Origin of the sequence: Pelodictyon luteolum (genome assembly GCF_001622165.1) — a bacterium.
Classification (GTDB): domain Bacteria; phylum Bacteroidota; class Chlorobiia; order Chlorobiales; family Chlorobiaceae; genus Chlorobium; species Chlorobium luteolum_B.
In genome coordinates, this window is sequence record NZ_LVWG01000032.1 from 1 (window position 1) to 57,671 (window position 57,671).

At 56.2% G+C, this 57,671-nt stretch carries 57 protein-coding genes (1 of these 57 running past the window's edge); 40 read left to right on the plus strand and 17 right to left on the minus strand.

Translation table 11 applies throughout. The annotated features are described in order from the left end of the window. Positions 1–311: 311 nt before the first annotated feature. The 10 genes from A3K90_RS06275 (at position 312) to A3K90_RS06320 (ending at position 10,140) form a co-directional block, all read left to right on the plus strand. Complete coding sequence (locus tag A3K90_RS06275) at positions 312–857, plus strand: DUF4114 domain-containing protein (protein WP_303681725.1); 546 nt, start codon at positions 312–314, stop codon at positions 855–857. 12 nt (positions 858–869) lie between these two features. Continuing rightward, positions 870–1,631, plus strand: coding sequence for a PEP-CTERM sorting domain-containing protein (locus tag A3K90_RS06280; protein ID WP_011358119.1), 762 nt, complete (start codon positions 870–872; stop codon positions 1,629–1,631). Continuing rightward, the gene (locus tag A3K90_RS06285; protein ID WP_157858165.1) at positions 1,628–3,583 is read left to right on the plus strand and encodes a tetratricopeptide repeat protein; all 1,956 of its coding nucleotides are present in this window, start codon (positions 1,628–1,630) and stop codon (positions 3,581–3,583) included. The genes A3K90_RS06280 and A3K90_RS06285 overlap by 4 nt, the downstream gene beginning before the upstream one ends. After that, positions 3,580–4,392 (plus strand): archaeosortase/exosortase family protein, encoded by an 813-nt coding sequence (locus A3K90_RS06290; RefSeq protein ID WP_303681726.1) that lies wholly within the window; start codon positions 3,580–3,582, stop codon positions 4,390–4,392. Before A3K90_RS06285 ends, A3K90_RS06290 begins: the two co-directional genes overlap by 4 nt. Beyond that, a complete protein-coding gene (locus A3K90_RS06295) occupies positions 4,392–4,871 on the plus strand; it encodes a hypothetical protein (protein ID WP_126343055.1) in 480 nt (159 codons plus the stop codon). Before A3K90_RS06290 ends, A3K90_RS06295 begins: the two co-directional genes overlap by 1 nt. Continuing rightward, the gene (locus A3K90_RS06300) at positions 4,868–5,458 is read left to right on the plus strand and encodes an exosortase-associated EpsI family protein (protein WP_303681728.1); all 591 of its coding nucleotides are present in this window, start codon (positions 4,868–4,870) and stop codon (positions 5,456–5,458) included. The genes A3K90_RS06295 and A3K90_RS06300 overlap by 4 nt, the downstream gene beginning before the upstream one ends. Positions 5,459–5,593: 135 nt before the next feature. Continuing rightward, positions 5,594–6,736 (plus strand): PAS domain-containing sensor histidine kinase, encoded by a 1,143-nt coding sequence (locus A3K90_RS06305; RefSeq protein ID WP_303681729.1) that lies wholly within the window; start codon positions 5,594–5,596, stop codon positions 6,734–6,736. After that, the gene (locus A3K90_RS06310; protein WP_303681730.1) at positions 6,733–9,093 is read left to right on the plus strand and encodes a sensor histidine kinase; all 2,361 of its coding nucleotides are present in this window, start codon (positions 6,733–6,735) and stop codon (positions 9,091–9,093) included. The genes A3K90_RS06305 and A3K90_RS06310 overlap by 4 nt, the downstream gene beginning before the upstream one ends. Continuing rightward, positions 9,090–9,695: a chemotaxis protein CheD gene (locus A3K90_RS06315; RefSeq protein WP_011358126.1), complete on the plus strand. Its 606-nt coding sequence runs from the start codon at positions 9,090–9,092 to the stop codon at positions 9,693–9,695. Before A3K90_RS06310 ends, A3K90_RS06315 begins: the two co-directional genes overlap by 4 nt. A gap of 67 nt (positions 9,696–9,762) precedes the next feature. Continuing rightward, positions 9,763–10,140, plus strand: coding sequence for a response regulator (locus tag A3K90_RS06320; RefSeq protein WP_011358127.1), 378 nt, complete (start codon positions 9,763–9,765; stop codon positions 10,138–10,140). Between the two features lie 955 nt (positions 10,141–11,095). Here the strand turns inward: A3K90_RS06320 and A3K90_RS06325 are convergent. After that, positions 11,096–11,626, minus strand: coding sequence for a recombinase family protein (locus A3K90_RS06325; RefSeq protein ID WP_011358128.1), 531 nt, complete (start codon positions 11,624–11,626; stop codon positions 11,096–11,098). A 485-nt stretch (positions 11,627–12,111) separates the two neighbouring features. Between A3K90_RS06325 and A3K90_RS06330 the strand changes: the two genes are divergently transcribed. Beyond that, complete coding sequence (locus tag A3K90_RS06330; RefSeq protein WP_303681731.1) at positions 12,112–12,594, plus strand: helix-turn-helix domain-containing protein; 483 nt, start codon at positions 12,112–12,114, stop codon at positions 12,592–12,594. Here A3K90_RS06330 and A3K90_RS06335 read toward each other — a convergent pair whose 3' ends face one another. Continuing rightward, complete coding sequence (locus tag A3K90_RS06335; protein ID WP_303681732.1) at positions 12,595–13,386, minus strand: hypothetical protein; 792 nt, start codon at positions 13,384–13,386, stop codon at positions 12,595–12,597. Positions 13,387–13,404: 18 nt separating this feature from the next. Beyond that, entirely contained in the window at positions 13,405–14,418 is a 1,014-nt protein-coding gene (locus tag A3K90_RS06340; RefSeq protein WP_011358131.1) for an NAD-dependent epimerase, read from the minus strand. Between the two features lie 271 nt (positions 14,419–14,689). On the opposite strand from A3K90_RS06340, the gene A3K90_RS06345 reads away from it, so the two are divergent. From A3K90_RS06345 to aroB, 7 genes are all read left to right on the plus strand, one after another. Further along, positions 14,690–16,138, plus strand: coding sequence for a circularly permuted type 2 ATP-grasp protein (locus tag A3K90_RS06345; protein WP_011358132.1), 1,449 nt, complete (start codon positions 14,690–14,692; stop codon positions 16,136–16,138). 26 nt (positions 16,139–16,164) lie between these two features. Continuing rightward, positions 16,165–17,247: an alpha-E domain-containing protein gene (locus tag A3K90_RS06350; protein ID WP_303681733.1), complete on the plus strand. Its 1,083-nt coding sequence runs from the start codon at positions 16,165–16,167 to the stop codon at positions 17,245–17,247. A 12-nt stretch (positions 17,248–17,259) separates the two neighbouring features. Beyond that, positions 17,260–18,078, plus strand: coding sequence for a transglutaminase family protein (locus A3K90_RS06355; RefSeq protein ID WP_011358134.1), 819 nt, complete (start codon positions 17,260–17,262; stop codon positions 18,076–18,078). Positions 18,079–18,176: 98 nt separating this feature from the next. Then, entirely contained in the window at positions 18,177–19,307 is a 1,131-nt protein-coding gene (gene tgt, locus A3K90_RS06360; RefSeq protein ID WP_011358135.1) for a tRNA guanosine(34) transglycosylase Tgt, read from the plus strand. 2 nt (positions 19,308–19,309) lie between these two features. Then, positions 19,310–20,632 (plus strand): 30S ribosomal protein S12 methylthiotransferase RimO, encoded by a 1,323-nt coding sequence (gene rimO, locus A3K90_RS06365; RefSeq protein ID WP_303681734.1) that lies wholly within the window; start codon positions 19,310–19,312, stop codon positions 20,630–20,632. A 121-nt stretch (positions 20,633–20,753) separates the two neighbouring features. Then, positions 20,754–21,362, plus strand: a complete 609-nt coding sequence (locus A3K90_RS06370) for a shikimate kinase (protein ID WP_303681736.1) — start codon at positions 20,754–20,756, stop codon at positions 21,360–21,362. Continuing rightward, positions 21,359–22,447, plus strand: coding sequence for a 3-dehydroquinate synthase (aroB, locus tag A3K90_RS06375; protein WP_011358138.1), 1,089 nt, complete (start codon positions 21,359–21,361; stop codon positions 22,445–22,447). Before A3K90_RS06370 ends, aroB begins: the two co-directional genes overlap by 4 nt. Here the strand turns inward: aroB and A3K90_RS06380 are convergent. Together A3K90_RS06380 and A3K90_RS06385 are read right to left on the minus strand one after the other, a co-directional pair. Next, positions 22,434–23,246 (minus strand): type III pantothenate kinase, encoded by an 813-nt coding sequence (locus tag A3K90_RS06380; RefSeq protein WP_011358139.1) that lies wholly within the window; start codon positions 23,244–23,246, stop codon positions 22,434–22,436. The genes aroB and A3K90_RS06380 overlap by 14 nt on opposite strands. 23 nt (positions 23,247–23,269) lie before the next feature. Next, a complete protein-coding gene (locus tag A3K90_RS06385; protein ID WP_011358140.1) occupies positions 23,270–23,776 on the minus strand; it encodes a hypothetical protein in 507 nt (168 codons plus the stop codon). A 110-nt stretch (positions 23,777–23,886) separates the two neighbouring features. Between A3K90_RS06385 and A3K90_RS06390 the strand changes: the two genes are divergently transcribed. Together A3K90_RS06390 and A3K90_RS06395 are read left to right on the plus strand one after the other, a co-directional pair. Continuing rightward, the gene (locus A3K90_RS06390) at positions 23,887–24,306 is read left to right on the plus strand and encodes a secondary thiamine-phosphate synthase enzyme YjbQ (protein ID WP_303681737.1); all 420 of its coding nucleotides are present in this window, start codon (positions 23,887–23,889) and stop codon (positions 24,304–24,306) included. 93 nt (positions 24,307–24,399) lie between these two features. Then, positions 24,400–24,795: a VOC family protein gene (locus tag A3K90_RS06395; protein ID WP_303681738.1), complete on the plus strand. Its 396-nt coding sequence runs from the start codon at positions 24,400–24,402 to the stop codon at positions 24,793–24,795. A 99-nt stretch (positions 24,796–24,894) separates the two neighbouring features. Here the strand turns inward: A3K90_RS06395 and A3K90_RS06400 are convergent, their stop codons facing one another. The 3 genes from A3K90_RS06400 to A3K90_RS06410 all read right to left on the minus strand — a co-directional run bounded on the left by A3K90_RS06400 (position 24,895) and on the right by A3K90_RS06410 (position 28,644). After that, positions 24,895–25,770: an alpha/beta fold hydrolase gene (locus tag A3K90_RS06400; protein WP_303681740.1), complete on the minus strand. Its 876-nt coding sequence runs from the start codon at positions 25,768–25,770 to the stop codon at positions 24,895–24,897. A 110-nt stretch (positions 25,771–25,880) separates the two neighbouring features. Next, complete coding sequence (locus tag A3K90_RS06405) at positions 25,881–28,025, minus strand: glutamine synthetase III (protein ID WP_303681741.1); 2,145 nt, start codon at positions 28,023–28,025, stop codon at positions 25,881–25,883. Between the two features lie 94 nt (positions 28,026–28,119). Further along, positions 28,120–28,644, minus strand: a complete 525-nt coding sequence (locus A3K90_RS06410; RefSeq protein WP_011358145.1) for an Lrp/AsnC family transcriptional regulator — start codon at positions 28,642–28,644, stop codon at positions 28,120–28,122. A gap of 591 nt (positions 28,645–29,235) precedes the next feature. Between A3K90_RS06410 and A3K90_RS06415 the strand changes: the two genes are divergently transcribed. The 3 genes from A3K90_RS06415 to A3K90_RS06425 all read left to right on the plus strand — a co-directional run bounded on the left by A3K90_RS06415 (position 29,236) and on the right by A3K90_RS06425 (position 33,022). Then, a complete protein-coding gene (locus tag A3K90_RS06415) occupies positions 29,236–30,597 on the plus strand; it encodes an FAD-dependent oxidoreductase (protein WP_011358146.1) in 1,362 nt (453 codons plus the stop codon). 159 nt (positions 30,598–30,756) lie between these two features. Further along, positions 30,757–31,422, plus strand: coding sequence for a chlorosome envelope protein H (gene csmH / locus A3K90_RS06420; protein ID WP_303681742.1), 666 nt, complete (start codon positions 30,757–30,759; stop codon positions 31,420–31,422). A gap of 139 nt (positions 31,423–31,561) precedes the next feature. Continuing rightward, entirely contained in the window at positions 31,562–33,022 is a 1,461-nt protein-coding gene (locus tag A3K90_RS06425) for a sigma-54 dependent transcriptional regulator (protein ID WP_303681743.1), read from the plus strand. 16 nt (positions 33,023–33,038) lie between these two features. On the opposite strand, the gene dut is transcribed toward A3K90_RS06425, so the two are convergent. Continuing rightward, positions 33,039–33,485: a dUTP diphosphatase gene (gene dut / locus A3K90_RS06430; RefSeq protein WP_011358149.1), complete on the minus strand. Its 447-nt coding sequence runs from the start codon at positions 33,483–33,485 to the stop codon at positions 33,039–33,041. Between the two features lie 97 nt (positions 33,486–33,582). On the opposite strand from dut, the gene bshB1 reads away from it, so the two are divergent. The 5 genes from bshB1 (at position 33,583) to A3K90_RS06455 (ending at position 38,750) form a co-directional block, all read left to right on the plus strand. Then, positions 33,583–34,332: a bacillithiol biosynthesis deacetylase BshB1 gene (gene bshB1, locus A3K90_RS06435; RefSeq protein WP_303681744.1), complete on the plus strand. Its 750-nt coding sequence runs from the start codon at positions 33,583–33,585 to the stop codon at positions 34,330–34,332. A gap of 14 nt (positions 34,333–34,346) precedes the next feature. Next, positions 34,347–36,029 (plus strand): ABC transporter substrate-binding protein, encoded by a 1,683-nt coding sequence (locus tag A3K90_RS06440; RefSeq protein WP_303681745.1) that lies wholly within the window; start codon positions 34,347–34,349, stop codon positions 36,027–36,029. Between the two features lie 135 nt (positions 36,030–36,164). Then, the gene (bchF, locus tag A3K90_RS06445; RefSeq protein WP_011358152.1) at positions 36,165–36,638 is read left to right on the plus strand and encodes a 2-vinyl bacteriochlorophyllide hydratase; all 474 of its coding nucleotides are present in this window, start codon (positions 36,165–36,167) and stop codon (positions 36,636–36,638) included. Next, complete coding sequence (gene bchC, locus A3K90_RS06450; protein ID WP_011358153.1) at positions 36,635–37,639, plus strand: chlorophyll synthesis pathway protein BchC; 1,005 nt, start codon at positions 36,635–36,637, stop codon at positions 37,637–37,639. Before bchF ends, bchC begins: the two co-directional genes overlap by 4 nt. A gap of 10 nt (positions 37,640–37,649) precedes the next feature. Further along, the gene (locus A3K90_RS06455) at positions 37,650–38,750 is read left to right on the plus strand and encodes a chlorophyllide a reductase iron protein subunit X (RefSeq protein ID WP_303681746.1); all 1,101 of its coding nucleotides are present in this window, start codon (positions 37,650–37,652) and stop codon (positions 38,748–38,750) included. Between the two features lie 106 nt (positions 38,751–38,856). Here the strand turns inward: A3K90_RS06455 and typA are convergent, their stop codons facing one another. After that, positions 38,857–40,689: a translational GTPase TypA gene (gene typA / locus A3K90_RS06460; protein ID WP_011358155.1), complete on the minus strand. Its 1,833-nt coding sequence runs from the start codon at positions 40,687–40,689 to the stop codon at positions 38,857–38,859. 154 nt (positions 40,690–40,843) lie between these two features. Between typA and A3K90_RS06465 the strand changes: the two genes are divergently transcribed. From A3K90_RS06465 to A3K90_RS06480, 4 genes are all read left to right on the plus strand, one after another. Next, positions 40,844–41,689, plus strand: coding sequence for an inner membrane protein YpjD (locus A3K90_RS06465; RefSeq protein WP_303681747.1), 846 nt, complete (start codon positions 40,844–40,846; stop codon positions 41,687–41,689). Positions 41,690–41,810: 121 nt separating this feature from the next. Next, positions 41,811–43,088, plus strand: coding sequence for a glutamyl-tRNA reductase (gene hemA, locus A3K90_RS06470; protein WP_303681748.1), 1,278 nt, complete (start codon positions 41,811–41,813; stop codon positions 43,086–43,088). Between the two features lie 20 nt (positions 43,089–43,108). Further along, on the plus strand, positions 43,109–44,050 hold the full coding sequence (gene hemC, locus A3K90_RS06475) for a hydroxymethylbilane synthase (protein WP_011358158.1): 942 nt from the start codon (positions 43,109–43,111) through the stop codon (positions 44,048–44,050). Continuing rightward, a complete protein-coding gene (locus A3K90_RS06480) occupies positions 44,050–44,796 on the plus strand; it encodes a uroporphyrinogen-III synthase (protein ID WP_303681749.1) in 747 nt (248 codons plus the stop codon). Before hemC ends, A3K90_RS06480 begins: the two co-directional genes overlap by 1 nt. Positions 44,797–44,951: 155 nt before the next feature. Here A3K90_RS06480 and A3K90_RS06485 read toward each other — a convergent pair whose 3' ends face one another. Both A3K90_RS06485 and hisN read right to left on the minus strand, forming a co-directional pair. After that, the gene (locus A3K90_RS06485; protein ID WP_011358160.1) at positions 44,952–45,494 is read right to left on the minus strand and encodes a hypothetical protein; all 543 of its coding nucleotides are present in this window, start codon (positions 45,492–45,494) and stop codon (positions 44,952–44,954) included. Positions 45,495–45,507: 13 nt separating this feature from the next. After that, the gene (gene hisN / locus A3K90_RS06490) at positions 45,508–46,275 is read right to left on the minus strand and encodes a histidinol-phosphatase (protein ID WP_011358161.1); all 768 of its coding nucleotides are present in this window, start codon (positions 46,273–46,275) and stop codon (positions 45,508–45,510) included. Between the two features lie 265 nt (positions 46,276–46,540). On the opposite strand from hisN, the gene A3K90_RS06495 reads away from it, so the two are divergent. The 6 genes from A3K90_RS06495 (at position 46,541) to aroC (ending at position 52,425) form a co-directional block, all read left to right on the plus strand. Then, positions 46,541–48,082, plus strand: a complete 1,542-nt coding sequence (locus A3K90_RS06495; protein WP_011358162.1) for an acyl-CoA carboxylase subunit beta — start codon at positions 46,541–46,543, stop codon at positions 48,080–48,082. Positions 48,083–48,103: 21 nt separating this feature from the next. Next, the gene (locus A3K90_RS06500) at positions 48,104–48,472 is read left to right on the plus strand and encodes an OadG family protein (protein WP_011358163.1); all 369 of its coding nucleotides are present in this window, start codon (positions 48,104–48,106) and stop codon (positions 48,470–48,472) included. After that, positions 48,469–48,888, plus strand: a complete 420-nt coding sequence (locus A3K90_RS06505; protein ID WP_011358164.1) for an acetyl-CoA carboxylase biotin carboxyl carrier protein subunit — start codon at positions 48,469–48,471, stop codon at positions 48,886–48,888. Before A3K90_RS06500 ends, A3K90_RS06505 begins: the two co-directional genes overlap by 4 nt. An 8-nt stretch (positions 48,889–48,896) precedes the next feature. Next, positions 48,897–50,033: a sodium ion-translocating decarboxylase subunit beta gene (locus A3K90_RS06510; protein WP_303681750.1), complete on the plus strand. Its 1,137-nt coding sequence runs from the start codon at positions 48,897–48,899 to the stop codon at positions 50,031–50,033. 111 nt (positions 50,034–50,144) lie between these two features. Beyond that, positions 50,145–51,131 (plus strand): porphobilinogen synthase, encoded by a 987-nt coding sequence (gene hemB, locus A3K90_RS06515; protein ID WP_303681751.1) that lies wholly within the window; start codon positions 50,145–50,147, stop codon positions 51,129–51,131. Positions 51,132–51,231: 100 nt separating this feature from the next. Next, entirely contained in the window at positions 51,232–52,425 is a 1,194-nt protein-coding gene (gene aroC / locus A3K90_RS06520) for a chorismate synthase (protein ID WP_303681752.1), read from the plus strand. On the opposite strand, the gene cysE is transcribed toward aroC, so the two are convergent. Continuing rightward, positions 52,389–53,231 (minus strand): serine O-acetyltransferase, encoded by an 843-nt coding sequence (gene cysE, locus A3K90_RS06525; protein WP_149998196.1) that lies wholly within the window; start codon positions 53,229–53,231, stop codon positions 52,389–52,391. The two genes, aroC and cysE, sit on opposite strands and share 37 nt — an antisense overlap. 276 nt (positions 53,232–53,507) lie before the next feature. Between cysE and A3K90_RS06530 the strand changes: the two genes are divergently transcribed. Continuing rightward, positions 53,508–53,933: a 6-carboxytetrahydropterin synthase gene (locus A3K90_RS06530; protein ID WP_303681753.1), complete on the plus strand. Its 426-nt coding sequence runs from the start codon at positions 53,508–53,510 to the stop codon at positions 53,931–53,933. A gap of 73 nt (positions 53,934–54,006) precedes the next feature. Here the strand turns inward: A3K90_RS06530 and A3K90_RS06535 are convergent, their stop codons facing one another. The 3 genes from A3K90_RS06535 to A3K90_RS06545 form a co-directional block, all read right to left on the minus strand. Continuing rightward, entirely contained in the window at positions 54,007–54,888 is an 882-nt protein-coding gene (locus tag A3K90_RS06535; protein ID WP_303681754.1) for a cation diffusion facilitator family transporter, read from the minus strand. 139 nt (positions 54,889–55,027) lie between these two features. Further along, positions 55,028–56,131 (minus strand): cytochrome c3 family protein, encoded by a 1,104-nt coding sequence (locus A3K90_RS06540; RefSeq protein ID WP_303681755.1) that lies wholly within the window; start codon positions 56,129–56,131, stop codon positions 55,028–55,030. Positions 56,132–56,135: 4 nt separating this feature from the next. Continuing rightward, positions 56,136–56,723 carry a hypothetical protein gene (locus A3K90_RS06545; protein WP_303681756.1) on the minus strand — a complete coding sequence of 196 codons (588 nt, stop codon included), beginning with the start codon at positions 56,721–56,723 and terminating at the stop codon, positions 56,136–56,138. 234 nt (positions 56,724–56,957) lie between these two features. Here A3K90_RS06545 and A3K90_RS06550 point away from each other — a divergent pair, with 234 nt between their 5' ends. Beyond that, positions 56,958–57,110: a hypothetical protein gene (locus A3K90_RS06550; protein ID WP_303681757.1), complete on the plus strand. Its 153-nt coding sequence runs from the start codon at positions 56,958–56,960 to the stop codon at positions 57,108–57,110. 255 nt (positions 57,111–57,365) lie between these two features. On the opposite strand, the gene A3K90_RS06555 is transcribed toward A3K90_RS06550, so the two are convergent. After that, positions 57,366–57,671, minus strand: the final stretch of a protein-coding gene (locus A3K90_RS06555) for a hypothetical protein (RefSeq protein ID WP_303681758.1). The gene runs 942 nt beyond the window's last position; the window shows 306 of its 1,248 coding nt (coding positions 943–1,248); the start codon falls outside the window, past its right edge; the stop codon is at positions 57,366–57,368.

Below are 57,671 nucleotides of genomic sequence, written 5' to 3' on the forward strand. Positions count from 1 at the left end.
AACCCGGCTGAAAAGTGAATGTTTTTTTCAAAAAAATGCGTCATCTTCGTTGACATTGTCCGATGGCTGGGCCACGAGCCGCCAATGCAGCGGAAGAATCCAGCATTCAGTCAGACGCCCGGCCGTTCGGGCTGGACATTGCCTCGCCAGTTTATGCGTCAGGGTCGGATGAGAATGCGACGACATTCTTGGAATACTACTCAGAGACGCTGGTTCCCTGGGTCAGCACGAACCTACCCGAGTACACAAACAACTATACCACGAGCCTCCGCATTGACCCATCGTTGCTCACTCTTGCAACAGACTCTGATGTGAGAATATATTTTGTAGGAGAGGGGGCCGGATATGACAACACTCTCGGATTCACCAGTACGACGGGCGATCGAAGCCTCATATTTCCCGAGGCCTCCGTCAATCCATCATACAACAACGCAACCGATCTCACAAAGGCCGCAGCCAATGTGAACTTTCCTCTCGTACCGGGAGACTTCGTCGACCTGGGCAGCTTTGAAGCAGGCGCACAACTCGACTTTTTCCTCATCGCCAACGGCGCCAACGGCGGCACGACGACCTTTTCCACAGACGCAACGACAAGTCCCGACGGCTTGACCCATGCCATATCATGGGTTCCAGCTGACAGCCCATACCTTCTGATCGGATTCGAAGACCTTCTTGGTGGAGGTGACGGTGATTTCAACGATCTGCTGTTCGCCGTTGCGATCCAGCCGTTGACAACCGCGCCAGAACCCTCGACCATGCTTCTTCTCACCAGCTTCCTGCTTGTCGTTCTCTATCTGCGGCATAGCAGCCGGTTTTCTCCGCATAGTGATCCAGAACAATACCCTCGAATCAACTAACTCCGCCCCAATATGCATCCCTCAATAGCAGCAGATGGACCGGTTCCGAACAAAGCAGTCAAGAAACTCCCCGCAACCCTCCTCCTTGCGGGACTACTCCTTGCAGGCCCGCTTTCAGCAACCGGACTCACAGCAACTGATACGGATCCCTTCAATGCGACCTATCTGGAAACATTGCAAGACAATCTTGGTCTAAACCTTTACGAGAGGGAAAGCATTGGTGACATTCCTCTCGTCAGTCTGGACCCCTCGAGTATCAGTCTGACAACGACCTCCGGTGTGAGGGTCTATTATATAGGCACGACCTCCAATTATATCAACACATTGGGATACAGCACCAATGATGGAGCTGTCGCACCCATTTTCAAGACGAGCTTCAGTACATTCGACAGAAACCGCCTGATGCCGGGGGATTTCATTGATCTGGGTAATGTGGAAGGTGGTTCACAGCTCGATTTTTACATGACCACCAATCTGGGCTTCACCCGCACCAATACCGTTTCCACAAGCGACATGATTGAGCATGCCGTCGCCTACGCAATAAGTGACAGCCCCTATCTTCTCCTCGGTTTCGAGGACACCATCAGCGACTGGATTGGAGGAGCGGACTTCAACGATCTGCTCTTCGCCGTTGATATCGGAGCAGCGAATGTCTCCGCCATGACCGCCGCGCCTGAACCCTCGACCCTGCTCATTCTCGGCAGCTTCCTGCTCATGGTGGCATTTCTCAGAAACCGCCAGCGCATCGTGGCCCCTAAATGCTCCCAGGCATGAAACAGCACCGGACCGTGCGGCTCATCATCATCGGGGCCCTCATCCTCTTGACGGGTGGCGGCGTGTATTTCGGTCTTCCCGCCATACGCGCAGTCATCAAGGAATCAAGAGACAAAACTGCATACACAGAGGCAAAAACCTTTCTCAACGACCAAAGGGCGGCAAAAGCATTCGAGATCATCCGGATGAGGGACAGCTCCGTTCCCGACAGTAACAGCGAATGGCTCCACCTCGAAATAGAGGCCCTCAGTGCACTCGGCAATGTTGGGCGCCTGAGCGCTCTGTACGATCGCCATCCCGAAGCGTTCATGCAGCACGAAAAGGGATCGATGATTGTGGCCCGCGCGATGCTTGCAACCGGGGACATGAAAAGCTATGTCACATTCAGAAAAGCATGGGAATCGCAGGAAAAGCAGCCAGAACTCTGGTTTGCTCTCGATGTCGACGCCCTCATCCTTCAACAAGACACGGCCGGAGCCCTGAAGCTCTTGCGCTCCAGATCTTTCGAAGGTCAGGCTGATGCGGCAAGGCTCAACAGGCTTGCTCTGCTAACGGCAGGCGGGAACCTGCAGCAAGCCTGGCAATATCTGGAGCAGGCCTACAGCGTAGCCCCGAAAAATCCTGATGTCCGTTCTTTCAGGGCACAGATACTGGAGCGGATGGGTAAAGAAAAGATGGCCCGGGTTGAATATGTCGCAGCCCACCTCGCCCTTCCGGACAATCCACTCTATCGGGATCAGCTCGCGGAATTCTACCGCCGCCGCGGGCAGATCGGCCTTGCAGTGCAGACATGGGCACGGGATCTCAATGAACGCTCAGCCGATTTCATCAGGCTGAAGGCTCTTTTCTGGAGCAGGGTGACGACACCGGCATCGATTGGCAAAACCGATCCTGCTGACATATATGGAGAGCTTGCGCCACTCGTCATCTACCTGCAAGAGCTTCCTGAGGGGCAATTCTGGGATGATGGCCTGTTCGAAAAAGAAGTTGCCAAAGGCCAGATGGTGCTCGAAAGGCGCCAGGAAGCCTACTGGCTGCGCATCCTGGAAGCTCTCCGGAACAAAGAGGAAGAAAAATGCTACGACATCATTCTCGTCCACCCGTTCAAACGATCGTCCTGGAACCCCGATCTCGAGAAGGCACTGGAACGGCTCCTTGCCTACCGGCTCGAGAAACCCCAGCCGATGGATGCAAATGCGTTTGGTGCAAGTGGCCGCAACACCGAACAGAGACACCAGCTGTTCGAACAGTTGGAACGGATCGCTATGAGGGAAAAACCCGACCCCAAGCTTGACCGCCTCCTGCATAGCGATGAAGCTTTTGCTGCGGTCTTCATGGCAGGCGGCTGGATGGAAGCCGCCCTGCAATTGCGGGGCAAGGGAGCCATACCGGAAGGCATCCCCGACTGGTACATTTACGGAGTGACGCAGTCTCTACGCTTCAACAGGGATGCGAAAGCAGCTCTGGCGTTTGCCCGCAGCCAGCGGCCCACACCGGAAATGACACTGCTGACCGGAGAGATCCTGCTCGCAAACAAGGAGAGAGCTGCCAGTATCGAAATGCTCGAGCCACTGACCAAGAGCAAATCTGCGATTGGCTACCGCGCAGCATGGCTGCAGAGCCTTGCCTATCTGGACCAAAAAGCGACCCTCAAAGCCCGGAATGCACTCCAGCGCCAACCCGAACTATTCAGCAGTACGGCAGGCAAAGAAATTCTGGCCCGCATCGCGCTTGCTGAAGGAGAACCCGAAAAAGCCCGCGCCATCTATACATCGCTGGCAGACCGGTCGGCCGAAGCCAAAGCCTACCTGGCCATGCTCGCATACCGCCAGAAAGACTGGAATACCTGCAAAATCCTGACCATGGAGCTGATCAAAGAGTTTCCAGACAGAATGGAGCTTCAGGCCAACCTCGCGGCCATCAACAAAGCCGAGAAGGAGAACCGGCAATGACAGCTCGCGATTACCCAATCATCGCTGCGCTCTTGATTCTGGCCCTCTTCATCTGGATACACGATCTATCATGGATGATGCAGCCGGCCGACACCCTCCCCATTCTTCTGGCCATACCCTGTATGTTCTGGCTCGGAAGCCCCTGGAAATTCCTTCCCGGAGCGTTCCGTGTGCCGACAGGAGGCCTTGCCGTCACGACAGGGGCTTTCATTATCGGCATCGTAACAGGCTGGATGTTTCTTCTGGCCATCAGCTGGACCGTTCTGCTCTGGAGCTGGCTCTCAATCCGTATCGAACCCGCGGACCGGCGGCGGATCGCAAAACTGCTGATCCTGCCGATGATGGCGTTCCCATGGCTCCTGCTGGACGCTCAGGCCGTTGGCTGGTGGTTCAGGCTTTCTGGCAGCTGGGCAGCTGGAGAATTCTTCTCTCTTACAGGGTTCCATGTGGTCCAGGACGGAACCAGGCTGCTGATACAGGGCCTGCCTGTTGAGGTGACGGCCGCCTGCTCGGGGATGCATTCCCTGCAGTCGATGCTGATTGCCGGTTCGGCACTCGCCTATATCATTCTCGGCCACCACCCGATATACTGGCTCAACCTTCCGCTGCTGGTCGTCATCTCATGGATTGCCAACACGGTGCGCATCGTGGCTATCGCTCTGGCAGCTCTTGCTGTATCACCCGAATTCGCGGCAGGCCTGTTCCATGAATGGGGCGGCTGGGGCGTACTGATCCTAATGTTCGGGCTATGCTGGGCTATCTTCACCCTGCAGAGAACCCTTCTGAATAATAAAACCGCACAAGCATAATGCGAGACCACTGGATCATCGCACCGCGACTTGCCATTACGCTCTGGTGCATATGGCAGGCACGCGACCTTCTTGCGGCATGGGAGCACTCCGGATACGACCAGTATGGATGGATAGCGTTGCTCGTCTGGTGTCTTCCGGTCTTCATGTCAGGGACCTCGGCACTGTTAGGTGCAGGATCGCGCCAGTATGGTACAGCCATGCTGACAGCGGCACTCCTTCTTGCCCTTCTGGGCCAGGCCGGATCACTTCACATCCTCCAGCATGCCGGACTGGCCCTGGCTCTTGCGAGCTGGATTCCATTCTCACCGCATCAGTTGCTGTGGCTGCTCTCATCGATATCATGGATGCCCGCCTTCGGCTGGATCGGCAGCCGGCTCTTCTTCGGCCATATCCTTCCGGCAAGGCTCCTATTGGCCCTCACCGCAGCGGGCTGGCTTGCCGCTGTGCTTAGAAGCAGGAGGATGGAACGGCGATGAACGACAGGCACAACAACACGATGCTCTGGGCGCTTCTGGCCCTGGCGGTACTCTTCGGAACTGCGGCGGAATGGCTTACGCCAGGGGTCAGTAGTGACCGGCTTGCTGCACTGCGGCAAAAGGGATCGCTGTTTGCATCCCGTTCCCTTCCATTCTCCCCTGAAGAAACCGCATTCTACGGAACGGCTCGCGTTCTCAAACGTTTCTATCAGTGCCGGAACGGGGCGTTCATCCTGATTGCCGTCGATGGATCGGCGAACCGGCATGCTGTTCATGATCCGCTCTATTGCATCAAAGGAGCTGGGTGGGAGATTACGGAAAGCAGACGACTCGTTGTCGACGGAGGAACGGCAACCCTGCTCTCTCTCACCAGGAAAGGACAACAGAGAGAGGCCGTCTTCTGGTTTTCCGACGGCTCATCCCGCCATAGTTCCGTCCTCCGGTACTGGCTTCAGACCACTCTCCGGAGACTGACCTTCGGCGCATCGGGCAAGGAACCGGTCTTGTTGATCCTGCAGTCCATCGAGCATGATCGTCCTGACTGGCAGTCGCTCTTGGAGCGATGTCTTTTCCTTTTTGAAGTTTAACCCGCAACGCGCATAAAAACGAGATCCATGTTGTTATATTACAGCCATATATCGCACAAAAATGCTCCACTTTAACCCCGAATCGAAACCGATACCACCCTCATTTCTGAAACATTACATCTATTCGACAGCGCCATGTCACAACAAACCCAATCAAAACCCGACACCATTCTGTTCAAGCACGCACCGGCGCCGATGTGGCTGCAGCAGGGCAGCATAGTCATTGATGCCAATTCCCGGGCGCTAGACCTGTTTCAGGGACCCGGCAGTGAAGGACTCATCGGTACCGACATCACCACTCTTCTTTCCGACTGCGGACAGGATGGAGGCGATGCATCTCTTGAAGCTTTGGCGCTGTTCAGGGATGTTGAAAACAGAAATGATGCAACCGCAGACTGGCGCTGCCGGAAGCCGGACGGAAGCCAGATGGATCTCCACACTGAAATGAGCCCTGTCGACCTTGATGGCCAACGATTCATCCTGATCGTAGCGTTCGATCAGAGCCGACTGAACCGCGACCGGGAAGCAATGCAGACACAGCGGCGGCAGATGCAGGACTTTATCGGGAATTTCTCTCACGAACTCCGCACATCGCTCTTCAGCATTCTCGGCTTTACCAGTGTCCTCCGTCAGGATGAAGCCGTGCTGGACACGGGACAGTTCAGGGAGTTCCTATCCATTCTCAACATCGAAACCCTGAAAATCTCATCCCTCGTAGAGGATGTACTCTCTCTTTCCCGCATCACTGCCGGTGCGGGCGTACTGAAAAAGAGACCGGCAGATCTCATAGCCATCCTTGAGGAACTCGCTGGCACCATGGCCGGACAGGCTACCCGCAACGGCGTCACCCTGAACCAGAAGTTACCCGATGGCCCACTGACACTCGTCATGGATCCCGATGCCATCAAAAGGGTATTTTTCAACCTGATTGACAATGCTGTAAAACACACACCGATGGGAGGCTGGATTGAGTTACGCGCTGATGCAGATACCTCCCGTTCCTCCATCATCGTAAAGGTCATCGATTCAGGACTCGGGATTCCTGCACGCGACCTGCCGCATGTTTTTGAACAGTTCTACCGCGTCGAGCGATCCGGATTCACCCCTAACGGGTACGGCCTCGGACTCTCTATTGCCAAGCAGATCGTCGATGCTCATGAAGGCTCCATTGCCATCGAGAGCGATGAAGGTGCCGGAACGACCATAACAGTCGTAATCCCCTTCAGCAACGGCATCGATAGCGTGACCTCTTTACCCATAAGCGAAAGTGTTTCATGATCTGCACACCCCCCGAAGCACCCCGCAGGCGCTCCTACGCTTTCCTTCAGGAAACCATTTCGTCGCTCTGCGCCTCATTCCCGGAAAACATGCGCAGCCTGACACGCAGGGCATGTGAGATGAGCGACTGCCCGGCATCTCTCTACATCAGGATCAGGGAAGATGGCAAAACCCGGTACCTGGCTGCAGGCCATGCTGTCAGCAAAGGGCTTTTGGGCATAACGATGCCGCAGGAGCACGAAGGGCCTGCCATGGACCACTGGATCCTTGAACATACAGGCTTTGAACATACATTGAGCTTTCCCGTCTCGCTGAGAAGCGGAGGGTATGCATACCTGACCATGCTCGCAGATAAGCCCCGTCGGCTCACCATCAAGCAGTATGATGCTCTTGAAGTCATCACCCTTGCGCTCACGCACGCCGAAGAGCTCCAGGATGCTTCGCGGGGAAACCTCACCCAAGATCTCTTCAGCAGTAGCCAGGAACGCGCCAGAGAGCAATGTGACGAAACCCTGCTGACGAGCGTATGCCGGGAACTGGTTGAACAACACGGAGCCGAAAGTGCCTGGATAGCCCTTGTTGACCGTACACGGGTTCCCGATGGCCGATTCTTTCATACAGGGTTGACGACCGATGAAACCGCCCGCCTCGACACCATGCTTAAAGAGGGCAAGATCTCCGGGTGTGCGTCACGGTCCATGAACACCGCAGACGGGCAGGTTATCAGTTCACCCCGCTTGAAATGCAGTGCATGCCCAATGTCGGAAGACTTTGAGGGATTCGGACACCTGAGCATCGGGATCTGCTTTAACGATCAACCGTACGGATGGCTGACAGTATCGGTTCCGAGCAGATACATTTCAGACCATATCCAGCATGCCGTACTTCAGGACCTTATCGCTTCACTCGGTATAAGCCTGCATTCGAGAGAGCTTGACCGACAGAACCTCGAAACCCAGAAAAGCCGGGAACGCATGCTGAAGCACTTTGAGCGGCTTTCGGCATTCCGGATAAAACAAGTGGAAATGATGAAGAACGCTTCCGTCAGGAAGATCCTTCAGGCAACAATCGACGAAGCTGAAGAGTGGACGGAAAGTCGAATCGGTTTTTTTCATTTCATCGAAGCGGAACATGAAACCATATCCATGCAGGCCTGGTCAACGAGGACGATTGAATCCATGTGCCGCATGAAAGACATGTACGGGCATTACCAGCTCGACCATGCCGGAATATGGGCCGATGCCATCCGTGAAAAGCGCACCGTCACCCATAACGATTACCCCTCAGCTCCGAATCGTAAAGGTCTGCCGGAGGACCACGCAGAGCTTTTGCGGGACATGGCAGTTCCAATCATCCGAAACGGCAGGGTCATGGCGATCCTCGGCGTTGGCAACAAATCGCGATACTATGACGAGGATGATGCCTTCTGGGTAGCAGCCCTTGCTGACCAGACCTGGGAGATCATCGAAAACAAACTCTTTGTTGAACATCAGGAACTGATGCGGCATCAGCTTGAGCATGCAAAGAAAATGGAGATGATCGGCAACCTCGCATCAGGTCTTACCCACGAAATCAATAATCCACTTAATTTCATCCGCCTGAATATTGCAAACCTCGATGAGGACTTCCCCAACCTTACCAACCTTGTCACCCTCTACCGACAGTTGCTTGAGGGTATGGAAAGCATAGATGCATGCAGCCCTATAACCAGAGAAATCCGTTCCCGGGAAGAAGCCATCGATATTGATGGCCTGATGGAAAACCTTTCAGCAGTAATTGCATCGACACGGCACGGGGTGGAACGCATTACCGGCATTACCCGGAGCATGCGAAACTTCTCCTTCAAGAACCTGACTGATACACACATCAACTCAAACATCAATAAAACAATTCAGGACACCCTGTTGATCGTCAACCATGAGAGCGCCGACACCGCCGATATCCGGACTGACCTCGGTAAAATCCCCGCGGTGGCGTGCAATCCGTCTCAAATCGGCCAGGTTGTCCTGAACCTCCTGATGAACAGCCTGCAGGCCATCAGGCAACAGAAAAGAACCGTCAAGGGACAGATAGGAATAAAAACCTGGGCTGACACCACACGGATCTACTGCTCGATTACCGATGACGGTCCGGGCATCGAGCAGTCGGTTAGGCAGGAAATCTTCACCCCGTTTTATACGACAAAGGAACGCGGAATCGGTACGGGTCTCGGACTGAGTATTTCCTATGACATCATTGTTCATAAGCATCAGGGACAGCTCGACTTTGAATGTCCCCCGGAAGGGGGAACGGTCTTCACCATGGCATTACCGCTGCAACAGGAAACTGCCTCCAATCAAAGAGAGGTCCAATCATGAAGAAAACTGCGAAGACAGATACGGAGGACGCCTTCAAGTTCCGGAGTACATTTGGAGAACATTATTATGACGGATACGGTGCCCGGCATGAAACACCGCACATCGTCGCCTATACCGGCGAGGTTACAGCGGCAGGTCCCGGCAGAGTGCTGATTTCCAGCCCCCTTGGCTCATGCATAGCCGTCTGTGCATACGATCCGGGAACTCGAGTCGGAGGACTGGCGCATGTCATGCTGCCGGGAGTCCCTCCGGCACATGCTGAGACAGGAAAGGACCGCTATGCCGCCCATGCCCTCGAAACGCTCTTCAGCGTAATGCAGAACGAAGGGGCAGACCCGGGAAATCTTCTCATTTGCCTTATCGGCGGTGCCAATGTCCTAAGGCGCGAACACGATACCATACATATTGACAACCTACGATCACTGACCAGCCTCATCCTGCAAAGAAATCTCCCAATCTGTCGAACCATGACAGGAGGCAGTGAGCGGATGATGGCTAGAATGGAGACAAAAACCGGCAGAATTTTCCAGACCACAGGAAACAACCCCGAAGAGATGCTTTTCGATTACTTCACCCACAATATCGAGAACCCCGACAATTAGGATTTTCATCACGGCATCGTTAAGTTCAATTAAATTATGCAGTAAGTATCACAAAGACATCATCACCATGGCCCAGCAAACAATCCTTCTCGTTGAAGACGAACCACATACAAAAAGGCTGATTTCCTACGTCCTTGAGTCAAAAGGCTTTCATGTCATGGTCGCAGAAAACGGCAGTGTAGCCCTTGATATATGTAAAAACAACGTGCCCGATCTCATTCTCTCTGATGTAATGATGCCGGTTATGGACGGACTTGAGCTCCGCAGAAAAGTGCTTCAGGACGCAGCACTGTCCGCAATTCCGTTCATCTTCCTTTCCGCCAGGGCACAGACGCATGAAATCATCAATGCAGAGAAACTCAACCCGATTGCATATATCACGAAGCCTGTCGAACCGGATGAAATCACTAATATCATTAATGGTATCCTCAAAAAAAATTCATGATGGGATGCATTGAATGGGGAGGGCTTAAGCCAGGATTAAGTATGATCGGGTAACAGCGGCGTATTACTACGCCACCGTCCCCTCAGAACCCGGCGTACGACTTTCACCGTACCGGGCTCAAGCCTCGCAAAAGCACACAAGTGCACCCAGTAAGGATATAGTCCTTACCTCTACAGTAGAACCGCAGCCTGCTTGATCACAATGATCTTGATGGCGCACACATGGATATAAATCCACGTACATTTGCTTTCCATCATAATGCAGGTTCTCCGGCATTTCTGTAGCGCGAGACCTCAAGGAAGTCTGCCTGCTTTCGCATGGGGTGATGTTGCAACCCCTATCTGGTCCATTACAGGCCAGCATTCGCTTTCTCCTTGATCTTCTGCCCACAGCTCCATGGTCATTCCTTGCGGTTTGATTGCCTTACAAATTGTAAGGCGGAACTATGGGTTTACCGTGTTCCGCAGATTGAACATGCGAACGAGTTAGGCCCCGTCTTTCCGCCGGCGGGAGTTATCGACCGTGTAGAGGAACACCGGTTACCTCTATCCAACCCGCTTACCTTTTGGTTCGAGTGTTACAGTAGCTTTCACTCGTCACACTTTACGGCAGTTACGACGATTCACATATGTTGGCCATATCGCGCTCCCTCTTGCCCCTCTCCGCCTGCTACTGGCAGATTCAGCGTTCCCTCACGGGTCGGCCTACAGTTTTTCTGCGGGTACGTTTATCCGAGAGCTTCACACAAGTTGGTTACCCTGCTTGCATGTCTCGGTGAGGGCAACAGACGGCACTGCTGGTTCAAAGAACAGTTCAATTCTGCGACTTCACGTCGCACCCGGCGCAAGTGTACTAACGCCTCTTATGCGGACCGGCAAGGTTCTAAACTTTAGGGATGAGCGGGTTACGGCCTATGACGAGAAGGCTGGCAGGAGGTATACCGTCAGTCAGAAGCTCACCCGACACTGATGCTGAGGTTCTTGCTCATTTTCTTTGCCATCTGCACCTTCGGATCATCAGCAGTGATCTTCGGCCGCCCCCCCTTCTTGCCTTTTGACCGGGCGGCCTTCAACCCTGCCTGCGCCCGCTCCTGGATCAATCGCCGCTCGAATTGCGCCAGGGTAGCGAAGATGTTGAACACCATCTCGCCGGACGCGGTGGTGGTATCAATACCGCCGTCACTGATTGAGCGGAACCCTACTCCCCGGCCCTTCAGCTCTTCGACGATCTCGATGAGGTGTTTCAGGGACCGGCCGAGTCGGTCCAGCCGCCAGATGACGAGCGTATCCCCTGCCTGCAGTTCCGTCATGCAGGCTGCGAGACCCGGCCGTTCCGTTTTTGCTCCACTTGCCTTGTCGATGAAGATGAGTTTGTCAGGTATGCCGGCTTGCTTCAGGGCATCAAGCTGCAGGTTGAGTTCCTGACCGGTAGTCGAGACTCGGGCATAGCCTATCTGCCTTCCGGTTTTTGTTGTTGTATCGGTCATTCTTTAAAACGGCTTGTTTTTATGGGTAGATGGACTATAGAAATACAGTACGCATTTATAAGACAGATACGGCCCGGAAAAGGGGGCATTTCTACCCCCTTACCAGCTGTCTCATAACACGACCGCTTCGCAATGACACTGCTCGGCATTTGAGGGGCCTTCCAAAGGCGCCTGAAAATGTCGCGAAACTCATTCATCACATAAAAGTCCGGAAGGCAGAGGCTTTGTAAATTCAATGTACGGGCTCATCACGGGCTTATTTGACCCTCATCCGGGTCACAGGCACAAAAAAAGACAACGCCAAAAGCATCACCGCCGCCGCGTGAGGGCCAATCGTGTCTTTTCTGCAACAATGAAGGTGGCGGTTCAGGGATTCAGGCTCCCAGCTTGTTTTTCTCAAAAGCCCTGCGTATGATGAAGGAACAGGTAGGGAAATGCCGCCGCCCGCGGCAGGAATTCCACGAACCCCAAGACGGAGGAGCACCATGCATCTCATCCGCCGCCCGCATTCCGCACGCCCCCTTCTCGAGCTCGTAGGAGAAGGAGAGGGACTATACACCGAATTCAAGCGGAAAGTCCACTCACCCCAGAAAATCGCCCGTCCAATAGCCGCATTCGCCAACACCGGCGGAGGCGTCATGCTCATCGGCATTGACGATGACGGAAGCATTGTCGGCATCCAGAGTGAAAAAGAAGCGCTTGAAGTCGTCTATGAGGCAATCCGCCACCATATCGACCCCGTCCCCGACGTCGACGCCTACATTGAAATGCACCGCCGGCGTATGGTTCTGGCCATTGTCGTCCCCGAAAGCGCCCGGAAGCCCCACTTCCACCTCAGCACGGCCATCGACAGCAACACGGGGAAATCCTGTACGGTACGGAAGGTCTATTTCAGGGAAGGGAGCTGCAGCAGGGCGATGACAGACGAAGCCGCCTTCCGCATGAAGTCAGCGGCCGGCTGCAGGTGATCAGGCACCGACCATGGCTTCAAAAAAGGAGATGGACTGTTGCAGGCAGGCAAAGTTATGCTGTTCAAGAGGCGGTTCGAGGGTCAGGCGGAACAGCATGAACCGGCCTGCAACCGTCGTCAGCTGAAGCACGCTGATGGCATCGCCGACTGCATATACTTTCGCCAGGAGGCCTGGCTTTGAAATGTCCCTGATCACCCTCGCATCTCCATAGATCCTTGCCATATCCTCCGTAGCTGCATTGAACTCCTGATGGACCGGTTCAGGGGTCTGCCGGATATCGAGCGCCACCAGTTCCTTGTCGTAGACAAAGAGGGTGCCCCTCATCTGGGGCCCATCATAGGAAACGCTCACCCCGAGACCGGGATTTTCCACCTCGTTGTCGATCATGCCGGTATAGTGAACCCAACCGATTTCGTAGGGAAGAGAGAGGGCTGCCCGATCCCCCAGATAGATCATCGGGATCGGCGTCTTTTCGGATGGAGAAACAGCTCTGGACACATCAAAGTAAACGCTGCGCGTTTCGATGATTACCTGTTCTCCCTCGACACGCTTGACCTCATAGTCCAGCTTCTCCACGTCGCCATGAAGCCCTCTGGCAACCTCTTTATGGACAGTATTCCAGTACAGCCCGAGTTTGGTGGAAAGCGCGTGGACCACTTCCATCTCCACCCTCGCTGCCACCATGGAATCCGTCACATCGACAATCACCGGATCGTCATAAGCCATACCGGACCCTCCCGATATGGGGAGGTCGCGTCCGGTTGCGTTCTTAATGATTTCCCTCAGCATGCAGCAGCACTTGAATTGTCAGCCGTTGATGCCGTAGTACTCACGATACCATGCAACAAACCGCCTGATACCGTCATCAACGGTGGTTGAAGGCTTGTACTGCACATCCTCGATCAGCTGGTCCACATCGGCGTAGGTGTCGGGCACGTCACCGGGCTGGAGCGGAAGCATCTCCTTTTCAGCAGTCCGGCCGAGCTCTCGCTCAAGGGCTGCGATATAGTCCATCAGCTCGACGGGTTTACTGTTGCCGATGTTGTATACCCTCCAGGGCGCGCGGCTGGAACCGGGATCGGGTTTTGCCCCCGACCACAGCGGGTTCGGCTCTGCCACATGGTCGAGGGTACGGATGACCCCCTCGACGATGTCGTCGATGTAGGTGAAGTCGCGACGGTGTTTGCCGTAGTTGAAGACTTTGATCGGCTTGCCCTTCAGGATGGCGTCGGTGAAAAGGAACAGCGCCATGTCGGGCCTGCCCCACGGGCCGTAAACGGTAAAGAAACGCAGGCCGGTTGTCGGGAGCCGGTAAAGATGGCTGTAGGTGTGGGCCATCAGTTCGTTGGCCTTCTTGCTTGCGGCATACAGCGAAAGAGGATGGTCGACATTGTCATGCACCGAGAACGGCATGGTTTCGTTGGCGCCGTATACCGAGCTTGATGAAGCATAAACCAGATGCCGGACACCGTTGTGTCGGCACCCCTCAAGAATGTTGATGAACCCGACAATGTTGCTTTCGATGTAGGAGTGCGGGTTGGTGATGGAGTAGCGCACGCCGGCCTGGGCGGCAAGATTGACGACCCGGTCGAATTTCCCCCGGGCAAACAGTTCCTCCATCGCCTTCCTGTCGGCAATATCGGCCTCAACAAAGGTGAATGCCTCGTGCGGGGTAAGCTGTTGGAGGCGGGCCTCCTTCAGCGAGACCTCATAATAGTCGTTCATGTTGTCGACCCCCGTTACACAATCGCCTCGCTCGAGCAGTCTCCCCGAGACGCTGGAGCCTATAAATCCGGCAGCGCCGGTCACCAGTACATTCATTGCAATGCAGTCGTTTTGTGCGTTATGCCCCGTCGGGCGGAGTGATAGGCCAGTACTCAAGTATAGGAACAATTATGGGGCCCTACAAGGCAAAAAAGCCCCGAAACAATGACCGGAGAGGGCAAAAAAAGATGAACGCTGTCGAGAGAGCATCATATTTTCTTCATAAATGTAATTTTTTAAGGCTCATAATATTTATTTCCATAAAAAATTAAGTATATATAGGGCGAGGGTTGCAAAAGTCCCCGCAAACAATAGTAAACAGACGGACATGAAGCGTTTTTTCGACAACTACGATGCTGATGCATCCCGGTTTTTCGACGAGCTTGTCGCGCGGGAGGGAGGGCCGAGGCCCCATTATGAAAAGCTGCTCCGGCGGTTCGCCATGTTTTCACAGGAGGATGTGAAAACAAGGAGGGAGATGACGAACATCTTCTTCCGCAGCCAGGGCATCACCTTCACCGTCTACGGTCTTGAGGAGGGCATTGAGAGGATCTTCCCCTTCGACCTCATTCCGAGGGTCATCCCGGCGGCGGAATGGGCGCTTATCGAACGGGGGCTCGCCCAGAGGATTGCGGCGTTGAACCTCTTTCTCTACGACATCTACCATACCCAGAATATCCTGCGCGACAAGGTCATTCCGGCAGAACTCATACTCGGCAGCCAGCATTTCCGCCGCGAGTTCGTCGGCGTCACCCCGCCGCAGGGCATATACATCCACGTTGCCGGCAGCGACATCATCCGGGACGGGGAAGGCCGGTATCTGGTGCTTGAGGACAACCTCCGGACCCCGAGCGGTGTCTCCTACATGCTGCAGAACCGTCAGGCGATGAAACGGGCCTTCCCGGTTCTTTTCAGCCAGTACAAGGTGCGCCCCGTGGAAGACTACCCGCAGGAGCTGCTCCGCACCCTTCAGGAAGTGAGCCCGCCGCTCCAGAGGGAACCCAACGTCGTGGTGCTCACCCCGGGCATCTATAACTCCGCATACTTCGAACACAGCTTCCTTGCCCGTCAGATGGGCGTGGAGCTCACCGAGGGCCGTGACCTCGTCGTAAACGACAATGTCGTCTACAAACGGACCACACGGGGACTTGAACGGGTCGATGTGATCTACCGGCGCGTCGACGATGCCTATCTCGATCCGCTCTGCTTCAGGCCCGACTCCAAGCTCGGGGTCGCAGGGCTCATCAATGCCTACCGGAAAGGCAATGTGACTCTGGCTAATGCCATCGGCACCGGCATTGCCGACGACAAGGTCATATACAGCTTCGTGCCGAAGATGATCAAATACTACCTCGGGGAGGACCCCGTGCTCGAAAACGTCCCGACCTGGCTGCCGGGAACCCCGTCCGACATGAAGTATATCCTTGAGCATCTTGACGAGCTGGTGGTCAAGTCCGCCAACGAATCCGGCGGATACGGCATGCTGATCGGACCCGAGTCGACTGCGCAGGAGCAGGAACAGTTCAGGGAACTCATCGTGGCAAATCCCCGCAACTACATCGCACAGCCGACCATATCGCTCTCGCGCCATCCGAGCCTCCTCAACGACTCTGAGATGTACGGATGCCACATCGATCTGCGCCCGTATGTGCTGACCGGAAAAAAGACCACGATCGTACCCGGTGGGCTGACCCGCGTGGCGCTCAAGCGAGGTTCGCTGGTCGTCAACTCCTCGCAGGGCGGGGGCAGCAAAGACACCTGGGTCGTCGACGAATAAACGGAACACCAACCAACCACCCCATTATGCTGAGCCGTGTCGCCGAATCACTTTTCTGGATGAGCAGGTACGTTGAACGTGCAGAGAACACTGCGCGCTTTCTGGACGTGAACTTCAACCTCCTGCTTGACCTCAACCGCATCACGACGGTTGAAACCCCCGACTGCTGGATCGCCCTTATACTCGTCACCAGCGACCGGGAGAAGTTCGACAGCCTGTATGGCCAGTACGGAGCCGAAACGGTCACCGACTATCTCGTCTTCAACCGCAACAACCCGAACTCCATCATCTCCTGCATCGGTCTGGCCAGAGAGAACGCCCGGAGCGTGATTGAGAGCATTTCAAGCGAAATGTGGGAGCAGATCAACAACCTCTACCACTACCTGCAGACCGTCACCCCGCAGAGCGTGCAGAACGATCCGTTCAGCTTCTACCGTGAGATCAAGAACGCCTCGCACCTCTTCCAGGGCATCACCGACAGTACCTTCCCGCGAAACGAAGGCTGGGACTTCGTGCAGATCGCCAAATACCTGGAACGGGCTGATAACGCCGCCCGGTTGATCGACGTGAAATACCACATGCTTGAAACAAGCCATGCCGGCCACGGTGACGTGGTCAGCGGATCGGTGGACATCCTCCAGTGGATGGCGGTCCTGAAAAGCTGCAGTGCGCTTGAAGCCTTCCGGAAAGTATATTTCGCGCGCATAAAGCCGCAGAGCATCCTGGAGTTCCTCATTCTCGACCGGACCTTCCCGCGCAGCATCAACTTCTCCGTCTGCGCCGCAAAAGATGCGCTCTGGCGACTCTCGGGCGGCTCTGCGGGACGCTCGTTCAACAGTGCAGACCGGCTCATCGGAAAAATGGAGGCGGAGCTGAGCTACACCACGATGGACGATATTGCCTCTAAAGGCCTCCACAGCTACCTTGCAGGACTTGAACAGGGAATCATGGATGTCGGCGAGCAGACCCACCTTACTTATTTCGCCTACCACACCCCGGAAATAGAACCGGTCGAGGAGGGGCTCCGTACCACATTCAGCGGCAACGGAGGAAAACGGGCCGAATGGAGCCAGGCCCAGCAGCAGCAACAGCAGGCATACTGCCGATAACAAGAGAGGACTATGATACTCAAAGTCGAACACAGGACGCTTTTCGAATACGACGTCCCCATCTATGAAACGGCAACGGAGGTTCGCCTGCACCCGCACACCGGACAGACCTCGAGGCAGCGCTGCACCAGCTTCACCCTGCAGCTTGACCCGCCCGCGCCGATTTTCGAGTACACCGACTTCTATGGCAACAAGGTTCACCACTTCAATCTCCTGCAGAGCCACAGACGGGTCAGCATCTTCGGCACCTCGGTCGTAGAGACCGGAACCGGACGGGCAGGAAGGGAGGAAAACGAAGAGATCCTCCTTCTGGACTTTTCCGCCGAGAGCCGGTTCGTTCACTTCGATGCCGCAATACGCTCCTTCATAGAAGCTCTGCCGCACACCGATGAGCCTGAAGCCCTTGCCGCATCCATCTGCCGCAAGATCAACGACACGTTCATCTATGAACCCGGAGCAACAGACGTCCACAGCACCAGCACCGTAGTGATGGCGCTCGGCCGGGGCGTCTGCCAGGATTTCGCACATATCATGCTCGCCGCATGCCGGAGTCTCGGCATTCCTGCGCGCTATGTGAGCGGCTACCTCTACGGCGGAAGCACCCCTGAAGGGCATGACGAAGCCAGCCATGCATGGTGCGAGGTCTGGTGCGGGCCCGAAAAAGGATGGGTCGGCATGGACCCCACCCACAGCTCGATCATTGCGGACGAACGCTACATCAGGATCGGCTCGGGCCGTGACTATGCCGACGTCCCACCGGTTCGGGGAACATGGAAAGGCAATGCCAGGGAAACGCTCGGCGTATCGGTTCGGGTGACGGAAATCGGGTAGCCGGAATAACCGGGGGCATTTCCTATTTTATTTCTCTCTTCGGCTGGTTACCTTCCTTGGTAACCAGCAACAGGCCCATACGACCAGCCCCCTCCTCCATGAACTTCCGCCTCCAGAGCACCGACCCCCGATCCGCCGCCCGGACGGGCATCCTTTCCACCGGCCATGGTGATATCCCGACCCCCGTCTTCATGCCGGTCGGAACCCGGGCAAGCGTCAAGTCGGTCGAGCCGCATGAACTGCTTGAACAGGAAGCGCACATTATCCTCACGAACACCTATCATCTCTACCTGAAACCCGGCAACCACATCATAAGGAAAGCCGGAGGGGTGCACCCGTTCATGGACTGGCATGGACCGCTGCTCACCGACAGCGGCGGCTACCAGGTCTACTCGCTCTCAGAACTTCGCAGAATCAGTGAAGAAGGGGTAACATTCAAATCGCACCTCGACGGCAGCATGCTGCAGTTCACTCCTGAAAATGTCGTTGACACCCAGCGCATCATCGGCAGTGATATCATGATGCCCCTCGACGAATGCCCCTCATCCAAGGCGGATCGTGAGTACATCCGCAAATCAGGCGAACTGACCATACGCTGGGCCGAGCGTGCGCGGCGCCACTTCAGTGCAACTGCCCCCCTTTACCATCACCCGCAGATGCTCTTCGGCATCACCCAGGGAGGCACGCACAGTGACCTGCGTGCCCTGTCAGCCAAAGCGCTTGTCGACCTCGACTTCGACGGCTATGCCACCGGCGGCATGGCGGTCGGCGAACCGGCCGAAGAGATGTATCGCATCCTTGAGCTCTCCCATACGCTCCTACCGGAACACAAGCCACGTTACCTGATGGGAGTCGGCACCCCGGAAAATATCCTCAACGCCATTGAGCGGGGCATCGACATGTTCGACTGCGTCATCCCAACCCGCGAAGGACGCAACGGAAGAGTCTACACCCGAAAAGGCAAAATGAACCTCCGCTCGGCAAAATATGCCGAAGACTTCTCCCCTGTTGACGAAGGGTTCGGCAACCATGTGTGCAAACATTACAGCCGCGCCTATATCCGCCATCTCCTGAACGTGGGCGAAATCCTCGGCCTCAAGCTCTGCACCCTGCAGAACATCTCGTTTTTCATGTGGCTGACCAGAACCGCCCGCCAGCGGATTGAAGAGGGATCGTTCCTCGAGTGGAAGGCCGGGTTCCTTGAAGAGTTCAACAGAGGAGAAGCATAGCAATGCCCCACCCCGAACACAACACCAGCGTCTTCCTTCTCAGCCTCGGCTGTTCGAAAAACACCGTCGACAGCGAACGGCTCCAGGCACAGGCTGAAGCTTCCGGAATCACCTTCACCCAGCAGGCGGAGGAAGCCGAAGTCATTCTCATCAATACCTGCGGGTTCATCGAAGATGCCAAGGAGGAATCAATCATGGAGATCCTTGCAGCCGTCGATATGAAAAACGCAGGAACCGTGCGGCAGGTCTATGTGATGGGCTGCCTCACCGAGCTCTACCGGAACGAACTGCAGGAGGAACTCCCGGAAGTTGACCGGTTCTTCGGCACGAGAGAACTGCCGGCAGTGCTTGACGCCCTCGGCGCCCGCTACCATCAGGAACTTTATGACCATCGCTCACTCCTGACACCGCCCCACAGCTCATATCTCAAGATCGCCGAAGGGTGCAGCCGCGCCTGTTCGTTCTGCTCCATACCCAAAATCCGGGGCCGCTACCTGAGCCAGCCAATGGAGCAGCTCCTGAGGGAGGCCCGACTGCTCCAGGAGAAAGGGGTAAAGGAACTCAACCTCATCGCCCAGGATATCACCGTCTACGGCGTGGACCTTTACGGAAAACAGATGCTCAACGACCTGCTCATGCGGCTATCCGACATGGAGTTCCGCTGGATCCGCCTGCTCTATGCCTATCCGGTCGGCTTTCCGCTTGAGGTCATCGACACCATCGGAAACCGAAGCAATATCTGCAACTACCTCGACCTCCCGCTCCAGCACTGCAGCGACCCCATCCTCCGCTCCATGAACCGCGGCATCACCAAAGAGCAGTCTCTCCGGCTTATTGAGGAGATCCGCAACCGGAACCCAGACATCCGCCTCCGCACCACCATGATTGCCGGTTACCCCGGCGAAACCCGCAAAGAGTTCGAGGAGATGCTGGAGTTCGCCGGAAGCGTGCGGTTCGACCGTCTTGGCTGCTTCCCTTATCGCCACGAGGAACACTCCCCCGCATACAGCCTCATAGACACCGTACCGGAAGAGGAGAAACAGGAAAGGGTGAGCGAACTCATGGAGCTTCAGGAAGAGATTGCCCGAAAGAAGAACGAGGCCTTTGTCGGCAGCCTCATGACCCTCCTTGTCGACCGGACTGAAGAGGGCGAAGAGGGGCTGATCCTCATCGGGCGCACAGAGTTCGACGCACCCGAAGTCGACAACGAGTGCCTGCTCGAGTCTGGATCCCCGGAGCCCTCACCCGGAACGTTCGTTCAGGCCCGCATCACCGGCTCAATGGCCTACGAGCTCCACGGAACAGTCGAATCGCTTATGGAGTAGGGCTCCCTCAGCCGCTCCCTGAAGGGCTTTTTCACCATTTTTGACTATATTTGCCGCTAAGTACGCGCCCGAACGGGCGCAACCGGAACGCGTCGCCACACGCAGAATCGAAACCGTTGGGATGGGACAGGACACGATAACAAAACAGCACTCGTTGATTTTCCTGACCGGTTTCAGCGGTTCGGGAAAGTCGACCATAGGCCCCCTTCTGGCCAACTCCCTCGGGTACGAGTTCCTCGATGTCGATCAGGCGGTTGAACAACGTGCAGGCAAACCCATTACCCGCATTTTCGCAGAAGAGGGTGAAGCGGCATTCAGGGAGCTTGAGCTCCAGACCCTGAAAACCGTAGCCGGAGAAAAGGAGATGGTCGTCTCGCTCGGCGGCGGAGCACTCCAGTATGACCCGTCCCATGCATTCATTGCCGGAGCCGGCACTCTGGTTTATTTGAAATCATCAGCCGCGAACCTTGCAAAAAGGCTGGTCAACAAACGCGACCGCCCCCTGCTGCGTGGAGAGGACGGAAGAAAGCACTCCAGGGAAGAGCTTGAAGAAAAGATCCGCCGGATTCTCGAAGAACGGGAACCCCGTTACCAGCAGGCAGCCCTCACCGTACAGACTGACCAGAAACGGATCGGCTCGACAGTGGAGGAACTGACAAGGAAAATAGAACGGCTTGTCCGCAAAGCCCCGCAGATCGGGGAGGACGGCCAGCAACCAGAACAGCCGTGAGCACCATCATCGTTTCGAGTCCGGTGACCGCCGGACTTGCATCACGCTTCAAAGCCCACGGGCTGAAGCTGAAAACCGTCGTCCTTTTCGACACCAACACCCGGAAGCTCTTCGGTGAGCAAGTGCTACGAACCCTCGCCGATGAGGGATTCATGGTCCACGAACTCGTTGTCCCCGCCCGTGAAGCATCGAAAAGCTTCAGCACGGCCTATAAGCTATACGGCGGCATGATTGAAGCCGGTGTCGACCGGAGCTGGAACCTGCTTGCCGTCGGAGGCGGCGTGGTCGGAGATCTCGGAGGGTTCATTGCAGCCAGCTACTACCGCGGCATCCCGGTCATCCAGCTCCCGACCACCCTTCTGGCCATGACCGACAGTTCAATCGGAGGAAAGGTTGCCATAAACCATCCGCTCGGCAAAAACCTCATCGGTTTTTTCCATCTGCCGGAACTGGTGCTGATCGACCCGTCGTATCTCGGGACCCTGCCGGAACGGGAGGTCTACTCCGGCCTGTCGGAGGTCGTCAAATACGGATTCATAGCCGACTCAGCCCTCCTTGAACGGCTCCGCTCACACTTCAGCAGCATCGTCGCGCTCGAAGAGCCCTATCTGACCGACGCCATCCGGCGCAGTGCGGAAATCAAAGAGGCTGTGGTACGGGAGGATTTCAGGGAGATGAGCGGGCTTCGTGCCACCCTGAACTTCGGGCATACGTTTGCCCATGGACTCGAAAAACTTGCCGACTACCGCTTCATCCGCCACGGGGAAGCCGTCACCATCGGCATGGCTGCTGCGCTTTCGCTCTCCCGCCGCCTCGGGTTCCTGGACCGGCCTTCGCTTGAACAGGGGCAGTCCATCATTGCAGAATTCCGCTTTCCCCGCGGACTCCTGAAAAAGCGGTTCCTCGACATCGACGCTCCGGCGCTTCTGGAAAACATGCTCTCCGACAAGAAAAAGCTAGACAGCCGCCTCCGCTTCGTTCTCCTGAAAGCACTCGGAGAAGCATTCCTCCTCGAAGAAGACGTGGATGACCGGGAAGTGCTCGGGGCGATTGAGGATGCGAAGACGTTCTTCAGGAAACAGTAATCCGGTTCAGCTCGAAGAGGTAGCGGGCACCTCTCGATACGGCATGGGGATCAAGCAGTGGCGGCATCTCCATCATGGACACGATGAGCGGTGCACGGCCACCGGTGGCCACAACCCGCGCGTAGCCTTCTCCATGTTCACTGCGGAGCCACCCCCGGATCTTCCGCACGAGGCCTTCCACCTGCAACACGCACCCCCATACCACGCCGCTCCGGATGCAGTCAGCCGTAGAGAGGCCCATGAGCCGTTCAGGCCTTGAGACCTCAACCCTCGGCAGCTGGGCCGTGCGTTCATGAAGCGCCGAGGCCATCAGCTCCAGACCAGGCATGATGAGCCCACCGAGGTAGCTGCGGTCTGCTGAAAGCACGTCGAATGTGATGGCGGTTCCGATGTCAAGGGCTATGACGGCGGCCTCTTCTTCAAGCATGCAGCATCGGGCACAGAGCGAAAGGCGGTCGGCACCGAGCGCAGAGGGGGGATCGTAGCTGATCCTGAAGGGCAGATTGAGGGTCGAATCGACAGCAAGCACCCTGCCGGGAAGTATATCCAGAAGCCAGCGGCCGGCAGCTTCTCCGGCACGGGGAACGACGGAACTGATGACGGCGTCAGCCGCAAGGGAATGGCGGGCGAGAAGCGGCTGAAGAAGTTCCCCGACCGCTTCGGGTGAAGAAAGAGCTGCGGTCGCAACCTGTAGAGAGTCGATAGGGTCAGTGCCGCTGAAGACGGCAAACATGGCCGTGGTGTTGCCGATTTCGGCAACAAGCAGCGGCGTGGAGGAGGGATGCGCCATCTGTTCCATGATCGGCCCCGTTCCGGGAAACACTACCGTAGTTCGGCCTTTACGCCGGTTTTTCGGGACAGCTCATGAAGGAATCGCCGGTAATCGGGCAGTTTTTCCGTCACATACACGGAATCACGGCCTGTAGGGGTTGTGGCGACAATGAAGATTTTAGGGGGCGGATTGTAGGTCACCCCCTCCTGCCGGATGGCCTCTATTTCCGAAAGAGGGAACGTCATCACCCTGCCCTTCCGGTCAAGGTACTGCAGTCGGTCCCCTTCAATGCGGACCGAGTCGCCGTCCTGGCCGTGCTCGGCAGCAAACTTCGTATTGTAGTACATCGGCAGGCCGAGCGTCACGGTGAACAGGAGAAGCATCATGGCCGTTTTCCAGAAACATCCGAGGTTGATGGCGTAGGTGAACCTGCCATAACGGAAAAACAGCCCCCAGCCGACAGCAAGAATGAGCATGGAGAGAAACCATGACGCGTAGTAGTAATAGTCCAGCCAGAGGGCCGGATAGGACATGGGGTACTGGAACGCTTCGGCCATATCGACTCGGGATCTTGTGTTCGTTGATGCTGGTGCGACAGTGAAAATAAGTCTTAACTTTCTCTATCCAATAAAATACAGAAAATCACCCGAAACCGATCCTCTGCATCATGAAAGCCTATCATAAAGAACTCTGGCTGAATATCCCCGAACGGATGGGGTTCCGGAACATCACACGCGACGTCGAAGGTGCGCTCCAGGAAAGCGGCATCAAGGAAGGTCTCTGCCTCGTCAACGCAATGCACATCACCGCCTCCGTCTTCATCAACGATGACGAACCGGGCCTGCATGAGGATTACCGCCAGTGGCTTGAAGCGCTCGCCCCGCATGAACCACTCAGCCGATACCGCCACAACCGGACTGGCGAGGATAACGGTGATGCCCACCACAAACGCCAGATCATGGGGCGGGAGGTCGTAGTTGCCGTGACCGGAGGGAAACTGCACTTCGGCACATGGGAACAGATTTTCTACGGGGAGTTCGACGGGCGGAGGAAAAAACGGGCGCTGGTGAAAATCATCGGAGAATGAACATCCCATCCTCCCTCGAATTAGTCACTCCCCGATGGTGTTGGTCGGTAAGGAAGCAGAATCATCCCCCGTCAACGATGAAAAAAGGAGGACATGATGGTTACCGAGAAAATGGAACACAATCCGGTTGGATGGTTCGAAATCCCCGTCCACGACATGGAACGGGCAAAGACCTTTTACGAGGCAGTCTTCAACATGCCCATCGAAGTACATAGCATGGATGACGGCATGGTGATGGGATGGTTTCCGATGAGTGAAACAGGATCGGGCGCCTCCGGGTCACTGGTAAAAGCAAAAGGCTATATCCCGACGCATGAAGGGACACTCGTCTATTTTTCAGAACCCGCCATCGAAACCGCCCTTAAGCGGGTCCGCAACAACGGTGGCAACGTCATCAAGGAAAAAACCGACATCGGCCAATATGGCTTTATCGCCTACATCGAAGACACTGAAGGCAACCGCATAGGCCTGCACAACATGACCTCATAGCGGCTCATTCCCTGAACATCGCCCGCTCAAAGAAAACCGGGAGGCAGGCGATGCAGGAGACCGGAAGCAAAAAAACAGCAGGGTTGTCCTTCGATGCACTCAGGAAAGCCTCTGCATGAAGGCCTTCACTGCTGCGACAAAGGCTTCCGGCTGCTCCTCATGAGGCAGGTGGGCGGAGTCGCCGATCACCTCAAGGTCTGCGCCGGGAACCTCACGGGCAAGACGGAGGCTTTCCTCAACCTTCACTGTACGGTCAAACTCACCGGTGACCACCAGCACAGGAAATGTGATCGAGCCGACCTTTTCATCAAGGTGGAGATGGTGCGTCTCAAGAAAAACCTCCCAGAACCCTCTCCCCCAGTTGCCAGTCATCATGTCGGCGCGATAAGCCGAGAGAGTTTCGGCGGGCAGCATGGACGGGTTGTGCCAGAAACTCACAAGCAGGCGGTCGAAAAACTTTCTTATGAGCAGCTTCATCAGTCGGGAAAAGACGGGGCTTGCGGCCTTCAGGAAGGGCTTCATAGCGGACGGGATGCCGCTGGCCGCATAAGCACTGTAAATCATGGCATCAACGAGCACGAGCCCGGAAACCTTATCTGGATGGCGGAGCGCCATGAGCATGGCGAGTGTCCCGCCGGTCGAGTTGCCGACGATGACCGCCTTATCGATACCAAGCTGTTCGAGGAAGGCTGCGGCAAGATCGCTCTGCGCTTCGGGTGCATAACTGACTCCGTTAAGCCTCGTCGGAACCGGGCGGGAGGTACGGCCGAAGGCCGGCCTGTCGAGCGCGATCACTGTCGCAATTTCAGATAGGGGACCGAGCACATTGCGCCATGAACGCATACTGAGGAAACTGCCATGAAGGAGAAGCATGAAGGGCGGCTCCCCGCTGCCATGGATCCTGTAATGCAGTCTGAACCCTCGGCAGTCAAGGAACCGGCTGTCGGAATCGGACTGAAGGGATGGATGACTCATAGTAAGTGACATAGGGTTGAGGTGCTGCAATAAGAAAAAGCGCCTGAGTCGCTATAATACAGAAAGGCCCGGAATACGGGCCTTTCTGTTTACTTCTTACGAACGGCGGATCAGTGTTCGAAGAGCATTTCCGAGTAGGTCGGAAGCTGCCAGCGACTGCGGTCTACCATAAGCTCGAGCCGGTCGGCCACTTCGCGGACCTTCAGCATGAAGGGCAGCAGGGTGTTGGCACAGTAGTCGGCCTTGGCGAATTCGCCATCAAGCGTTTCGAGCTTCTCGACCACCTCATCCAGTTCGGCCGTGAGGTCGATGAGGAGCGAAAGGTTCTCTGCAAGAGTCCTGTAGTGCCCGGCCTGGCTCTTCAGCGCAGCCTTCGACAGACCGATCTCGTCCGAAGCCGAGAGCAGGTTGTTGAAGGAGCTACCAATATCGCCCTGGTACTCGCTCACATCGGGGATGACAAGGGTCTTCAGCATGAGCTGCAGGGTGCGGGCCTCGATGTCGACACCTTTCACATACCGCTCGAGACGGATGTTCAGGCGTGACTCGATCTCCTCGACGCTGAGCACGCCGTATTTGACGAACACCGACTGCACATCCTTGCTCTCCAATACCCTGAGGGCCTCCGGAGTGTTCTTCAGGTTCGGCAGACCTCGCTCTTTTGCTGCCTGCTGCAGGGCATCGCTGTAGTTGTCACCCGGGTAGCGGATCGCTTTGGTCGCGGTGATTTCCTCGCGGAGGGTTTCAAGGATTGCAGAATCGCGGTCTTTTCCAGCCTTGACTTTGGCTTCGATCGTGTCGGCCATTTCGTCGACGGCTTCTGCCATGAGGGTATTGAGCACCATGTTCGGTACCGACACAGCCTGACTGGAACCGACGGCCCGGAACTCGAACTTGTTGCCGGTGAAGGCGAAGGGCGAGGTACGGTTGCGATCGGTATAGTCCTTGTTGACCACCGGCACCTGCGAGAGTCCGAGGTTCAGCACCTGCTTTTCCGTCTTCAGATCTATCTTGCCGCTCTCAATCGCATCAAGTACTCGCTCAAGCAGGTCGCCGAGGAAGACGGTGACGACTGCCGGAGGAGCCTCATTGGCGCCAAGCCGGTGGTCGTTGCCGATGCTCGAGATGGACATGCGCAGCACGTCGGCGCGTTTGTAGACGCCCTTGAGGACAGCGACGAGGAAGACGAGGAACTGGATGTTCTTTTCTGGGGTGTCACCCGGATCGAGCAGGTTGACGCCGGTATCGGTACCGATCGACCAGTTGTTGTGCTTGCCCGAGCCGTTGATGCCGGCAAACGGCTTTTCAAGCAGCAGGAGCGCAAAACCCTTCTTCTCGGCGATCTTGCGCATCACCTCCATGATCAGAAGGTTGTGGTCTGTGGCAACGTTGGCCTCCTCGAAGAGCGGAGCGATCTCGAACTGGTGCGGAGCCACCTCGTTGTGGCGGGTCTTGGCGGGAATGCCGAGCAGGTAGAGCTCATGCTCGACCTCCTGCATGAACTCGAGTACGCGGTCCGGAATGGCGCCGAAATAGTGGTCCTCAAGCTGCTGGCCCTTCGGCGGCAATGCGCCGAGCAGAGTGCGGCCGCACATGATGAGGTCAGGACGCTCGCTGTAGAACTTCTTGTCGATGAGGAAGTATTCCTGCTCGACGCCGGCAAAGGTCTTGACGCGGGAAACGCCCTTCGTGCCCAGTGTTTCCAGAAGACGGAGAGAAGCCTTGCTTACGGCGTTCATGGAGCGGAGGAGCGGGGTCTTGGCATCAAGTGCCTCTCCGTTATAGGAGATGAAGACGGTCGGAATGCAGAGCGTCACGCAGTTGCCGCCCTTCATGAGGAAAGCGGGGCTGGAAGGATCCCATGCAGTGTAGCCGCGTGCTTCAAACGTGGTGCGCATGCCGCCGGAGGGGAAACTCGAAGCATCAGGCTCGCCCTGGATGAGCTGCTCACCGGAAAAACGCTCTATCGGGGTACCGTCGCGATCGATGGAAAGGAACGCGTCATGCTTTTCAGCCGTCGAGCCTGTCATCGGCTGGAACCAGTGGGTATAGTGGGTGGCGCCGTTGTCCATCGCCCACTCTTTCATGCCGTGGGCTACGACGCCCGCAATCTCTTCAGTAATCTCCCTGCCGGCCCTGATGGTATCCTGCAGTGCGGTAAAGACCTCTTTGGGGAGTCTGGCCCGCATGGCTTTCTGGTCGAAGGTCATCGCCCCGAAATAGGACGAAACCACATTTTTATTCTCGATGCTCAAGAGAACCTCCTTGTTGGTTTGCTTGGTGTTGCCTGTCAAAATCGAATACGTAAAACAATAAATGAATGCTGCCTAAAGGAATGCTGCCCTCCGCCTATTTCCTCGACTTCTTCTCGTCGTAGGTGATCAGCACCTGGCGGTCCTGCAGATTGTTGCGGATGATGTCCGCTCCTATTTTCCTCGTCTTCTTCAGCTGGGAAAGCACAAAGCTCGTATTCGTGCTCATCACTCCCGGCCAGCTCTGTATGCGTGAAAGGAACTTCTCGAGCGATCCGGTGTTGTGGGTCATGACCCGGAGGATATGCGACCCCTCGCCGGTGACGGAATAGCACTCCATGATCTCGTCCTCCTTCATCACATGCTCCATGAAGGACTTGTAATGCTTGGAGGAATCAACCCGGACCCGCACGAACGCCTGGATATCGAAGCCGAGCTGGCGTTCGTCAACATCCATCGTAAAGCCCTTGACAATGCCGTTTTTCTGCAGCTTGTCGAGCCGTTCACTGACGGACGGGATGGAAAGGCCCACGACCTCGGCGAGTTCGCTCAGCCGGATCCGTCCATTCTCCCCCATGGACTCGATGATTTTCAAGTCGATCAGATCAAGATGTCCCGACATAACGGTGGCGGATTAAATTCAATTTTGTAAGAAAATTACACATTTCTAAGAAATAAGCAATGATTTTCTTAAAAAGAAGGCATATGATCGCATTATTTCTTAAATAATTTAGGGATGGGAGCGTAAAACACATTTCCCGGGAACAGGAAAAGCGCGTATCGGGTTGTTTCGTATTGCTTTCCTTCAAGTGATTGTGCAATTTATTCAATTCGCCGAAAGAGTCCACTGAAAAATGACACACCCCCAGGTAATGAGCAACTATCAGATAGAGCGGCCGAACCCTCGCCCGGAAGAAAGAAAAACAATAGAAAAAAAGTGTTCATAGAGCCCGCCGCGAGAGTGGCGGCCGATGACCTGCGCTTCGTCGTCAAAGAGGGACTGAAGCTCGGCGTGCGGATCATTTCGGAAATTGACAGGGCACTGCGGGCGCTCACTCGCTGAGGGCCTAAGGCAGAAGCGTCAGCATTGCCGAATCCCGTCTCAAATCCCTATATTCACGTTTGAATTGCAGTGCACGGACGACAAAGAGCGACCGGAGAGAGAGAGAGAGAGAGAGAGAGAGTTTCCAACCATTTAGATATCTGTTGAACGGTGAAAATTGCCATTTTCGGCGCAGGAGTCGCAGGGCTCTCAGCCGCCATAGAACTTGTTGAACGGGGCCACAGCGTTGAAATCTATGAAAAGCGCAAGGTGCTCGGCGGAAAGGTCTCGGTATGGAAAGACAGTGAGGGTGACTCCATCGAATCGGGCCTCCATATCGTCTTCGGCGGATACAGCCAGCTGCAGGAGTACCTGAAACGGGTCGGAGCTGAAGACAACTACCTCTGGAAGGAGCACTCCCTCATATACGCAGAACCCGACGGGGCCCAGTCATTCTTCAGGAAAGCCAACCTGCCGAGCCCCTGGGCCGAAGTGGTGGGCGGCATGCAGGCCGACTTCCTCACCATGTGGGACAAGATTTCACTCATCAAGGGCCTCTGGCCTGCACTGGCCGGAAACGAGGAGTATTTCCGCAGCCAGGACCACATGACATACTCGGAATGGCACCGGCTGCACGGAGCCTCTGAGCACTCTCTCCAGAAACTCTGGCGGGCCATCGCTCTGGCAATGAACTTCATCGAGCCGAATGTCATCAGCGCACGGCCGATGATCACCATATTCAAGTACTTCGGCACCGACTACGCAGCGACCAAGTTCGGCTTTTTCCGCAAAAACCCCGGCGAGTCGATGATTGAGCCGATGCGGCAGTATATCCAGAGCCGCGGAGGGAGGATATTCGTGGACGCCCGCCTCAGCCGCTTTGAGCTTGAAGGCGACGAGACAATCAAGAGCGCCGTGCTCCGCGACGGCCACACCATCGAAGCCGATGCCTACATCTCCGCCCTGCCGGTCCACAACCTGAAAAAGGTCCTCCCGGACGAATGGCTCCGTCACGACTACTTCCGCAACCTCCATCAGTTCACCGGAAGTCCGGTCATCAACTGCCAGCTGTGGTTCGACCGCAAGATCACCGATACTGACAACCTCATGTTCTCTGAAGGCACCATTTTCGCCACCTTCGCCGATGTCTCCCTGACCTGCCCCGACGACTTCCAGGCCGGCATGGGCACCGCAAACGGCGGCAGCGTCATGAGCCTCGTACTCGCCCCCGCGCACCAGCTGATGGACATGCCGAACCATGTCATCACGGACATGGTGATGAAAGACATCCATAACCGGTTCCCGAAATCCCGCGATGCGAAACTCCTGAAATCGACCATCGTGAAAATCCCCCAGTCCGTCTACAAGGCCGTTCCCGATGTCGACCGGTACCGCCCAGACCAGCTTGGCCCCGTGAGAAACCTGTTTCTGGCAGGAGACTATACCGACCAGCACTATCTGGCGTCCATGGAAGGCGCCGCCCTCAGCGGACGGCAGGCGGCAGAAAAGCTGATGGCGAAATTCGGAGGATGAAGCGGCTCTTGGTGAAGAAGAATATGGCCGACTGATACGGGTAAGGGTGACGTGATATGATATTAAATTACGGCTGGCGCCCAAGGACTTGGTGCTGGGATTGCGTATATTGTATCAACATCACAAACACCAACAATCATTCATTAATCTTACAGCATCATGGCAGCAGAAGAGCTCAACAAACCGGTTACACCGGCGGCACCGGCAAAACAGGCAGACATGCAGGGAGCCAATGTCGGCAATGGCGACATGGCACATCTCATCGGCAATATGGGCCTGCTCATCGATTCCACCATCGAATCGGTGCAGGGCGTGATCAATTCGGTCAGTTCGGCCACCGGCCAGCTGATTGAGGGAGTCACCACCACCATAAACTCCGACCAGGTCAAGGAAATGATCAGCACCGTCAGCTCGGCCACCGGCCAGCTCGTCGACGGCGTAACATCCACCATGAACTCCGACCAGGTCAAGGAAATGATCAGCACCGTCAGCTCGGCTACCGGCCAGCTCGTCGACGGCGTCACGGCAACCCTGAACTCCGAGCAGGTCAAAAGCTCATTCCAGGAGCTCGGCAAGCTCTGGACCAACATCCTCGAGAGCCTGAACACGACCGTTGCGACCGGTCAGGTTCAGGACCTGTTCAACAATGTCAGCGCCGGACTCGGCCAGCTGATGGGCAGCGTCATGCCTGGCGGCATGCAGATGGGCGGAAACGGTGACAAAGCGAAAAAAGAGATCAAGCAGATCCCCTTCTCGCAGAAAGAAACCGCCGCACCTGCGGCTCCTGCTGCACAGCTGCCCGGTACGCCCGGCCAGCAGAACTGAAGAACCACCCCCTCTTATAGTCGCCTGCCAGAATAGCGGCAGAACTGAATGCTGAAAATCCCCCGAGATCCCCCAACAGGGGGGTTTTCAGCCTTCCTTTACCGGAAATCTTCCCCCCGGCTTGAAAAGGAATACTGCAGTGAAAAAGACATGCCATACCATCCCGCCGTCGGACAGGAAACCGGCAGCGCGAAAAAATACCGTGCTCATTGCCGATGATGACGAAACCTCGCGGAGGATCTTCAGTCATTTCGTCAGGAAAATGGGCTACACGGCTCTGGTCGTGCAGAACGGCATGGAGTGCATCGAGAGCATCACGGAACAGTCGCCCGATGTCATCCTGCTCGACATCAACATGCCGGGCAAGGACGGATTTGAAGTGATGCTGCACATGAAGACAGAGCACATCAAAACCCCGGTCATCATCATCACGGCTTCGCACGACATTCCCCAGGCGGTCAAATGCATCAAGCTCGGCGCCTATGAATACCTGACCAAGCCACTGAACATCGACCGGCTTGAAATCGTCATGCGCAACTCCCTTGCCGAATCGGCGCTGCAGATCGAAGTCAAAAACCTGAAGAAGGAACTCCGGACGCGTGACATCTTCCAGCACATCATCGGCAGAAGCAGGGCCATAAAGGCATCCATGGAACAGGCCGTCCAGGTCATGGAAACCGACCTGAACGTCCTGATACTCGGGGAAAGCGGCACAGGCAAGGAGCTCTTCGCCCAGGCGATCCATCAGGGCAGCAGAAGAAACTGCGGACCATTCGTCTCGGTCAACTGCGCCGCCATATCCAGCACGCTGGCCGACAGCATACTCTTCGGCCACGCAAAGGGGTCGTTTACCGGCGCAGCCAGCGACCACACCGGTTTTTTCGAGCAGGCTGACAAGGGCACCATCTTCCTCGACGAGATCGGTGACATGGAAGCAGACATCCAGGCAAAGGTGCTCAGGGCAATACAGGAGAGGAAAATCCGCCGGGTTGGTGAAAAACACGAGCGTTCGGTCGACTTCCGGGTCATTTCGGCAACCAACAGGAACTTCGCCGATGCCATACGCTCAAACCAGTTCCGCGAGGACCTCTACTACCGGCTGGAAGAGTTCCCGCTCTTCCTTCCGCCGCTCAGAGAAAGGCCCGAAGACATCCCTTTGCTGGCGCGCCATTTTCTGGATGAGTTCGCCAGTGCCAACAACATCGAAAAGCTCAGCTTCACCGATGAAGCGCTCGCGGGGTCCAAAGAGTATCACTGGCCGGGGAACATCCGTGAGCTCAAAAACGCCGTCCAGCGGGCGGCCGTTACAAGAAAAGGAGATGAGGTCGATTCCCTTCGCCCGATCCTCAAGCACGGAAACGGCAGCACAGCCGGACACCCCGCATCTGCGCTCGCGGGTTCAGCCGCACAGCGCTCGGCTGGCCATGGACCCGACATGCAGTCCTACTCGCTTGAGGAGCACGAACGGGAAGCGATACTGAAAGCATACAAGGCCTCGAACGGCAACCTCACCAAAACTGCACGGATGCTCGGCATCGGAAGGGCAACCCTTTACCGCAAACTCGACAAGTTCGGCCTGGAATACCTCAAGACCGGCTGAAAATAGGGATCGACCCTTACCCTTGCCCCATGCCGGTGTGACCGAACCCGCCCTCACCGCGCTCCGTATCGCCGAGCGTGTCGACTTCAACGAAGGAAACCTGCTCGACACGGGCGACGACCATCTGCGCAATGCGGTCACCGTGGCTGACCTTGAACGGGTCCCTGCCGTGATTGACGAGAATCACCTTCACCTCACCGCGGTAATCAGCATCGATCGTTGCCGGAGAATTGGGAAGGGATATGAGGTTACGCAGAGCAAGCCCGCTGCGCGGTCGCAGCTGGGCCTCATATCCTTCGGGAAGCTCTATGGCCAGTCCCGTCGCAATAAGCTCCGCCGAGCCCGGCGCCACAACAACCGGAGCCTCAAGGCAGGCGGAAACATCCATGCCTGCGGCGTGTCGTGTAGCATAAACCGGCAGAAACGCTTGTTTGTTAAGCCGCACAATCTTTACTTTCAGCATCTGCAGTACTTTTTATCATTACTGGAACAGTCCATCAGGCCGCCCGGTACACGGGAAACTCCTCGAGGGCGCATCCAGAGCCCGGAGGCAATATACGATGCAAATGGAAAGTGACGGCTCCCGTGTTTACGCCCTGGCCTTCGGCGCCCATCCCGACGATGTCGAACTCTCATGCGGTGCGACGCTGCTTAAAATAATGGGCGAAGGCAGCAAGGTCGCCGTCTGCGACCTCACCCGCGGGGAAATGGGCACGCTCGGCACTCCCGAAACCCGTCGGAAAGAGGCCGCGGAAGCCGCGAAAGCCATGGGCTACCGTGAACGCGTGCAGCTCGACCTCGGCGACTCGAAACTTTTCTACAACGAAGAGAACCTCCACGCCGTCATAGCAGTCATCCGCCGCTTCCGCCCGCAGGCGGTCTTCTGCAATCCGGCCGAAGAGCGCCACCCCGACCATGTGAAAGCCTCGAAGCTGGTGACTGACGCCTGTTACTATGCCGGGCTCCGCCAGCTGAAAACCACTGACGGGGGCACCCCGCAGGAACCGCACCGGCCGCGCCACATTTTCCACTATATCCAGTTCAGGGACCTCGCTCCGGACATGATCGTCGACGTGTCCGATACTTTCGAGGCCTCACGCCATGGGCTCCTCTCCTTCACCTCCCAGTTCTGGCAGGAGGGCGAGAGCGGTTCGCCGGCCACACTGATCAAACGCAAGGAGTTTCTCAGCGGCCTTGAAGCCCGGGCACGCGCGCTCGGCGAACAGATCGGCGCCCAATACGGCGAAGGGCTCATAGAAACCACAACCCCGGCCGTTCGAACCTTCACGGCCTGCTTCCCCGACATCTAACACCTCTTCCCCCCATGCAGAGAACCATCACCGCACTCCTCGTTGTCCTGCTCTTCCTCGGCACCCTCACCTCCTGCCGGCAGAACAATGCCGCTGCCCGCAAAGAGGCCATCATCGCAGCGGTATCGGCAGATTTCGACCATCTGAACCCGCTGCTCATCCAGCTTTCGATGTCGCGTGAAGCCTGTGCCCTCATCTACCCCTCACTCGTCAAGCCGTCCTATGACATCGAAAAAGGCACCATCACCTTCCTGCCTTCAGCGGCTGAACGCTGGGAGTTCTCGGCGGATGGCCGCACGGCGACATTCCACCTGCAACCCGGAGCGGTCTGGGAAGACGGGGAAAAGCTGACAGCGGAAGACTTCAAATATTCCTACACCCTTTATGCAAATCCCGCAACGGCCAGCACAAGGCAGCACTACCTTGAGGATCTGCTTTTAAACGCCGATGGCTCCCCCGACATCGCCCGCTCGATCGAAACCCCGAATGATTCTACCCTGGTGCTCCGTTTCCGCCGTCCACTCTCCCCCGCCATCATCCTCGACCACTTCAACGACCTGATGCCGGTGGCCGAACATGTGTTCCGGAAGTACAGCCCCGACGAGATCCGCAGCCGTGCCGCAGAGATCCCGATTGTCGGTGCAGGGCCCTACAGAGTGCTGAAATGGGCGCGACAGGAAAAGCTGGTGCTGGAAAGCAGTCCCTCCTCAACCCTTCCGCACCCCGCCGTGACACGCCAGCTGATCTTCCTCGTGGTCCCCGAATACACGACGCGCCTGGCCATGCTCCGCTCCGGCCAGGTTGACGCGATGCTCTCCGCCGGAGGCATCAACCCGAAAGATGTCCCGGACCTCTCCACCATGGCAAAGGACGTCGTCATCCGGCCGGTGAAAGACCGCTACTTCGACAGCATCGTCTGGCTGAACATCGACGGCGAAGTATGGCGCCGGCAACATCTCGTAAAACCCAACCCGCTCTTCGGAGACAAAATGGTCCGCCGTGCGCTCACGCTCGCCATCGACCGCCAGTCGATCATCGACGGGTTCATGGGTCCCGAACATGCCGAAATCGTCAACACATCGCTCTCTCCGGCCTACCGCCAGATCACCGACACATCGCTCGACCCGTATGCCTACGACCCGGGCAAAGCCTCGGAGCTGCTCACCGCGGCTGGATGGACACCGGGCCCGGACGGCATCCTCCGGAAAGCAGGCAGAAGGTTCACTTTTGAACTTGCCGCACCTGTTGGCAACCCAAGGCGGAACTACGCGGCCACCATCATCCAGCAGAACCTCCGCCAGATCGGCATCGACTGCCGCCTCCGGTTCGATGAAAGCCTCATTTTCCTGAAGAACCAGAACGAGTTCCGCTATGAAGCGGCCCTGTCGGGGCTGGCTGCCGAAACCCTTCCCTTCCAGCTGATCATCTGGGGGTCCGACTTTGAAAAACGCACGTTCAACTCATCGGCATTCCAGAACCAACGGCTTGATGCAGTCATCGAAGCACTCAGCGGCCCGCAGCAACCAGCCCTCGAACTGGCTCTCTGGAAAGAATACCAGCAGATCCTCCACCGCGACCAGCCGAGAACATTCCTGTACTATTATGACGAACTTGAAGGGTTCAGCAGTCGGGTGGAGAACGCTGACGTCAACCTCATCGCAACCCTCTGGAACGCCTATGACTGGAAGCTTCGCTGAATGAGCTGAGAGACCCGGCCATCCGACATTGGCCAAGGTATATTTTCATCGAATTGCTATATTTACCTGCTTTCCGGGGAAGGGGCCGAACGGCCCGTTTCCCCTGTTCCCTATACCCGTGAAACCATTCGTCCCATGCCCCGTTATACACCCGAGCAGCTCCAGCGCCGCAACGCCTCCGTCTGGACAACCGTACAGGCCATTCTGGCGCCCATCCAGTTCGTCATGTTCCTTCTGGGCGTCACCATCACCTACCTCTACAAGTACGACATCTGGATAGACAACTTCGCATGGGTCACCTTTTTCGTGACCCTGAAAACCTTCATGCTCTTCCTGATATTCATCACAGGCGGCTTTTTTGAAAAAGAGGTCTTCGGAGCGTTTGCCTTCGCTCCTGAATTCTTCTGGGAGGACTTCGGGAGCTCCATCGCCATGGTGGTCCATGTATCCTACTTCATTCTCTTCTACATGGGCCTCGATGAGTCGATCCTGCTCTGGACGGCACTTGCCGCCTACCTCAGCTACCTCATCAACGCTCTGCAGTTCGTCATCCGCCTCTTGCTTGAAAAGCGCAATGAAAAGAAAATGAAGGCAGGGGAGGCCGCATGAAATCAAAAGCCATCGTCTTTACCGGCGTGCGGCAGATAGAGCTCCGGGAAGTGACCCTCAAACCGCTCTCCTCGACCGACGTCCTTGTTGAAACCTGGTGGTCATCCATCAGCACCGGAACGGAAAAGATGGCCTTCAATGGCCTCATACCCTCCCCGCCCTTCATCTATCCGTTCATTCCGGGCTATGAAACCGTCGGCAAAATCACCGAAGTCGGCGCTCATGTCAACCGTGAACTCATCGGCAGGTACGCCTACATCGCAGGTTCGTTCGGCTATGAAGGGGTGAACGCCGCATTCGGGGGAGCGTCGCAGTTCGTTGCATGCCCGGTGGAGAGCCTCACCGTGCTTGAGGGCATAGAAAACCCGCAGTGCGGCATCGCCCTTCCGCTTGGCGCAACGGCTTTGCACATCGTAGATCTGGCAGCCGTAAAAGGAAAGAAAGTGCTGGTGCTCGGCCAGGGGGCAGTCGGGCTCCTGGCCGCGGAACTTGCAAAACTCATGGGGGCTGCACTCGTTGCCGCCACGGAACCCTCCCAGAACCGCCTCCGCCACTCACCGGCCGACATCAGAATCAACCCTGACACCGAGGACGTGATGGCTGCGCTAGCAGGCCATGAGTTCGACGTGCTCATCGACAGCACCGGCATCATGAGCGCGATCGACACCGGCCTGCGCTTCCTCAAATTCCATGGGCAGGTCATATTCGGCGGCTACTACCAGCGCATGAACATTGATTACTCGCAGGCTTTCCAGAAGGAACTCTCCTTCATTGCCGCAAAGCAATGGGCCAAGGGCGACCTGGAACGTGTCCGCAAGCTCATAGCCGAAGGGCGGCTCAACACCGAAAAGATCTTCACCCACCACCACCCGGTGGACGATGCCATCACAGACGCCTACATGCAGGCATTCAACGACCCCGACTGCATGAAGATGATCCTCACATGGAAAAAAGAAGCCGAAGAGGGCGGAACACCCTGCCACACTGCCCCGAAACCCTGAGCACACCCGAATGGCAGCACGCACTCTGGCGATATACGGAAAAGGTGGCATCGGCAAAAGCTTCACGACGACCAACCTTGCAGCAACATTCTCCCTCATGGGAAAACGGGTGCTGCAGCTTGGCTGCGACCCGAAGCATGACTCCACGACCTCGCTCTTCGGCGGCATCTCCCTGCCGACAGTCACCGAGGTGTTCACTGAAAAGAACGCCCGGAACGAGGAACTTGAGATCAGCGACATCGTCTTCCGCAGAGACATTCCCGACTTCCCCCAGCCCATATACGGTATCGAGCTCGGCGGCCCCCAGGTTGGTCGCGGATGCGGCGGGCGCGGCATCATATCGGGATTCGATCTGCTTGAAAAGCTCGGGCTGTTCAAATGGGACCTCGACATCATCCTCATGGACTTCCTCGGTGATGTCGTCTGCGGCGGCTTTGCCACACCTCTGGCCCGTTCGCTCAGCGAAGAGGTCATCCTGGTCACCAGCAATGACCGACAGTCGATCTTTACGGCAAACAACATCTGCCGTGCAAACAACTATTTCAGGACGATTGGCGGGCGCTCCCGTCTGCTTGGGCTCATCATCAACCGCGACGACCAGAGCGGTATGGCTGAGAAATATGCCGCGGCGGCGGGCATCAACGTGCTCTTGAAAGTGCCCTACAACATGGAGGCGCGCGACCGTGACGACTGTTTCGACTTCGCTATCCGCATACCCGAAATCCGCAGCTCTTTTGAAAAGCTTGCCGACGACATCATCCATGGGCGCATCACCCCGTCAGAAGGTGCCGGACTTGAATTCCATGACTTCGTCAACCTCTTTGGCGAAGTAAGCACGTCTCTTCCCCTTGCGGCAACCGCCGGTGAACTTTTCGGCAGCAGCCTTGAACCCACAGGGAACAATGCGGCTGCAGGCACCGGAGACGAAGCGAGAATGGAGAAGTGCATCGATCAACTTGAAGAAAACCTGCAGGCGGTATGGCGGATGCATGAAGAGGAGGGCAGAGAAACCGATGCCATTGCCGAAGCACTGCACTGCAGCGAACCCGAAGCCGGGGAGCTGCTCAGGAAGGCCCGCAAGGAACTCAAACGGCTCTTTTTCAACACATAGGATGCTCTCTTCGGCAGCCTGAGCGGCTGAAGGACACGAAACAGAAAACCCCTGCACATCACTGAAGGATATGCAGGGGTTCTCCATTTTCTACCGGGGTGGTGGGTTACTCCCCCACTTTGGCGCGCTTGACGGCCTTGGCCCTCATGTCAGCATCGAGAATCTTCTTGCGGATCCTGATGCTCTGGGGGGTCACCTCGAGGAGCTCATCGTCGTTGATGAACTCAAGGGCCTGCTCAAGGGAAAGAATCCTTGGCGGAGTGAGCCGCAGCGATTCGTCAGTACCCGAAGAACGCATGTTCGTCAGCTTCTTGGTCTTGCAGACGTTCATGGTGATATCAAGACCTCGCGTGGATTCACCGACAACCATGCCTGCGTACACCCGGGTGTTCGGAGAGACGAAGAAGGTACCGCGGTCTTCAAGGCTGCTGAGCGCATAGGCGACGCAGACGCCGGTTTCAGCGACGACCAGGGCACCGGTTTCACGGCCGGGAAGCTTGCCCCTGAACGGCTGGTACTCGTGGAAGACGTGGGCCATGATGCCCTCGCCCTTGGTATCGGTGGTGAACTCAAGGTTGTAGCCGATGAGGCCGCGGGTCGGGATCTCGAACTCGAGTCGTACCATGCCGCCTCGCAGCGTGCCCATATGGGTCATTTCCGCCTTCCTGCGACCCATCTTTTCAATGATGACACCGGTGTACTCATCGGGAATGTCGATGGTGACGTGCTCGATCGGCTCAAGCACCGCACCGGACTCGTCCTTGTGCAGGATCACCTGCGGTCGGGCAATAGCCAGCTCATAGCCTTCGCGGCGCATGGTTTCAATGAGTACGGAAAGGTGGAGTTCGCCCCGTCCTGACACGCGGAAGGTATCGGCGCTCTCGGTCTCTTCGACATTGAGGGCGACGTTGGTCATGACCTCCTTCATCAGGCGCTCGCGGATCTTGCGGCTGGTAACCTCTTTGCCCTCCTGGCCTGCAAACGGCGAATCATTCACCGAGAAGAGCATGGAAAGGGTCGGCTTGCTGATCACGAACGACTCGAGCACTTCCGGGGAATCGGGAGCGGTCAGGGTAAGGCCGACGGATGCATCGGAAATACCGGCAATGGCGACGATGTCGCCCGACGATGCCTCCTTGACCTCCACGCGCTGCATCCTGTCGAACTGGAACAGCTTAGTCACCGTCCCTCTGCCGACGATGCCCTCGGGCTCGACGACGACCAGCTGGCTGCCGGGAGAGACCTTGCCGCGGTAAATGCGGCCGATGGCGATTTTACCGATATAGTCATTGTAATCAAGGCTGGTGACAAGCATCTGGAACCCGCCCTCGTCGTTGTCCGCCGGCGCAGGAATCTCCTTGATGATAATGTCGAGCAAGAGATCCATGTTGCCATCGGGGTCATCCATGCTGTACTTGGCGATGCCGTTTTTGGCGGAGGTGAACAGGTAGGGAAAATCGAGCTGATCCTCATCGGCTCCGAGAGCGATGAAAAGGTCGAGCACCTGGTCGTGGACCTTGACCGGGTCAGACTGCGGGCGGTCAATCTTGTTGATGACGACGATAGGCTTCAGCTTCAGCTCAAGCGCCTTGCGCAGCACGAACTTGGTCTGCGGCATGGGGCCCTCGAAGGCATCGACAAGCAGAAGGACTCCGTCGACCATCTTCAGGATGCGCTCAACCTCGCCGCCGAAATCGGCGTGGCCGGGGGTATCGACGATATTGATCTTATGGTCTTTGTAAATAGCGGAGGCGTTCTTCGAAAAGATGGTGATACCGCGCTCACGCTCCTGGGGGTTCGAATCCATCACACGGACATCGACCTGCTGGTTATCCCTGAAAACGCCGGTTTTCTGGAATATGGAATCGACCAGGGTGGTTTTGCCGTGGTCAACATGGGCGATGATGGCAATATTGCGGATATTCTTTTTCCTGTTCATCTTTTTATCCTTGTAAATAAGTATATTTATGTTCCGTGACGGGCGGAATATACATCTTTTTCTTTGCTTTCCGAACACACTTGAAGGCCGCACGGATTCCCCCTGCAATTTTGGCCGATCCACTTAACGACCGGGCTCTACCGCATAGCGCACGATGAATAATATAATCCTCGACAACACCCCGCTTTTCATCCTGACGCAGGTCGTCTCGATGCTCTATATCGTCACCACCATCCTCTACGGCGCCCACTTTTTCAAAGATTCGCAGTCCGCAAAGAAATACAAACAGCCGGCCCTGGTGCTCACCGTGCTCACGCACCTCGTCTACCTCGGCCTGTTGACCTCGATAGCCGGATACCGGATCGGCTACTCTACATTCAACATCATGACCATGGTGGCCCTCACCCTGACCACCACCTATTTCTTCATAGAATTCACCACAAAAAGCGACAAAACCGGCTTTTTCGTCATCGCCTTCGCAACAGGTGCAGAGTTGATCTCATCCATCATGACTGCCCAGACGTCATCCACAAGCCCCAGTTTCACAGGCATCGGTATGGGAGTCCACCTCATCGCAGCCATTTTCGGATTCAGCGCCATCGCCATCGCAGGGCTCTACAGCTTCCTTTACCTGCTGCTCTTCCGCCAGATCCAGCGAAACCGTTTTGAGCTGCTGTTCCAGCGCCTTCCGAACCTCGAGGTGCTCGAACGCCTCATCATGCACGCGGTCGCATTCGGGTTCATTTTCCTCTCCGTCACACTGTTTGCAGGCATGGTGGAGCAGAACGCTACGGGCGGTGTCGTCAACATTTCAGACCCGAAACTCGTCACGCTCGGCCTCATATGGCTCATCTACGGCACCAGCATATTCATCCGCCCGCTGCTCGGATGGGATATCAAGCATATGGCATACCTCCTCATTTTCCTCTTCGTTTTCATCACGCTGCTCATCACGCTGATGGCCGTATTTTCACCGACCTTCCACAGCATCTCCTTATAAAATGCCCCTATATTTGAAAATATGGGGCTGTTGCGATATATTTAAGACTCAGCAATATGCCGGCACCGGAGGATTACCTACCCTCCTGCAAGCATAACCGGTTCACTTAAACAGCCCTGCTATGAACATCATTTCAGTTGGTGTCAATCATAAAACTGCACCTATTGAAATCCGGGAAAGAATCTCTCTTTCAGAAGTTCAGAACAAGGAGTTCATCACCGGCCTCATTTCCGGAGGGCTGGCACACGAAGCGATGGTGCTCTCGACCTGCAACCGCACTGAGCTCTATGTCGTACCCGCCATGCACGAAGTCACCGGCGAGTATCTCAAGGACTATATCATCTCGTTCCGTGACGCCCGCAAGGATGTCCGCCCCGAACACTTTTTCAGCCGCTTCTACTGCGGTACCGCACGCCATCTTTTTGAAGTCTCCAGCGCAATTGATTCCCTGATCCTCGGAGAGGGACAGATTCTCGGCCAGGTCAAAGAGGCCTACCGGATCGCTGCCGAAGTGCAGGCTGCCGGCATCCTCATCACCCGCCTCTGCCATACGGCATTCAGCGTCGCCAAGAAGGTCAAGACCAGGACCAAGATCATGGAGGGCGCCGTTTCAGTCAGCTACGCCGCCGTCGAACTGGCACAGAAGATCTTCTCGAACCTCTCCATGAAGAAGATCCTCCTTGTCGGCGCAGGTGAAACCGGCGAACTGGCGGCCAAGCATATGTTCGCAAAGAACGCGCGCAACATCGTCATCACCAACCGGACCCAGTCGAAAGCCGAAGCACTTGCAGAAGAACTCGGAACCAACCGGGTCCTTCCGTTTGAAAGCTACAAGGAGCATCTGCACGAGTTCGACATCATCATCACCGCAGTCAGCACCAAAGACTACATCATCACCGAGGCCGAGATGCACGGGGCCATGCAGAAGCGCCGCCTGAAGCCGGTCATCATCCTCGACCTCGGCCTGCCTCGCAACGCCGACCCGGAAATAGGCAAGCTCCAGAACATGTTCCTGAAGGACATCGACGCACTCAAGCACATCATCGACAAGAACCTTGAGCGCCGCAGCCTTGAGCTCCCGAAAGTCCACTCCATCATCGACGAGGAACTTGTCGCATTCGGCCAGTGGATCAACACCCTGAAGGTACGCCCGACCATCGTCGACCTCCAGTCGAAGTTCATTGAAATCAAGGAGAAGGAACTTGAGCGCTACCGCTACAAAGTCTCCGAAGAAGAGCTCCGCAGAATGGAGCACCTGACCGACAGGATCATGAAAAAGATCCTGCACCACCCCATCAAAATGCTCAAGGCGCCCATCAGCACCTCTGACAACATGCCGAGCCGGGTTGATCTGGTCCGCAACGTTTTTGATCTTGAAGAGCCCAACCAGTCCCACTAATTAACAAATCCGTAACCGCCTTGAAAAAACAGCTTATCATCGGCACCAGGTCCAGCCCCCTCGCTCTCTGGCAGGCAGAGTTCACCAAAGCGGAACTCTCCAGGCACTTTCCTGATCTTGAAATCACACTGAAACTGGTCAAGACCACGGGCGACGTGCTTCTCGACTCTCCCCTGTCAAAGATCGGCGACATGGGACTGTTCACGAAAGACATCGAAAAGTTCCTGATTGCCAAGGAGATCGACCTTGCCGTCCACAGCCTCAAGGATGTTCCGACCGCAACCCCTGAAGGGCTGATCATCAGCGCCTTCACCGAACGCGAAGACACCCGCGATGTCATCATATCCAAAACGGGCGCCAAACTGCTCGACCTGCCGAAAAACGCCAAGGTAGCGACCAGCAGCCTTCGTCGCATGTCACAGCTCAAAAGCCTCCGCCCCGACTTCGAGATCTGCGACATCCGCGGCAACCTCAACACCCGTTTCAAGAAGTTCGACGAAGGCGAATTCGATGCAATGATGCTTGCCTATGCCGGCGTCTACCGCCTGAACTTCAGCGACCGCATCTCCGAGATCCTGCCGCATGAAATCATGCTGCCTGCCGTCGGTCAGGGTGCGCTCGGCATAGAGACCCGTGTCGACGACGAACAGACCCGCGAGATCGTCAAGGTCATGAACCACAGCACCACCGAGTACTGCTGCAAAGCAGAGCGCGCGCTGCTCCGCCACCTCCAGGGAGGATGCCAGATCCCGATCGGCGCCTACGCGTCGTTCAAGAACGGCACCCTGCACCTTCTGGCGTTCGTAGGCTCCACCGACGGCACCATCGGCATCCGGGACGAAATCACCAAAACAGGACTCACCTCGCCGAGCCAGGCTGAAGAAGCCGGCATTGAACTGGCCAAGGAGCTCCTGAAGCAGGGCGCCGAAAAGATCCTTTCGGAAATCCGCAAGAGCTGCTGATGCCAAACGTCCTGGTAACCCGCCCGGAACATCAGGCAGCAGCATTCGTCAGAGAACTTGCAAGCCACGGTCTGGATTCGGTTGTCTTCCCGACAATCGAAATCAGGCCTGTCGGCGGCTGGACTGTACCCGACCTCTCGCCCTTCAGCGGCATCTTCTTCACGAGCCCCAACAGCGTCGGAGAGTTTATGCGGCGCATGATGGAGGAACGCCCTTACGAGCTTGAAAACCTCAGGAAGGCAACAGTCTGGGCTGTTGGAAAGACTACGGAAAAAGACCTCGCCGCCTACGGGGTAACGACAGAACCTGTCCCGAAGATTGCTGATGCCGTGAACCTCATGGCAGACATCCAGAGCGAAGACATTGAAGGCAGGACATTCCTCTTTCTTCGCGGGAACCTCTCGCTCGGCGTCATTCCAGACGTCATACAGAAGCGGGGAGGAACCTGCATTGAACTTACCGTGTACGAGAACCATCCGCCTTCTCTGGAAGACTCGGCGAAGATACGCATGATGCTTGAGGGCGGCCAGCTCGACTGCCTCTCCTTCACCAGCCCATCAACTGCCGTCAATTTCTTTGAAGCAATGGGCTCGACGGCACTGCCCGAAGGGAGCCTCGTTGCAGCCATCGGCACCACAACGGCCGGAGCGCTCAAAAAGCTCGGCGTGAGGGTGGACGTCATTCCTGAATACTTCGACGGGCCGAACTTCGCAAAAGCTATCGCAGAAGCACTGAAGCAGCGCTGATTCCCCGATAGAGTAGCCGCGAAAAGGCAGTTACCCCCTTACTATACCCCTTTCAGCAAACCTACCACCGGAACTCCAAACATACGCACCTGCAACAACAGATGCGCATTGAGGGCATAACGCTCAATGCGTGTATCCGGAATCTGTACTATCGGCTAGTCGACATCAGGAAGGTCATCGGCAGCATAGACCCGAATCATGTCCTCCTCAGGAGGGGGAACAGGATCCGGATGCACAAGGCGCAAAGAGAGCGGAGCAGCGGCAGCGGGTTCGGCAAAAAGCGCCAGCTGGCCGCGGTCTTCTTCACGGACCTGCATGGGTTCATCCCCATCGTCGACAGAAGTGCTCTCAGGGAGGACAGCGGAAGGCTCTCTCTGGGCATCTCCGGTGTCAATGGAAGGAGGATTGCTGATGCTGTGCGGAGCCTGGCCTTTCCGCCCCTGCGACCGGCGCTTTGTACCTGCTGCGGCAAGAGAGCTGACCTCCTGCTCAATGGATTCACGCAGCGACTCTTCAAGCTCGATCTTCATTGCGTGGAGCAGCTGCATGGAATCAACACGCTGCTGCGCCATCTCGCGGCGAAGTTCACGGCCGATTTCTTCGACCGCCTTCCGCTCACGGCCCGGCCAGCCGGTGAAAAGCATCACGAAGATGGCAAGGAGAAGGCCAAGAGCCAGGAGAAGCAGAATGAGAATCATGGCGGAAGCGGGTTCAAAGCGTTTCGCTTATGGCTCGGAGAAGTGAAGAACCGATGGGTCCGTTCGCACTCACAAGCCCCTCTCCCGAAATGGTGGCCATGCCCCGGTAATCGAAAGAGCGGCCTCCGGCCTCCTCTACAATGGGAATGACGGCGGCGCAGTCCCATGGGCTCATGATCTTGTCGACGGCCACTTCAGCCCGGCCTGAAGCCACCAGCATGTGGCCGTAGCAGTCGCCCCACCCGCGGACAAGTCCCGCCTCAAGGCGCAGCATGTCGACCGGATGGGCCGAAGGGGGATCAAGCAGATACTCTTTCTCAGTGAACACTATCGTGGCGGACGACGTATCGGCAATCGAGGAGACCGAGACCGGATCATCGTTCATGAACGCACCGCCACCCCGTTCTGCGTGGTAGAGCTCCCGGAGCGCAGGGAAATTGATGACCCCGAGCTGCATTTTTCCGTCCACCTCAAGCCCTATCATGACGCCGTAGAGCGGGACACCGTGGATGAAGGCGCGGGTACCGTCAATCGGGTCGATGATCCAGCGGCGGCCGGTACCGGAAGGCTGCTCATCGAACTCTTCCCCGAACAGTCCGTCATGCGGATGCTGTGCCGCAATCCCCCGCCGGATGAGTTCCTCCGCTCTCCGGTCCGCTTCCGTGACCGGTGAAGAGTCCCGCTTGGTATCAACCTTGAGCGACTTGCGGGAAAAATATTCAAGCGTCAGATCCCCCGCCTCACGGGCAAGGTGCATCGCCAGATGCAGGTCAGAATGCATAGGTTTTCACGGCTGTTTGACAGCAAAAAAAAGAAAAATATAAGATTATTCGCCCCACTGCGGCAACAAAGGCGGTTATTCCCCTTTTTTTTTGAATATTCAATGCAACAGAGCGGAACCGCCATGGAACCGCGAACCCCTCATGCAGCGACTCTGCAAACCCGGAACACCAGATGGCTCCCCAGTCCACCATGTTCAGCATCAACGGTTGTGCAGATCTCACGGCACCTGCCATAGAGCATCTCAATCATTATCCCACAACACCATGAAACGCTTGATTGCCGAACGCGAAAAAGCCCGCCTCGGAGGCGGTGAAAAGCGCATTGAAGCACAGCACGCCAAAGGGAAATTCACGGCCCGCGAGCGCATAGCAATGCTCCTGGACGAAGGAAGCTTCGAAGAGTACGATATGTTCGTCACCCACCGCACCACCGATTTCGGCCTTGACAAACAGCACTACCTCTCCGACGGCGTCGTCACGGGGTACGGCACCATCGACGGCCGACCGGTCTATGTCTTCTCACAGGACTTCACGGTCTTCGGCGGCTCCCTCTCGGAAACCTATGCCGAAAAGATCTGCAAGATCATGGATCAGGCCCTGAAAGTCGGCGTGCCGGTCATCGGCATCAACGACAGCGGCGGAGCCAGAATACAGGAGGGTGTGCGCAGCCTTGCCGGCTACGCAAGCATCTTCCAGCGCAACATCATGGCATCCGGCGTGATTCCGCAGATTTCAGCCATTTTCGGCCCCTGCGCCGGCGGTGCGGTATACTCCCCCGCACTTACCGACTTCGTCCTTATGGCCGAAAAAACCAGCTACATGTTCGTCACCGGCCCGAAGGTGGTCAAAACCGTGACGGGTGAAACAATCACCGAAGAGGACCTTGGCGGAGCTTCAGTCCATGCCACCAAATCCGGCGTCACCCATTTCGTGGCGGCCGATGAAGAGGAAGGCATCCTGCTCATCAAAAAACTGTTGAGCTACCTGCCACAGAACAACCTCGAAGAACCCCCGCTGGCAATCTGCGACGACCCTGCCGACCGCCTCGAGGAGAGCCTGAACACCATCATTCCCGAGAAACCGTCCCAGCCATACGATGTAAAGGACGTCATCCAGGCCATCGCCGATAACGGGGAGTTCCTCGAAGTGCAGCGCCAGTACGCCCGCAATATCGTCATCGGGTTCGTCACCTTCAACGGCATTTCGACCGGCATCGTGGCCAACCAGCCCAAGTACCTCGCCGGATGCCTCGACATCGACGCGTCAAGGAAAGCCGCCCGCTTCATCCGCTTCTGCGATGCCTTCAACATACCCATCGTCTCCCTCGTCGATGTTCCAGGGTTCCTGCCCGGCAGCGCCCAGGAGTTCGACGGCATCATCAGTAACGGCGCTAAACTCATTTTTGCATACGGTGAGGCCACCGTACCAAAAATCACCGTCATCCTCCGCAAAGCGTATGGCGGAGCATACTGTGTAATGAGCTCCAAGCACCTGCGCGGAGACGTGAACTATGCCTGGCCGAATGCCGAAATCGCCGTCATGGGGCCGGCAGGCGCCATTGAAGTGCTCTACAACCGTGAACTGAAAGCCATTGAAGACCCTGAAGAGCGGGCCCGGTTCGTCGCCGAAAAGGAATCCGAGTACAGGGAGAAATTTGCCAACCCCTATGAAGCAGCAAAGTACGGGTATATCGACGACGTCATCGAGCCCCGCAACACGCGGTTCCGCATCATCAGGGCCCTGCAGGTACTCTCAACAAAAAAAGACGGGAACCCCCCGAAAAAACACTCAACGCTCCCGCTCTGACAACGGAAAACAGCAAAACCCATGTTCCCAGCAGTTTCATTCAACCTTTCGGCAATACAGGCTGATCACCTCATGCTCGCAGCCACGGGCTACGGGGTGGTGTTCATGTCGCTGATCATTCTCTATCTCGTCTTCAGCGTACTTCCACACCTGCTTGAGGCCCGGTTCGGAAAAAAAGCCAACGACACGGAGCCGGCATCGGCCAGAGCTCAGGTGGCCAGACAGAGCGGAGAAGTCAATGCATCCATCGCCATGGCTCTGCACATGTACTTCACCGAGCTCCATGATCAGGAAACCGCCATCCTCACCATCAAAAAGGCGGCAAAAAACTATTCCCCCTGGAATTCCAAGATTTACAATGTCATCAATTTCAAAGGCACAGTGAGATGAGGCGATACACCTTCAAGATAAACGGAAACAATTACAGCGTTGAGATCAAGTCGATTGAAGAGAACACCGCTGAAATCGAGGTCAACGGAACAGCGTACCAGGTAGAGCTGGGTCGTGAAATGAAAGCCCCGCAGCCGCCGAAGCTCGTCCGCTCCGCGCCGAGCGCACCGCCAAAGGCACCCACACCGCTGAACACGTCCGGACTGAGCCAGATAAAGGCTCCCCTGCCGGGAACCATCCTGCAGATCATGATTGCACCCGGAACAGCGGTAAAACGCGAACAGCCGCTGCTGGTGCTCGAAGCCATGAAAATGGAGAACAATATCCTTGCCGAAAAGGACGGAACGGTCAAGACCGTAAAGGTCCGGGAAGGCGATACCGTCATGCAGGGCGACGTCCTTGTTGAAATAGATTAACCACCACCATGCAGGGAATACTCCGTTTTCTTGAATACTCCGGGTTTATGAACGTCACGCCCGGACACGTGCTGATGATCCTCATCGGCATCCTTTTCATCTATCTAGCCGTTCGGCACGAATACGAGCCGCTGCTTCTGGTGCCGATCGGGTTCGGTATCCTCATCGGCAACACGCCCTTCCTTGAGAACGCCGGACTGCAGCTCGGCATCTACGAACAGGGCAGCGTCATGAACTACCTTTATCAGGGTGTGCTCAAAGGCATCTTCCCTCCGCTCATCTTCCTCGGCATCGGGGCCATGACCGACTTCTCCACACTGCTCTCGAACCCGAAGCTCATCCTGCTCGGCGCGGCTGCCCAGCTCGGCATCTTCCTCACCTATCTCGGTGCCATTGCCCTCGGGTTCACGAACCCGGAATCGGCTTCGATCGGCATCATCGGCGGTGCTGACGGTCCGACGGCCATCTTCATCTCCTCGCGACTGGCTCCGCACCTCATCGGATCCATCGCCATCGCCGCCTACTCCTACATGGCCCTCGTGCCGGTCATCCAGCCGCCCATCATGAGGCTCCTGACCACTCCGGAAGAGCGCAAAATCAAGATGAAACCGCCCCGCTCCGTCTCTAAAACCGAAAAGGTTGTATTCCCGATTGCCGGTCTGCTCCTTACAGGATTCATCGCACCCGGCGCACTGCCGCTCCTCGGCATGCTCTTCTTCGGCAACCTCCTGAAAGAGTCGATGGTCACCAAACGCCTTGCCGACACGGCCCGCAACGCCATGATCGACATCGTCACCATCATCCTCGGCCTCACCGTCGGGGCATCGACCCAGGCAACAACGTTCCTTACCCCCCAGTCAGTACTCATCTTTGTGCTCGGAGCGCTGTCGTTCATGATATCGACCGCCGGCGGCGTGCTCTTTGCCAAACTGATGAATATGTTCCTCAAGGGCGACAACAAGATCAATCCCCTCATCGGCGCAGCCGGAGTGTCGGCTGTTCCCGACAGTGCCCGTGTAGCGCAGATTGAAGGGCTGAAGGCCGATCCCACAAACCACCTCCTCATGCATGCCATGGCACCCAATGTGGCCGGAGTCATCGGTTCAGCAGTAGCAGCGGGCATCATGATCAGCTATCTTATGTAAGCCGCCAGAGGCCCGGATTTTCAATGGGGACACTTCGCAGTGTCCACGGATTTTTTTATTTTAAGGTTTTTTGAGCCGCACTGCATTGTCAACCATAATCCGTCATCATTCATGAGCCAGCTCGACCTCCTCAATATTCCCCAACGCCCCAGAAGGCTCCGCAGGACTGCGGCCATCAGGAACCTTGTACAGGAACGCACCCTCACCGTCAACGATCTCGTCTACCCGCTCTTCGTCATGCCCGGCACGAACGGCATCGAAGAGGTTGCATCCATGCCCGGCAGCTTCCGCTACACCATCGACAATGCGGTCCGTGAGTGCCAGGAGCTCTGGGATCTCGGCATCCAGTGCATCGACCTGTTCGGAATCCCCGAAAAGAAGACCGAGGACGGCAGCGAATCATACAATGACAAGGGCATCATCCAGGAAGCCATCCGCGCCATCAAGGCCAAGGTGCCGGATCTCTGCATCATGACAGACGTCGCCCTTGACCCGTTCACCCCCTTCGGCCACGACGGCCTCGTCAAAGACGGCATCATCCTCAATGATGAAACCGTCGAGGTGCTCTGCAAGATGTCCATTTCGCATGCCAACGCAGGCGCAGACTTCGTCTCTCCCAGCGACATGATGGACGGCCGCATCGGCGCCATCCGCGAATCGCTTGACGATGCAGGCTTCTCCGACGTCGGCATCCTCTCCTATGCCGCCAAATATGCATCCAGCTTCTACGGCCCGTTCCGCGATGCGCTGCACAGCGCGCCGCAGTTTGGCGACAAGAGCACCTACCAGATGAACGCCGGCAATACCGATGAGGCGATGAAAGAGATCGAACTTGACATCATGGAAGGCGCTGATATCGTCATGGTCAAGCCCGGTCTGGCCTACCTTGACATCGTCTACCGCACGAAAGAACGCTTCGATGTACCCGTGGCAATCTATCACGTGTCGGGTGAATACGCCATGGTCAAAGCCGCTGCTGCCAAAGGCTGGATCGACGAAGAGCGCGTGATGATGGAATCGCTCCTCTGCATGAAGCGTGCAGGCGGCGACATGATCTTCACCTACTACGCAAAAGAGGCCGCCAAAAGACTCCGCTGAGCCTCTTTCACCCGAGTAACCGTCAGGACCACAAGGAAAGGCCCGGCAGGATGTCACAGAAGGCACCGGCCGGGCCTTTTTCCAAGATAACACGAAGCCCATGATACGATACTTTACCGCAGGAGAATCCCACGGCCCGGCGCTATCGGCCATTATTGAAGGCATTCCGGCCGGCGTAGCCGTCACGAAGGACGATATTGACCGCGAGCTCCGGCGCCGCCAGCAGGGCTACGGCCGAGGTGGACGCATGAAAATCGAGCAGGACAGTGCCGAGGTACTCTCCGGCATCCGCTTCGGAAAAACCATCGGGTCCCCGATTGCCCTCGTCATCCGGAACCGCGACTGGGAAAACTGGACCGACAGGATGGCACAGTTCACCTCGAATGAAGAGACGACGGAAAAAATCACCATTCCACGCCCCGGACACGCAGACCTTGCCGGACGCCTGAAATACGGTTTCAACGACATCCGCCCCGTCATCGACCGCTCTTCGGCGCGAGAAACCGCTGCACGGGTTGCTGCGGGCTCACTTGCCCGCACCTTTCTGCGTCAGCTCGGCATCGAAATCGGCAGCAGGGTCGCCTCCATTGGCTCCGCGGAGGATGCCGGCTCTGAAGAACCCTTACGTTCACTGCTTGAACATGGTGCTGAAGCCCTATCGGAAGCTGCGGACCGTTCGGAAGTCCGCATGATCGGGGAAGCAGCTGGAATAGAGGCGATGGCCTCAATCGATAGAGCGAAGGAGCAGGGCGATACTCTAGGCGGTGTCATTGAAATCTTCATTACCGGCGTTCCGGTCGGACTCGGCAGCTATGTCCAGCACGACCGCCGGCTCGACAGCCAGCTTGCTGCCGCCGTCATGGCCGTTCAGGCAATAAAAGGAGTGGAGATCGGCCCTGCATTCGACAATGCGCGCAAACCCGGCTCGGAAGTGCACGATGCGTTCACCCTTATGAAGGGAGAAGGCGTGAGGAGACCGACCAACCGGTCGGGAGGCCTGGAAGGAAGCATGTCAAGCGGAGAGGTCATTCATATCCGGGCCGCCATGAAGCCCATCTCGTCACTGCAGTCGCCGCTGCAGTCGTTCGACCTCGAAACACTCGAGCCGGTACTCTCTCGCTTCGAGCGTAGCGACACCTGCGCCGTTCCCGCCGCAGGCGTGGTGGCAGAAGCCGTTGTGGCACCAGTCATCGCCAATGCCCTGCTCGAAAAACTCGGCGGCGATAACATGGACGAAATCAGGGAACGGCTCGAGCGCTACCGCGAAGCGGTACGGTCGGCTTTTACCGGCTGATTGCCATCAGTCTCGTTATAGCGACCGACAAGACGCTGGTTCATGTCCAGTGAAGGTTCCGGCACCTCTGTACGGCCCACGATCTGGGCCGGCACGCCGGCCACCGTATAATGCGGAGGGACGTCATCCAGCACCACGCTCCCCGCACCGACCTTTGCCCCCTCGCCAATCACCACGTTGCCGAGGATCTTCGCGCCGGCTCCGATCAGTACCGATTTATGCACCTTCGGATGGCGGTCACCCGTCTCTTTACCGGTGCCACCGAGCGTGACCTCATGCAGCAGCGACACGTTGTCGTCAACAACAGCGGTTTCGCCGATGACGAGGCTTGTGGCATGGTCAAGCAGTATCCCCTTCCCGATCACCGCTGCAGGATGGATATCAACGGCAAAGACCTCAGAAATGCGGTTCTGTATGAAATAGGACATGGTCTTACGCCCGTTCTTCCACAGCCAGTGAGAAAAACGGTATGCCTGAAGCGCCTGATACCCTTTCAGGAACAGCATGGTTTCGAAATAGTAGACAGCCGCAGGGTCACGGTCCTGGGTTGCAACAAGATCGCACACCGCATAATCCACCCGGTCAGGGCAATCCCTGTAGAAATCCTCGAACAGTCCCTGCAGGACCGGAGGAGGGAAATGTTTAGAGCCGAGTTTCACGGCGAGCAGCATCGCCAGCGAGGAGGCAAAATCGCTGAACTGGAGGATGTGCTGTTCGAGGAACATGCGGATGTCAGGATCGTGCCTACATTCAGCGGAGGCTTCTGCAACGATGATTTTCCAGATTTTGTCAGCATCTGACTGCATGGCGGAAAACGGCCTTGGCCGTGGAAAAATTACTGAAACTGTCGGCACAATGTGTGCCATGAGGAATAGTCAACAGCCTACCCCCCCTAAAAGGTCCGCCGGAACGCACCGGGAACCCGGCCGCAGGCGTCACCTAATGTATGAAAATTATCCGTTCATCGTCCCGCCCGGATGCATTCATCCACTACGAGTGAATGGCCAACACTTTTGAAACAGGGATTTTTTGTGTACACTTTTGCTTGCTGACCTGAGCCAAACCCCATCGCTGACACCACTATGCAGATATCACGGAAAATAGAGATCGACTACGGACACACCCTGCCGAACCACTTTTCGTTCTGCAACCAGCTGCACGGCCATCGCGGTGTCGTTGTCGCCACCGTTGAAGGCCCCGTCGTCGTTCGGAGCGGCGACTCTGAAGAGGGCATGGTGATGGACTTCCGGTTCCTGAAGGAGATCATGGTGGAGCACATCCACAACCGGCTCGACCACGGGTTTGCCGTCTGGCGTGAAGATCATGAAGATCTTGAGTTCATCCTGAAACGCAACACCCGGGTGCTTGTCACCGACGACCCCCCTACTGCTGAATACCTCGCCAAATGGGCTTTCAACGAGATCCGCACCCATCTGCCTGAAGGCATAAGCCTCCACAACGTGCGCTGGTATGAGACGCCGAACAACTGGGCTGATTATGATGGGTAGATAATTAAGTGATTGTTTAATTAAGCCATATAGGCCGAGCCCCGCCTATGATGTACATTCATCCCTGATTGAGTCACTGGTCTGAGGGTTCGAGGTGAGTCGTCACATGGGTGTGAGGCAACATCTTCTGCAGATGAGCCTCTATAGATTCGCAACAGTCATGGCCCTGCTGAACGCTCCAATTTCCAGGTACCATGACGTCCAGTGTTATGAAAACAATGCTTCCACCCATACGCGTTTTCAGGTTATGGCAGCTCACCCCGTCCATGGAGATATTTTTCAATGCCGTGTGGATATCAGCGAGTTGATCGGAAGGCAATGAGGCATCCATCATGCCCTCCGCAGTCCGTTGCAGCAGGTGCCAGCCGGTTCGGAGGATATTGATTGCGACCGCCAGAGCGATGACAGGATCGAGCCAGGTCCATCCGCTCCACCATGCCAAAGCAACGCCGGCAATCACTCCGACCGATGTCCAGACATCGGTCATGAGGTGGTGGGCGTCGGCTTCCAGCGTGATTGAATGTTCCCGCCGACCCACATTCAGCAGGGTACGTGCCGTAAAGTAGTTGACCACACTTGCGCCAGCCGATACCATAAGTGCGAAACCTACAATCTCCAGGTCCCGAGGGTGAAGCAGGCGATCGACAGCACTGAACCCGATAGACAATGCGGCGATAAAGATCAGCAGTCCTTCGAAGCCGCTTGAAAAATATTCCGCCTTTCCGTGCCCGAACGGGTGCGAATCATCTGCCGGTCGTTCAGCCAGTGTGATCATGGCCAATGCCATCATGGCGCCTACAAGATTCACGAATGATTCGAGGGCATCGGACAGCAATCCCACCGACCCGGTCAACCGCCAAGCCAGCATTTTCATTACAATGGTCACAATCGCTGCGATTATCGACAGCAGGACGAAAGGTTTCAGGGATTTTTTTGATCGAGCAATGGCATGCATACTATTGAATTAAAAATTTATGCATGGCGATTTCTGCCTGTAGAGTGGGTCTATATCGCCATTATGCTTTTAAGGGACCTCATATTTTACAATAGAAAAGTACGCAGACAATCGATCCAGACCTTTCGCCCTCGAAGGTTCAGTCTTCATCGCTCCCGCTTTTATGGCATCGCATACAGTTCTGATAGTTTCTGATTCCTTCCTCACGATGCTCGGAGGCAATGTTTGATGGAGTGTGCTCATGGCATCCATAACAGGTGTACTTCTTAAAATCGGAAGAATCTTTATGGCAGGTACTACAGCTTGCCCTATGGTCGCGGTCGAGACGGAAATATCGGTCATGATCGAAGCTTGCGGGCCTCCATGCCCTGGTGCCATGGCAGGTGCTGCAGTTGGCGCCGGTGCTTGAGTGGAGGCGGTCTTTGGGCACCTCTCCTTTATGGCAGTCGATGCAGCGTTGTGCTGATGCCAGCATCTTGTGATCGAAGCTTGCGGGTTTCCAGCCGCTGGTGCCATGACAGGTGCTGCAGTTGACGCCGGCGCTTGAGTGGAGGCGGTCTTTGGGCACCTCTCCTTTATGGCAGTCGATGCAGCGTTGTGCTGATGCCAGCATCTTGTGATCGAAGCTTGCGGGCTTCCATGCCCTGGTGCCATGGCAGGTGCTGCAGTTGTCGCCGGCGCTTGAGTGGAGGTGGTCTTTGAGCACCTCTCCTTTATGGCAGTCGATGCAGCGTTGTGCTGATGCCAGTGTCTTGTGATCGAAGCTTGCGGGTTTCCAGCCGCTGGTTGAATGGCATTCTCCACAGCTCCGGGTTGCGTAGTCGTGGAGTTTATCCTTTGGCTTTTGAACATCATGGCAAGAGTTGCAGTTGGCTCTGAGGTCAAAACTGATGCCTTCGTGCCTGAATGCGCGGATGGCTCTTGTCGAGTCACGACCCTTGTGATCGGTATGGCATCCGATACAGCTGTTTGTTGACAGCCCCCTGTGGAACGATATGTTGCTGTCCTTCCGGAGAAGAGCCATTCCTTTGACGTTTTTGATGCCTATCTCATCAGGCTTATGGCAGTTCGTGCATTGCATAGTGAGTGCCCCCCTGAAAGGCCGGTGACAGGAGAGGCAATTTTTCTCAATTTGAGCATGCCCCTGCATCAAAGGTCCAGGATTGATCAGGTAATCCGGAAATGCAAGGACGAGGCCGACGACTATGGCAAAGAAGCCGATAACAATGATAACCAGTTTCATTTTTTCACATCCAGCTTGCCCGGTTTGAGAAAAACAGGATTGAAACTACATGCACGAGAGTCAGAATTATCAGGAATGCGACCAGGGGCATATGCACCATTCGCCACTGGTTAAGGGCCTTCACGGTCAATGCATTCCAGAACAGTTGGCGGTCGAGGGCATCGTCTGGAGGGGTCACGATGCCGAGTTGCTGCTTTTTCAGCTTTGCCTCGTTCCTGAATCTTCGTACGAGATGCTGTCCGACATGACCACTGGCTGTCACGATCATCATAAGTACCGTCGCTGCCCAGGGCAGCAGTGCGTTGAAATGAATTCCGGAATGGACCAGAATCAAAAGTGTTGCGATCCAGCCGGCATGGCAATGCAGCTGAAGAAACCGCTTCAGCGGTCCTTTCGGTATGATCTGATTTTTTCTTGCCGAATAAAGAAAAGATAGCAGGAAAAAGATGGCCCCGGCAACACCGAGGTACCGGCCGGCCAATTCTATCCTCAACTCGTGCAACAGATAGTCGAGAACCATCGATGCGACGATAAGCAGCAGATATGAAGCCGTCAGGGGTAAGGCTTTCCGGATCAGGATGGATTGCCACATAGGCGGATCAGGTTACTGTTTTTAGGCTTCCGAGTAAAAAGATATCCCGGATTCCTTAAATGAGCCTTAAGCTCAGCTTAAAAGTGCCTTAAAACAACCCCGTCAGCTGGTGCCACAGCGCCAAACGGGCAGACCTGCTTGAACGGAGTCCTTTTGCCCGGTCGAACCAGAACAAAGGTCAATCAATTGAAAAGTGTCGGGTGTTCCGACAATAGAGGAGGGCGGACTCAAACCGTGAACCGGGAAAACGCTGCTGAACATTACCGGGAGCTGGTTCTCCCTGATACGGATATCGATGCCGATGCCATAGTTTTCAGCACTAAACGCATTGGAAGCTTCAATCAGTTCAATCCACTCATTGATCCAGATGTCTTCGTGAAGGCTTGATGGTATTGGAAAAAAGATGCATCAACAGGATATCAAGCAGTGACGAACCGGCATCAACCAAGCCGGAAGAGGGGACGGCCAGAATAAAAGAGGGTATAACCAGAGGAAATAAAAAAACCAGCCCCAATCCTGTTCCGCCACACACACAAACGGAACCTGACCGGGGCCGGCATAGCCGGTATCCAGAGATAAAAGGGGGCTTACCTCCGGTCTGGCGCTACAATCAACCTGCCGGAAAGCGGGAATGCTTCTCCATCAGAATGCGCTGTACAGCATCACCGTCGTCAGGTTGTCGCCAGTCGCATCAAGATCGGCGTCATACGAGTAGAAGCTATGGTTGATCTGCACGGTCACATTCTTCGCAACCATGTAGTTCATACCGAGCGTCACGGCATCCTGCCCATCAAGAGTCGCCGCACCGCTGCTTGCTGAACGGTATGCAGCACCGAGGGTCAGTTTATAGGGAATGACACCCAGCTCCGCGGCCAGAGTCAGCGCATTCTTCGCGTCGACCCCCGTGTTGTAGATACTGTTAGCGGAGTTGTCTGCCGATCCATAAGT

Coding starts and splice junctions, on each gene's coding strand:
- A3K90_RS06280 (WP_011358119.1), top strand. CDS start 870: ATGCATCCCTCAATAGCAGCAGATGGACCGGTTCCGAACAAAGCAGTC.
- A3K90_RS06285 (WP_157858165.1), top strand. CDS start 1,628: ATGAAACAGCACCGGACCGTGCGGCTCATCATCATCGGGGCCCTCATC.
- A3K90_RS06290 (WP_303681726.1), top strand. CDS start 3,580: ATGACAGCTCGCGATTACCCAATCATCGCTGCGCTCTTGATTCTGGCC.
- A3K90_RS06295 (WP_126343055.1), top strand. CDS start 4,392: ATGCGAGACCACTGGATCATCGCACCGCGACTTGCCATTACGCTCTGG.
- A3K90_RS06300 (WP_303681728.1), top strand. CDS start 4,868: ATGAACGACAGGCACAACAACACGATGCTCTGGGCGCTTCTGGCCCTG.
- A3K90_RS06305 (WP_303681729.1), top strand. CDS start 5,594: ATGTCACAACAAACCCAATCAAAACCCGACACCATTCTGTTCAAGCAC.
- A3K90_RS06310 (WP_303681730.1), top strand. CDS start 6,733: ATGATCTGCACACCCCCCGAAGCACCCCGCAGGCGCTCCTACGCTTTC.
- A3K90_RS06315 (WP_011358126.1), top strand. CDS start 9,090: ATGAAGAAAACTGCGAAGACAGATACGGAGGACGCCTTCAAGTTCCGG.
- A3K90_RS06320 (WP_011358127.1), top strand. CDS start 9,763: ATGGCCCAGCAAACAATCCTTCTCGTTGAAGACGAACCACATACAAAA.
- A3K90_RS06325 (WP_011358128.1), bottom strand. CDS start 11,626: ATGACCGATACAACAACAAAAACCGGAAGGCAGATAGGCTATGCCCGA.
- A3K90_RS06330 (WP_303681731.1), top strand. CDS start 12,112: ATGCATCTCATCCGCCGCCCGCATTCCGCACGCCCCCTTCTCGAGCTC.
- A3K90_RS06335 (WP_303681732.1), bottom strand. CDS start 13,386: ATGCTGAGGGAAATCATTAAGAACGCAACCGGACGCGACCTCCCCATA.
- A3K90_RS06340 (WP_011358131.1), bottom strand. CDS start 14,418: ATGAATGTACTGGTGACCGGCGCTGCCGGATTTATAGGCTCCAGCGTC.
- A3K90_RS06345 (WP_011358132.1), top strand. CDS start 14,690: ATGAAGCGTTTTTTCGACAACTACGATGCTGATGCATCCCGGTTTTTC.
- A3K90_RS06350 (WP_303681733.1), top strand. CDS start 16,165: ATGCTGAGCCGTGTCGCCGAATCACTTTTCTGGATGAGCAGGTACGTT.
- A3K90_RS06355 (WP_011358134.1), top strand. CDS start 17,260: ATGATACTCAAAGTCGAACACAGGACGCTTTTCGAATACGACGTCCCC.
- tgt (WP_011358135.1), top strand. CDS start 18,177: ATGAACTTCCGCCTCCAGAGCACCGACCCCCGATCCGCCGCCCGGACG.
- rimO (WP_303681734.1), top strand. CDS start 19,310: ATGCCCCACCCCGAACACAACACCAGCGTCTTCCTTCTCAGCCTCGGC.
- A3K90_RS06370 (WP_303681736.1), top strand. CDS start 20,754: ATGGGACAGGACACGATAACAAAACAGCACTCGTTGATTTTCCTGACC.
- A3K90_RS06380 (WP_011358139.1), bottom strand. CDS start 23,246: ATGGAACAGATGGCGCATCCCTCCTCCACGCCGCTGCTTGTTGCCGAA.
- A3K90_RS06385 (WP_011358140.1), bottom strand. CDS start 23,776: ATGGCCGAAGCGTTCCAGTACCCCATGTCCTATCCGGCCCTCTGGCTG.
- A3K90_RS06390 (WP_303681737.1), top strand. CDS start 23,887: ATGAAAGCCTATCATAAAGAACTCTGGCTGAATATCCCCGAACGGATG.
- A3K90_RS06395 (WP_303681738.1), top strand. CDS start 24,400: ATGATGGTTACCGAGAAAATGGAACACAATCCGGTTGGATGGTTCGAA.
- A3K90_RS06400 (WP_303681740.1), bottom strand. CDS start 25,770: ATGAGTCATCCATCCCTTCAGTCCGATTCCGACAGCCGGTTCCTTGAC.
- A3K90_RS06410 (WP_011358145.1), bottom strand. CDS start 28,644: ATGTCGGGACATCTTGATCTGATCGACTTGAAAATCATCGAGTCCATG.
- csmH (WP_303681742.1), top strand. CDS start 30,757: ATGGCAGCAGAAGAGCTCAACAAACCGGTTACACCGGCGGCACCGGCA.
- dut (WP_011358149.1), bottom strand. CDS start 33,485: ATGCTGAAAGTAAAGATTGTGCGGCTTAACAAACAAGCGTTTCTGCCG.
- bshB1 (WP_303681744.1), top strand. CDS start 33,583: ATGCAAATGGAAAGTGACGGCTCCCGTGTTTACGCCCTGGCCTTCGGC.
- A3K90_RS06440 (WP_303681745.1), top strand. CDS start 34,347: ATGCAGAGAACCATCACCGCACTCCTCGTTGTCCTGCTCTTCCTCGGC.
- bchF (WP_011358152.1), top strand. CDS start 36,165: ATGCCCCGTTATACACCCGAGCAGCTCCAGCGCCGCAACGCCTCCGTC.
- bchC (WP_011358153.1), top strand. CDS start 36,635: ATGAAATCAAAAGCCATCGTCTTTACCGGCGTGCGGCAGATAGAGCTC.
- A3K90_RS06455 (WP_303681746.1), top strand. CDS start 37,650: ATGGCAGCACGCACTCTGGCGATATACGGAAAAGGTGGCATCGGCAAA.
- typA (WP_011358155.1), bottom strand. CDS start 40,689: ATGAACAGGAAAAAGAATATCCGCAATATTGCCATCATCGCCCATGTT.
- A3K90_RS06465 (WP_303681747.1), top strand. CDS start 40,844: ATGAATAATATAATCCTCGACAACACCCCGCTTTTCATCCTGACGCAG.
- hemA (WP_303681748.1), top strand. CDS start 41,811: ATGAACATCATTTCAGTTGGTGTCAATCATAAAACTGCACCTATTGAA.
- A3K90_RS06480 (WP_303681749.1), top strand. CDS start 44,050: ATGCCAAACGTCCTGGTAACCCGCCCGGAACATCAGGCAGCAGCATTC.
- A3K90_RS06485 (WP_011358160.1), bottom strand. CDS start 45,494: ATGATTCTCATTCTGCTTCTCCTGGCTCTTGGCCTTCTCCTTGCCATC.
- hisN (WP_011358161.1), bottom strand. CDS start 46,275: ATGCATTCTGACCTGCATCTGGCGATGCACCTTGCCCGTGAGGCGGGG.
- A3K90_RS06495 (WP_011358162.1), top strand. CDS start 46,541: ATGAAACGCTTGATTGCCGAACGCGAAAAAGCCCGCCTCGGAGGCGGT.
- A3K90_RS06500 (WP_011358163.1), top strand. CDS start 48,104: ATGTTCCCAGCAGTTTCATTCAACCTTTCGGCAATACAGGCTGATCAC.
- A3K90_RS06505 (WP_011358164.1), top strand. CDS start 48,469: ATGAGGCGATACACCTTCAAGATAAACGGAAACAATTACAGCGTTGAG.
- A3K90_RS06510 (WP_303681750.1), top strand. CDS start 48,897: ATGCAGGGAATACTCCGTTTTCTTGAATACTCCGGGTTTATGAACGTC.
- hemB (WP_303681751.1), top strand. CDS start 50,145: ATGAGCCAGCTCGACCTCCTCAATATTCCCCAACGCCCCAGAAGGCTC.
- aroC (WP_303681752.1), top strand. CDS start 51,232: ATGATACGATACTTTACCGCAGGAGAATCCCACGGCCCGGCGCTATCG.
- cysE (WP_149998196.1), bottom strand. CDS start 53,231: ATGCAGTCAGATGCTGACAAAATCTGGAAAATCATCGTTGCAGAAGCC.
- A3K90_RS06530 (WP_303681753.1), top strand. CDS start 53,508: ATGCAGATATCACGGAAAATAGAGATCGACTACGGACACACCCTGCCG.
- A3K90_RS06535 (WP_303681754.1), bottom strand. CDS start 54,888: ATGCATGCCATTGCTCGATCAAAAAAATCCCTGAAACCTTTCGTCCTG.
- A3K90_RS06540 (WP_303681755.1), bottom strand. CDS start 56,131: ATGAAACTGGTTATCATTGTTATCGGCTTCTTTGCCATAGTCGTCGGC.
- A3K90_RS06545 (WP_303681756.1), bottom strand. CDS start 56,723: ATGTGGCAATCCATCCTGATCCGGAAAGCCTTACCCCTGACGGCTTCA.